The sequence below is a fragment of the Pseudoalteromonas holothuriae genome (assembly GCF_945859825.1).
GTDB lineage: Bacteria > Pseudomonadota > Gammaproteobacteria > Enterobacterales > Alteromonadaceae > Pseudoalteromonas > Pseudoalteromonas holothuriae.
Window position 1 is genome coordinate 269,441 of the sequence record NZ_CAMAPC010000004.1, and the last position, 57,671, is coordinate 327,111.

The following is a 57,671-nucleotide window of genomic DNA, read 5'->3' on the forward strand; positions in this document are numbered from 1 at the left end:
GATCGGGGGAGAGGGAAATCAGCCTCTCTTGGATTGCTTGCAGCACACCTCAGAGGGCAGAGTTTCATTATTTGCGCGCTACAATACCGTGCTGTTAAAAATAGCTTTAAACATTTAGCGCAACAACTTGGTTTAGAGTACAAAGGTCATGAAAAGCAGTTAGCAAATCTGCACTTTATGCCGCCGGACCAACTATTAAAATTACAAATAGAAAATCAAGTATTACTTATCGATGAAGCAGCAGCCATTCCAGTACCAGTATTAATTGCACTTGCTGAAAAAACCAAACGCTGCGTATTTTCAAGTACCATAATCGGATACGAGGGTAATGGACGAGGTTATACTCTTCGCTTTAAACAGTACTTATCTGATCATCACCCTGACTTTATCTGCGAGCACTTACAACAACCTATTCGCTATCAACAAAATGATCCGCTTGAAAAGCAGATAAATCATTTATTTGCTTTAGATTGCCAATACCCTATAGCACGTGGCAGTAGCAATATCACCTTTGAGCAACTTAAAAGCCAAGATCTAGTACAAAATGAGCAGTTGCTGCATCAAGCATTTTCTCTTTTAGTACTCGCTCACTATCAAACAACCGTGAATGACTTGCGTCAATTGTTAGATAGCCCGTCACAGGTCATTTTTATTGTGCGCAACACTGAGCAGGTTTTGGGCCTATGTTTGGTGAATATAGAAGGACAAATCAGCGAGGACTTACATAGTGAGATAGCCACAGGTACTCGCCGCCCTCAAGGACACTTACTACCACAACAGCTATTTTCGATTCAAGGTAACCAGCACTTTTTAACCGCAAAAATCGCCCGCATAGTGCGTATTGCCATAGCACCTCAGTTACATACTCAAGGATTAGGTACAGCACTGCTTAACTATACTCACCAACAACTCGGCCAATCGGTTGACTATTTTGGTAGTAGCTTTGGCGCAACATCTAGACTACTCAAGTTTTGGCAAAAAAATGGCTATCAAACAACAAAGTTAGGATTCAAGCAAGACAAAGCCAGCGGTGAATATGCAGCTATAGTATTAAAAAACGTAACCGAATCAAATTTTTATATTAATAAGTTATGTCAACATTTTAGAATGAACTTCTGCTACCAACTGAGTAATCATTATCAGTACTTACCCTGGCAATTGGCTAAACAAATTTTAACCGCTATGCCAAACCTTACATTACCTAAACAAGTAACTGAACAGCTAAACTTTATGGTGAACAAAGCAACGATGCTTGAGCAAGACAGTGCCACTATCTGGAAAGTACTAATCACGTGTCCAAAATTATTACTTGAGTTATCAGATGTTTCACAACAGCTAGGGATTAGACTATTATTACAAAATAATACTAAAGAGTGGCTCAAAAGCGACTTACCCCTAGACTCAAAAAAGCAGTTTTCTCATGCTTTTAATACCTTGGTATCAGAAATACATGGACAGCTTAACTCGCTACACTAAAACACTTTTCATCACCTTACTCTTTTTAGTGAGTGAACACAGTCTGTGTAACGAATCTGCGCCAATAAAACTGGGTATGTCAATTGCGTTAAGTGGTCCCGCTCAAGAAATTGGCAAGCAACTTCATGCTGGCGCAATGTTGCACTTTAATCGTGTTAACCAGCAAGGAGGGATAAAAGACAGGGTCATACAGCTTATTGTCCGAGATGATGGTTATGAGCCTAATCGTACAGTCCATAACACCCGGTTTTTTATCTATGAGCAAAATGTTGACGCCCTTTTTGGCTTTATGGGCACACCTACAACATCAGCGATACGACCCCTATTAGAACACAGTAAAACACCGTTACTTATGCCTTTTACGGGGGCTGATTTTTTACATCATGTCGGCAATTATCATATATTTAACCTACGAGCTAGCTATCAAGATGAAGCTAACGAACAGATCAAATACTTGGTTAAAGAACAAGGACATCAGAAAATCGCGCTTTTAATTCAAGCGGATGAATTTGGTATTACGCTAGAGAAAAGTTTAACTAAAGCACTAGCTCAACAAAGCTTGCAACCCACTGTTATATCTCGTTTTAGACGAAATACTAATGATGTTGAAAAAGCACATGCACAAATAAACACAACCAAAGCAACTGCGGTGATAATGATTGGTACTTATGAACCATTAGCAAAATTTGTGAAGTTAGCGACTAATAATCAGCAAAATTTAGAGTTCACTAGTGTTTCGTTTGTCTCAAGTAAAGCACTGTTTGCAAGAATAAAGCCTGAACAAACCATTATGGTCACAGAAGTAGTACCTAACCCCATTTTATGCCAAGCAAAGCTGTGTGAGCAATTTCGGCGCCTTGTTCAACGAGAAACAAACTTGAAAATCGATCACATCCTATTTGAAGGTTATCTTAATGCGTTGGTATTCAGTCGTGCCGCGCAACAATGCGCAGCACAATATTCACAGCAATGCCTACTTAGAAAGTTACCATGGGTACTTGAGCATGACAGTGATTTAAAAGCACTTTTTAAACTCTCTGATCATCAAAAGAAATTGCCTGTGTACCGATCATATTCATCATAATGTTCTATCCTTAAACAAAACCAAAAGTGCTTGTTGAGGAAAGTATGGATTTAATCAACTTCCGAGTCGGACAAAAAACTATTTCACTGAAGATTTTAGATATTTTACTCACTGAACGTTACGAAGGAAACTTAACGTCACTGCCTAATGGCAACCCGAGTTTCTTGGGCGTAAAGGACTACATGGGCACACCCACGCCAATATTCGATCTTGGCATCATTTTAAATAGCCAATCATCCTACGATATAAATAATGCATTGGTTGAATTATTAAGGGCTCGCGAAGATGAGCACCGTAGCTGGTTACAAGCATTAGAAAAAAGTGTGGTACATGGACATGATTTTGACAAAGCCAGAGACCCAAAACAATGTGAGTTTGGTCAATGGTTTTATAACTTTAAAACCGAAAACGACGATCTCAAAGCCATATTAAGCCGTTTTGAAGAGCCTCATAACCGTTTGCATGCCCTTGCTGATACATTACTCAGTTTATGTGCCGATGATAAAAAGCAGAAAGCTTTATCGATGTTAGATAAAGAAAAAGCCACAACGTTTTTAAAGCTTATGCGTCTATTTGAATCCGCTCGGGAACAAATAAGTCTAGACCACAAGCCCATTATTGTGTTTACCACACAAGACGGACATAAGCCGCATATTGGCTTATTAGTCGATCAAGTTGAGGATAATATGCACTGTGAAGAAAGCGAAATAAAATCACTCAGTGAAATCACCAACATCGGCTTTGAAATTGACCCTCAGACAAAAAAAATGATGCAAGGGTTAATTAAGCGGGGCGACACACATACGGTACTCATTGACCCCAGTGCTATTTTTAGGCCTGAACATTTACAAGGTTATGAACCAGAAGAAACCGAGAGTTATGGTTTATTTTAAAATAAAAAACGCCGCTTAGTCGCGGCGTTTTTATCAATATGTAATCAAAAAATCAAATTAGTCTTTCGATTGACGGCTTGCACGCTTACGTTCACTTTCCGTAAGTAACTTCTTACGAATACGAATATTCACAGGTGTTACCTCTACTAACTCGTCATCATCGATGAACTCTAGTGCTTGCTCAAGTGACATTCTGATAGGTGGTACAAGTGTTTGTGCTTCATCAGTACCTGATGCACGTACGTTCGTTAACTGCTTACCTTTAAGCGCGTTAACCGTCAAGTCATTATCACGGCTGTGAATACCGATAACCATACCTTCGTACACTTCAACACCGTGGCCAATAAATAGCTTACCACGCTCTTGTAAGTTAAAGAGTGCGTTAGTTAATGCTTTACCCGTTGCATTTGCAATCAATACACCATTCTTACGCTTGCCGATTGAACCACCTTTGTGGGGACCATAATGGTCAAAAGTGTGGTACATCAAACCAGAACCAGACGTTAGCGTCATGAAATCAGTTTGGAAGCCGATTAAGCCACGGCTTGGCATCATAAAGTCTAAACGTACACGGCCTTTACCATCTGGTGCCATGTCTGTCATTTCAGCTTTACGCAAGCCAAGTTGTTCCATGATAGAACCTTGGTGCTCTTCTTGTACGTCAACAGTCACTGTTTCAAATGGTTCTTCTAATTGACCATTCACCTCACGTAGAATTACTTCTGGACGTGATACAGCAAGCTCGTAACCTTCACGACGCATATTCTCAATCAAAATACCTAAATGCAATTCACCACGACCTGACACACGGAAGCTATCTGGATTGTCAGTTTCTTCTACACGAAGTGCTACGTTGTGAACTAATTCGTTTTCTAAACGCTCAAGAATGTTACGTGACGTTACGAATTTACCTTCTTGACCTGCAAATGGTGAAGTATTTACAGAGAACGTCATTGTTACTGTTGGTTCATCTACAGATAATGCAGGTAGTGCTTCTACTGTATTCACATCACAGATAGTATCAGAGATTTTTAACTCGCCTAATCCCGTGATTGCGATGATATCACCAGCCGATGCCTCTTGAGCTTCGTGACGGTCAAGGCCTAAATAAGTTAGCACCTGACCTACTTTACCGTTGCGTTTATTACCATCTGCACCAACGATTGTTACTTGTTGGTTTAATTTAACTGTACCACGCTTGATACGGCCAACACCGATAACACCAATATATGAGTTGTAATCAAGCTGTGATATCTGCATTTGCAGTCCACCATCTGCGTCTGCATCTGGTGCTGCTACTTGATCAACAATTGCTTCAAACATCGGTTGCATGTTGTCTGAAGGGCTGTCTAAATCTAGTGTAGCCCAGCCGTTGATTGCTGATGCATAAATAACTTGGAAATCCAACTGGTCATCAGATGCACCTAAGTTATCGAATAAATCAAATACTTGGTCCATAACCCAATCAGGACGCGCACCTGGCTTATCGATTTTGTTAATAACAACAATTGGCTTAAGACCTAGTGCAAATGCTTTTTGCGTTACGAAACGCGTTTGTGGCATAGGGCCTTCTTGTGCATCAACGAGTAATAATACAGAATCAACCATTGAAAGAACACGTTCTACTTCACCACCGAAATCAGCGTGTCCAGGAGTGTCTACGATATTGATATGGTAATCATTCCAGCCAATAGCCGTATTTTTAGCTAGGATTGTGATACCACGTTCTTTCTCGATATCATTTGAATCCATTACACGCTCTTCATTACCGCCGCGTGTTTCTAGTGTGCCTGATTGCTCTAGCAACTTATCAACTAGGGTTGTTTTACCGTGGTCAACGTGTGCGATAATCGCGATATTTCTTAACTTTTCGATGTTCATATTCTTACTCAAAGAAGTTGAATCTCAGTGATCCTAGTCGATCTACGCGGTTTCGCTTCATTTTAAAATGAAGGGTCCGGCGCGCCAGAGATGTCCCATTATAGGATTTAAAGGGCGCACATTATCCCTTATTCCGACGATAGAAGAAAGTTTATCCAGCATAAATTTTGTTACTTTGTGATGACAGCAATGATTTACAACCTTTTTTTGCAGAAAAATCGCACTATTAAGAGTATTGAGCTGCAGGCTTTTGATTAAAAATACATGCACCTGGCGCCAACATTAAACGCACCAAAGCAATGCACCCTAGCACCAAGTTGGTGCAAAATGTATATTCACACCATGGAAAAATATAAAAAACCGCCTATAATCATCAACTTGATAAAACTGGCACATATTAAGCTTAAAAAAGCGCAATCGCATTAAGTTAATGCAGCAAGCATAAAAAAACCAACGAGTTGGAGGACACATGTCACAATCGGTTTTAGATTTTATTAAAGAACATGACGTTAAATTTGTCGATTTACGCTTTACAGATACCAAAGGTAAAGAGCAACACGTATCTATTCCTCATCATCAAGCCGATGAAGACTTTTTTGAAGACGGTAAAATGTTTGATGGTTCTTCAATTGCAGGTTGGAAAGGCATTAACGAATCTGACATGGTGTTAATGCCTGATGCAGCATCAGCTAAATTAGACCCATTTGCTGAAGAGACAACGCTAATCGTACGTTGTGACGTTGTAGAGCCTTCTACATTACAAGGTTACGAACGTGACCCTCGCTCTGTGGCAAAACGCGCTGAAGAATATATGCGTTCAACAGGTATCGCAGATACAGTTTTATTTGGCCCAGAACCTGAGTTTTTCTTATTTGATGACGTGAAGTACAAAACTGACATGTCTGGCTCTATGTACAAAATCGACGCGCAAGAGGCATCTTGGAACTCAGACAAAGATTACGAAGGCGGTAACACCGGTCACCGTCCTGGCGTTAAAGGCGGTTACTTCCCAGTTGCACCAGTAGACTCATCACAAGATTGGCGCTCAGCAACCTGCTTAGTACTTGAAGAGATGGGGCAAGTAGTAGAAGCACACCACCATGAAGTTGCCACTGCAGGTCAAAACGAGATTGCGACTCGCTTTAATACCATGGTGTTAAAAGCTGACGAAATCCAAGAAATGAAATACGTTATCCACAATATGGCACACCTTTACGGCAAAACGGCGACTTTCATGCCTAAACCAGTAGTGGGTGACAACGGATCAGGTATGCACTGCCACCAATCACTTGGTAAAGATGGTAAAAACATCTTTGCCGGCGACAAGTACGGCGGTCTTTCTGAAGAGGCGCTTTACTATATTGGTGGTATCATCAAGCACGCTAAAGCTATTAATGCATTTGCTAACGCATCAACTAACTCGTACAAGCGTTTGGTACCTGGTTTTGAAGCACCTGTTATGCTTGCTTATTCTGCACGTAACCGTTCTGCATCAATCCGTATTCCAGTGGTTCCATCTGAAAAAGGGCGTCGCATTGAAGTTCGCTTCCCTGATCCAACTGCTAACCCTTACCTTGCATTCTCAGCAATGTTAATGGCGGGCCTTGACGGTATTAAGAACAAAATCCACCCTGGCGATGCAATGGATAAAGATCTATACGATCTTCCAGCTGAAGAAGCGGCTGAGATCCCAACTGTTGCAGCATCACTAGATGAAGCATTGGCATGTCTTGATGCTGACCGTGAATTTTTAATTCAAGGTGGCGTATTCACTGATGACTTAATCGATGCTTATATCTCACTTAAGTCACAAGAAGTGGAAAAACTGAACATGACAACTCATCCAATTGAGTTTGAAATGTACTACAGCGTTTAATTACGCAGTTAAATCATATGTGTTCTCAAGCCCGCTATGCGGGCTTTTTTGGTAAAGCGACTTTTACGTACTCAAACAAAGCAGTATAACACCAACAAAGGAAGCCATAGATTGTACGTATTCTGTTGGTATATTGCTTATTACAAACGCTTTTCGTTGCAGCTTGTCAGCCAAAGGCATATCGTGAAAATGGTCATCGGATATATTCAGATATATCACATCATAATTTTGAAAAATAAACCTCAATAACCCCTTAAAACAATCAAAGCGCAGCCCTGCACTCTTGCTTTTAAAAAGCTAAAAAGCCATAGAGTTTCCTCGTCCAGCAATTTACAAACAATATAAAAAAGATACAGGTAGCATTTCCTTTATTTGACAAGTAAAAGCCAGCTTCTCTGGAAGTTTGATAGTGCCGTTATCCTTAAATAGTAAGTTGGTCATTACAAAACACTACATTTGCTCTTAGAGACGTTGCCCAAGGTGAGCATCAGGTTAGTTATATTCCTATTCAATGAACACGGCGCAAAAATTGCTTCAAGCCCTAAAAGCACATTTTACCTATACCGAGCCAGCCGCATTAATCCATAGCTCATAGAAAAACGGCATGATATAGTGCACCATCTTGGTGCAAAGAAACGATAGGCGATCCATCATGGCACAAAGTACTCACCCTTTTTTAAATGCCTTATGGCATAACTTAGCAACTTGCATATTGCTATTAGACGATAAGTTTACCATTCAATATGCCAATAATAGTTGCAGTGAATTATTTGGCTTGGGTTTAAAGCGCTTAATAGGCCAACCCCTTAATGATATTTTTAGCCACCACCACATTGACTTTGAACGTCTAGCTCAATATGCCCTAGAGGATGGCGTAGATTGCCAGCAACACCGAGTAGACGTTGTATTTATCGATAGCCGAGCTGCTACTTTAAACTTACATGCCAGACGTATTCATCATCAAAGCAATGCTTTTATTTTATTAGAATGTCGCCGTATAGATGATGAAGTGCGCTTTGACCAAGCTTCAAATCAAATGCATCAATACCATGCTGCGCGAACTCTCATTAGAGGTTTGGCACACGAAATAAAAAATCCGTTAGGGGGAATAAGAGGAGCGGCGCAATTATTGCAGTATGAGAGTTGTCAGCAAGAACGAGATCAATGCGCACAGTTGATTATTGAACAAGCAGACCGACTGACTGAATTGGTGGATAGGTTACTTGGACCCAGTCAATTACCTAACAAAGCACCGTGCAATATTCATCAAACACTCGAGTCAGTGGTCAAACTCAGTATGTTAGATAACGCCAGTCAAGTATCGCTACGAAAGGACTATGACCCTAGCATACCCGATATTGTGATTGACCAAGCAAAAATACAACAAGTGGTATTGAACATAGTAAGAAATGCCCTGCAAGCTTTAGAAGGCAATGATGAAGGCAACATTACCCTAACAACGCGTATCAAGCATCGAATGCGACAGGGTAAAAGACTCATGAAAAAAGCATTGCTAATACAAATTATCGATAATGGTCCAGGCATTGCTGAAGAGTTAAAAGATACTTTGTTCTACCCAATGATCACTAATAAAGACGGTGGTTCTGGCCTGGGCCTTTCAATTGCTCAAACAATTGTTGAGCAACATGGTGGGTTGATCGATTGTGATAGTTGGCCAGGACACACCGAATTTAATATTTACTTGCCGTTTGACAACAACGGCATGGGAGCAACGAATGAAAACAGTTTGGCTAGTTGATGATGACGCCTCTATACGATTTGTTTTAGACAAGGCACTATCGCGTGCAGGTTTTACTACAGAGAGCTTTGCCAATGCCCAAGATGTGCTAACCGCTTTATCATATAGTCAACCCACGGTGTTGATCTCAGATGTCCGCATGCCCGGTATGGATGGCATGGCGCTGCTAGAAGAAATATCTGCAAAACACCCTAGCCTGCCGGTGATCATTATGACCGCACACTCTGATTTAGACTCTGCCGTGAATGCATTTCAAAAAGGGGCTTTTGAATATCTTGCCAAGCCATTTGATTTAAATGATGCTACCGCCCTCGTAGAACGAGCTTATCAAGCCAGTCAGCAAGCACGTAAAACAAAACGCCAAGTGAAAGAACAAAATCACCCAGATATCATCGGTGAAGCACCGGCTATGCAAGAAGTCTTTCGCGCGATAGGAAAACTATCTGCATCTAGCATGAGCGTGCTAATTAATGGTGAGTCAGGTACCGGTAAAGAGTTGGTAGCTGGTGCTTTACATAACCATAGCCCACGTAAAGCAAGCTCATTTATTGCGCTAAATATGGCTGCAATTCCCAAAGATCTCGTTGAGTCAGAATTATTTGGCCATGAAAAAGGGGCCTTTACAGGTGCCGACAGCATGCGCCGAGGCCGGTTTGAACAAGCCGATGGTGGCACACTATTTTTAGATGAAATTGGAGATATGCCACTTGATGTACAAACTCGGCTTTTAAGAGTGCTTGCAGATGGCGAGTTTTATCGCGTTGGCGGCCATCAAAGTGTCAAAGTGGATGTACGTATTATTGCTGCCACACACCAAGATTTAGAAACTTTAGTAAAAAAAGGTCAGTTTAGAGAAGATTTATTTCATCGTTTAAATGTAGTTAGGCTAAAACTCCCAGCTCTAAGGGAGCGTACTGAAGATATCGCCAAGCTGGCGCAGCACTTTTTAAGCTGTAGTGCAAAAGAGCTACAAGTAGAATGTAAAATACTCAGCGATGAAGCTATCAATACTATGCGCTTATATCATTGGCCTGGTAATGTGCGCCAACTTGAAAATACCTGCCGATGGCTAACAGTGATGGCACCGGGTGAATTAATTGGCCCGCATGATTTACCCGACGAACTTAGCCAAAGTACACCAGTTAATGAAGCCACAGGGGATTGGTTAGATGCTTTCCAACAATGGCTTAACCACGAGCTTAAACAAGGTAAAAACAATATCTGGCCAGCAGTTCAGGCACAACTTGAAGCGCGTCTCATTAAAACGGCACTCAGTGCCTGTCATGGTCATAAGCAAGACGCCGCATTAAAAATTGGTTGGGGTCGCAATACGTTAACCCGAAAACTAAAAGAGAGGAATATTCAAGATTAGTCCATAAATAGGTAGAACAGCTTAACTCTGCCTATTATTTGTGTTCCACGTCCCCAAAGTGAATAAAATTTGATTGAAAAACCACTTAAGCAACTAAATAACAATAAAGTATTAGCAGCTGAATTAACGCCACAAGCAGCAGGCGGTATGTACGCTTCGTCACCTTACAACAAAGGGTGTATGAGTTATCAAGGTTTGACCTGCCCCACTTCTCCATACGATGCTGCATGCTAATCTAAAAAATCTGGCCGCACGTAGTATTAGCGCTCAGCAAAAGATCATTGACCCCACAGTTAAAACTAGCCACTATCTAGTATAAAGCCTTCATCAATCTAAGCTTATGAAACTTCTTGAGAGTGTACCTTTATTTAAACAGCTTGAAATCATAAATCGACTTAACTTTTTTAAAGATTTTACAATATCAGAACGACAAGTTTTGCTCGAATCATTCAGCCACTTGTATTTGGTGCACAATGGACGCCACGCCTTTAAACGCTTTGAACTAGACAACCGTTTATTCATCGTCTTAAGTGGTGAGCTAATTATATTTAAAAGCAACGAGCTACTTGAGCTAGGCCGTATTCGTCCAGGCGAGTTTATTGGAGAAGGCGCTTTTATTTGTCATCGTGAGCATTCAACCAGCGCTAAAGCCATTAAAGACAGTATTTTGCTAGCGATTACGCCCGATGCCATGACCCGCCTACCCAATGTTATTCGAGAGAAAGTAAAAGATAAAATTATTGAGGGTATGAGTATGCGTATTAACAAGCTGAGTAACTTTATCGAGGATAATTTGTGAATAGCTGCATCCTGCCTTTTACTCCTTTGCGCTTAATTAAGGAGTGACGGGCTTGATTTATACTATTCAAAAATGCGGCTGACTAAGGTATAAGGCCCACAATAGGCACAACATAACTGTGGTGACCCACTCAATACCATTGCGGTAGTTATGGTTTACAATTACCGGCCACTTTGAACACATATATTGTATCAACATCAGTAATGGAATATTAAAACATAAAAACCCGTAAAAAATATAACTTAATACCGCTGTCCACCAAAAGTGTGCAGTGAATAAATCCGGTTCGCTCACCATACCAGCCATGGGAACCGCAAAGTGATAGGTATTAATAAATATAAGTGTTAAAAACCAACACATAATAGGTATCATTAATAATTTCTGCATGTGCTTAAAATCCATTTTATTGCATCGCCTAAGTTTCAGGTTGCTCTATTTTATTACGTAATAACGACTGCTAAATATTTAGCCCTCCTTGCTCTAAACAAGCGTTACTCACCAGATGAGTAATGTTTTAATAAAATTAATATTATAAGTCTACATAAACTAATTACTGCTGCGAGCTTGTTCAGGCTAACTTATCAAATATGACGATGTCAATTTACTTTAAAGGTATGTAAAAAGGTGATATTTCATACAAGTTGTACGCAGCATATTGGTCACGTATAACAAAAGTGGGAGTTAAGAAAAGGATTATCCAAATTAGACTCACCAGCGTAGTACTATATGCCGTAACTTCGCGATGCTTAGACCAAAATAACTATGGTTCATTGTAAAGGTGTACGTTATGCCAAAGCAAAGGCTTTAAAAATAAAACCTTTGCTTTAAAACAGTTGAGTAATTACGCGCTGAGCAGTTGCTCAAAAGCCATAAATAGGTTCTCTAATTCCTCAACAGTATTATAATGCATACAGCCGATTCGTACGACACCGCCTTTATCCATTACGCCAAGTTGCTCACATAACCCTTGCGCATAAAAGTTACCATCCCACACACAGATATGTTGCTTCCCCAAAAACTCAGACACTTGGCGAGGTTCAAAACCTTCAAAAGTAAGTGCAAAAGTCGGTGTTCGCTCGCTTAAACGTGACTTATCAGCAATACCAAATAACGAAATTTGTGGCAATTGCTCAAGGCGCGTCAAAAAGTACTCGCTCAACTTCATTTCATGCTGTTTGGTTTTTGCAAATGCAACGGCTAAACGCTCACGGCGCGGTGTATCTTGTGTCATACCACTGAGCGACGCAATATAATCAATCGCCGCGATAACACCCGCTAAACCTTCAAAGCTTTGCGTACCCGTCTCCCAACGGCCGGGGATCACATCTTTTGCCGGCTCCACTTTATAAGGTGTAAAGCCTTCTAAATGTTCACGCTTGCCATAGACTATGCCTACATGTGGACCAAAGAATTTATAAGCCGAACACGCTAAGAAATCACAGTCTAATGCCTGCACATCGATTAGCTCATGAGGCGCATAATGCACAGCGTCAACATACACTAACGCACCAACTTGGTGCGCAAGCTCAACAACCTGTTTAATGTCATTAATTGAGCCCGTTGTATTAGAAGCATACGTGAGCGCAACCAGCTTAGTATTCTCATTCAGTAAGCTTTTAAAATGCGCTAAATCCAGTGTGCAATCTTGCTCGTTAATACGCGCAGCAAGAACACTCGCGCCTTTATCTTCAGCTGCCAAACGCCATGACGATACGTTAGAGTAGTGATCAGCATTTGTTACGATTACTTCATCACCCGCTTGCCAATCGCGCGAAATAGCTCGGCTAAAACTAAAAGTTAAGCTCGTCATATTCGCACCGAACACTATCTGCTCTTTGCTTGGTGCATTTAAGAAATCAGCGACGGCTTGACGTGCATCATCCATCAGCGCAACGGTTTTGTCACTTGAGAAAAAAGCACCACCTAAGTTAGAGTTAAAATATCCTAAATAGGCAGACATCGCACTTAAAACCGACTGCGGCACTTGCGAGCCACCCGGTCCATCTAAGAAAAGTGGCGATTGACCATTAACCTGCTGCATTAGAGCAGGAAACTGACGTCGTAGTTGTGTAAGTTCCATTTGTTACCCTTACGCAGTAAATACAAAGCAGTCTAAATAGCCCACTTTGTTGGCATCTAGCTTGTTCATTGGCGTTGCGTTATGCCACACTTGACGGTCATTGATCAACGCAAATAAGCCATCTTTAATCTCCATTTTAAAGCACGGCTCTGATTCTTTATTTTCATACACTAACAGCTCACCGCCTGCAATATTTTCATGAGACACGCCACACACGCAGACATGGTCAAAACCGTCTTGATGAATACCTTCTGGTGCAGGTGGTGTATCAGACTCAATCGCTAACATGCGAAACTGATGTACTTCGATATCACGAGTATCGTCAATACCAGTCATCAACTTAAACTCTCTCAACAAATGTTTAAAACCTTCAGTGTTCAATAGAGCTGAATCTAAGTTTTCGTACACACGCTCAATATTACCTTGAAATGTATTTATTGAATCATCCTGAACAAACGCCTTCGTAGGCTGCACACTCACTTTGTCATCTGCAAACTGAAGTACCGAGTAACGGCGCTTGCGAAATGCACCATCTGCATATGGATTGTCAGGAAGTTGATTAAATGAGGGCTTAACTGCTTCGATATGCGCTTGCTGGATAAAACGCAATTGAAGCAGATTCTGGTTGTTTACTGCTGTCATTTCGCTGTCGCCTATTAATGTAAATTTTGCGACAATTCTAATCGAATTGAAAATAAAATCTGTTTAATTTACCTATCAATTAGCTACATTATTGAATTAACAAACCAACCAAAAACACAATTACAGCTATTTTATTCAATTTGTGAAGAGTAAAATTTAACCACTCAATCAGCACAAAAAAGCCGGTGTAAACACCGGCTTTTCTCAGTAAGAGCGGTACTAAACTGCTTGCTGGATGATCACACCATCAGCCTTTTTCGTGTACTGAGGCATTTTATGGAAGTTCAAGTAACGGTAGGTATCTGCTGCCGTTGCATTGATCTTCGCTGCATATTCATGATACTCAGCTGCTGTTGGTAGTTTACCTAAAATTGCCGCTACTGCAGCAAGCTCAGCAGATGCTAAGAATACATTTGCACCTGTACCTAAACGGTTAGGGAAGTTACGTGTTGAGGTAGACACAACGGTCGCTTTGTCAGCAACACGTGCTTGGTTACCCATACATAATGAACACCCTGGTGTTTCAATACGCGCACCAACGCGACCAAAGATACCGTAGTAACCTTCATCAGTAAGCTGGTCTTTGTCCATCTTCGTTGGTGGTGCAACCCATAGCTGAGTTGGAATACGACCAGAAAAACCATCCAGTAGTTTACCAGCAGCACGGAAGTGACCAATGTTTGTCATACAAGAACCGATAAATACTTCATCAATTTTCTCGCCCGTAACATCAGAAAGAAGACGCGCATCGTCTGGGTCATTTGGAGCACAAAGAATTGGCTCTTTAATTTCTGCTAAGTCGATTTCAATGATGTGCTTATACTCAGCATCCGCATCCGCTTCCATCAGCTCAGGGTTTGCTAGCCACTCTTGCATCGCAGTGATACGGCGTTCAATCGTACGCACATCACCGTAACCTTCAGAGATCATCCACTTAAGCATCACGATGTTTGATTCTAGATACTCAGAGATAGACTCTTTAGAAAGCTTCACAGTACAACCTGCAGCAGAGCGCTCTGCTGATGCATCAGATAACTCAAATGCTTGTTCAACAGTTAAGTGCTCAACCCCTTCAATTTCTAGTACACGGCCAGAGAATTCATTGATTTTGCCTTTTTTCTCAACCGTTAATAGGCCTTCTTTGATGCCATAATAAGGAATAGCATGTACTAGGTCACGTAATGTGATACCCGGCTGCATTTCACCTTTAAAGCGAACCAAAATTGATTCAGGCATATCTAGTGGCATTACACCGGTTGCCGCTGCAAATGCAACCGCACCCGAGCCTGCAGGGAATGAAATACCTAATGGGAAACGCGTATGAGAATCACCACCCGTACCAACAGTATCAGGTAATAACATACGGTTTAGCCACGAGTGAATTACACCATCACCTGGACGAAGTGACACACCGCCACGGTTCATGATGAAATCCGGCAGCGTGTGGTGCGTGTTTACATCAATTGGCTTAGGATAAGCTGACGTGTGACAGAATGATTGCATCGTTAAATCAGCAGAGAAGCCTAAACATGCAAGGTCTTTGAGTTCATCACGTGTCATAGGACCTGTCGTATCTTGAGAGCCAACAGTTGTCATCTTCGGTTCACAGTATTGACCTGGGCGAATACCAGCAACATTACAAGCTTTACCAACCATTTTCTGTGCAAGGGTAAAGCCCTTATCAGATGCTTCAGTCACCGCTGGAACTTTAAATACATCAGTAGCACCTAAACCCAACGATGTGCGTGCTTTGTCAGTTAAACCACGACCAATTATTAATGGAATACGGCCACCAGCACGCACTTCATCTAAAATAACATCTGATTTAAGTGCGAAAGTTGAGATAACCTCATCCGTTCCGTGACGCTTAACAACACCTTCATATGGATAAATGTCAATTTGGTCGCCCATGTTGAATTCATCAACATTAAGCTCTATTGGTAATGCCCCTGAATCTTCCATTGTGTTGAAAAAGATAGGTGCAATTTTGTTACCTAAACACACACCACCAACACGTTTATTTGGTACGAATGGAATATCATCACCCATAAACCAAAGTACAGAGTTAGTCGCTGATTTACGTGAAGAACCCGTACCAACAACATCACCTACATACGCAAGTGGCAAACCTTTGGTTTTTAGTTCTTCAAGTTGTGAAATTGGACCAACTTCACCGTCTTTTTCTGGGTTAATGCCATCACGCGAATTTTTCAACATTGCTAATGCGTGTAGTGGAATATCTGGACGAGACCATGCATCAGGTGCAGGTGACAAGTCATCGGTGTTAGTTTCGCCCGTTACTTTAAACACAGTAACAGAGATTTTTTCAGCTACTGCTGGCTTGTTCAAGAACCACTGAGCATTAGCCCATGATTCAATAATTTGCTTTGCAAACTCATTGCCTGCTTTGGCTTTTTCTTCAACGTCATAAAATGCATCAAACATTAATAATGTGTTTGATAAACCTTTTACTACGATAGGTGCCAATGCCGCATCATCCAGTAAGTCAACCATAGGTGCGATATTATAACCACCTAGCATAGTGCCTAGCAGCTCAGCTGCATACTCTTTGCTTACTAATGGAGACTCAGTCTCGCCTTTTGCTACAGCCGCTAAAAAACCCGCTTTAATATAAGCCGCATCATCCACGCCTGGTGGTACACGGTTAACTAAAAGGTCTAGAATAAACTCTTCTTCACCTGCTACAGGCGACTTTACTAATTCGATCAGATCTGCAGTTTGTTGTGCGTCTAACGGCTTAGGTACAATACCTTGCTCTGCGCGCTCTTCTACATGTTTACGATAATCTTGAAGCACAATTTTGCCCTCTTGGTGACGTGAATTGGCCTGCCTATGTAATTGCCTACACAACAGATACCAATAAATTCCGGTGACTAATTATAAAGCCTTTGAGTATAGATGAAAATCTTACAACTGAAACAGCTTTAAATAATGACTATAAATACTATGAATAGCACAATGCAAACAAGTATATTTTCATGAATATTTAGTAAGTAGGAATCATTCTCATGTTAAGAGTATATGGATCTCATGGAATTAAGACTTATACCAATGCATTAAATAAATGATCAAATATAGCTATAGATAAATGGGACCCTGTAACTAGGCAAAAATTTCAGCCTATGGTTATTTTTCTATTGCTTGAGCAATGAGTAAATCTGCCACTTGTTGTTTAACTGCACGCTTATCATTAGCGGGTACATCAAAACGCGCCGCGAGCAGTACAATTTCCTCATCGCTTAAATTGAACGACAGACGTTGCCGGGTTTTTTTTGATTTAACCTCCAAGCCCAGAATTTTTCGGATCATATCTGATGGCGTCAACTCTTGATCTATCGCCTGTTTCTTAATTGACTTTTGCACTTCACTACTGAGATCAAACGCCATTTGCGTCGCTCTGACTGCGTGCTCTTGGCGCTGCCATTTCGCTTTTGCATCGCTCACTTAGTCACTCCCAGGAAACAGTTCCACAATATCTGATAACGGTCTCGTCAGTGTCAATGAAACATCCGTTTCACCACCGTCCCATATTTCAATATTTAAACTATGATTCCCATCATTCGATGCAAGACAAATCATTTCACATGCCTCAGTGCCCGGCTGTTCATACTGCGGCAGTGATTGTCCTCGATAATCTTTTTCATGAAAATAACAAATAAAAGGGGCTTGTGTTTGTGTATAGCTGGTCGCGAGAAATTGACTAAAACGCTCAGGTATATTCGCAACAGTAATTTGCGTTAACGACTCTTCATCAAAAATGAGTGAAAATTCATCTAATGTAAAAATGTCATCCACATCTTCTCGTTGTATTTTTATCGAAAAATTAGCCCATTGCTCACCATCTTCTTGCCCTATTTGCAAAAACACGACTTGTCCCGAGTTGCTTTCGAGCACCATTTCATACTCAGCACTATGCTGATACTGATACGTGTTAACTGCCACAACTCTCAGCGTTTCGCCTTTCAACCACTGTGGATATGCAAATGAGTCTATCAGCGTGAGCATATCACCCACGACGAGATCGGTAGGTTCGCTTAGTTGGCGTGTTGGCGCTTTATTTTTTTTAAAGAAATTAAACATATTTCACCTAAAACAAAAAGGGTAAAAAATTACCCTTTGATAACTATCAACTAATTACCTTTTTTAGCTTTGATACGTGCCAAAATGTCAGCACTATTTGTATCAGTACCTCCAATGCCCGCTTCAGCCATTTTTGCTTTAAGGCCATCACCATTTGTTTCAGATTCTAATGCTTTGGCTGCACCTAATTGATCTTGACGGTCCTGCTGGCGTTGTTTAATACGCTCTAGTGACGCACGTGCTGAGGTCATTGCTGAACTATTCGTATTGAGCGTACTATTTACTGCCATCGTTGCCTGTTGCACACTCTCGGTCGTTTTAACCATACTTAGCTGACGCTGGTTTTCTTTAATCGACTTTTCAGCCTCTTTAATTTGTTGCTTTAGCGCAACAATGTGTTGACTAAAGCCACCCAACACTTCCTCGTGTTCCGCTTTTTCCCTCTCAAAATCACCAATTTTTTCTGCAATTTCCAATGCTAATGCTTCGTTACCTTTCTCCAATGCTTGACCCGCATACCCTTCATGTTCAGAAATAGAGTCGTTCAATGCACTGATCTTACGCGTGGTTTGCATCTCTTTAGCCATCACTTCAGTGAGATTACGCTTGGCTTTTTGCAAAGCATTCTTAGCGTCTGCTATTTCTTGCTCAAAAATACGAATACCATTGGCATCAACAATTGCCTCGCCAGCTTCACGCGCACCACCACGCACGGCTGTGAATAATTTTTTTAAAATACTCATAATCTTAACTCCTAAAATACTTATTTAATCATTTAAATAAGGTGTGATGGCTTCTAGTGCTTCAATTGCATTATCAGCAAGCGTCACTAATTCATGGGTAATATCATCAAACGAAGAGCTGACCGATAGTGCACCAAATATTGCATAGCGATTATCTACTTTTGCAAACGCGCTCAATGGGATTGGTACATTCAAACGTAATAAAGTGTCATTTAACTCATCTTTAAGATCAGCTTTAACTTCCTCTTCTGAAAACAAGTAACTAATACATAACAGTTGTTCTTGAGTTTGTGTAACAAAAATAGGTAATTCATCATTTCCATCAACTATTACTTGTAATACATCTTGCTCACCCGGGTTCGCTATCATGAAAGACTCGAAGCCTACCCCTTCTGTTTCAAAAGTTGCTAGTTTTATTGAAAGTTCATTTAATTCCATTTTATTGCCTTTTAAGTTTGACATATTATGTCTTAGTTAAGATTTGCATAGTTGACATAATATGTCAACCTTAAAACTAATTTTTATACAATTCATTTTCTGTTTGCCAAGCTTGGCGATAATAATCATATAAAGTGCCTGTACCTAACTGATTGACCTCGATAGTTTCATGAAATTCAAAAAATCGATTTGGAAATATAAAAGCGGCTAATAAATAGTCTCTACTAGCCCAGCGAGAGGGCACTGGCAATTGCGAAACTCTCGCTATTCTATTGCTAGCAGAGGCACCTTTTTTAGTTGCAATTGTCCATCCCCACTGTCCAAATGAAGGTACATTCTGTTGATATTGTTCAACAAAATCAAAGCCTGCCGCTTTGATGGTTTTAGCAATACTAACAAATGCTTTTTTAGCATGATAAGGCGATGTTGATTGCACTACCATTGCGCCATCGGCAGATAAAAGTTGACGCAAGTGATTATAGAAATAATCACTATACATTTTATTCAAATCAGGGTGATTGGGGTCTGGTAAGTCCACAATGATAGTATCAAAATAATCTTCATCAGCAAGTAGTTGCTCTACTTCTAAAAATGCATCTGCTACCTTAACGGTTACTCTCGCATCTACCAATGCTTGATTATTAAGGCTACTTAGCCGCTCAGTGATGGAATCTGGTGCGCTATAACGCTCGTTCTGATACCCAAATAAGCTCAATAGCTGACCGTCTAAGTCAACTAACGTTACATGCTCAACGGGCCATTTCAGTACATCTCGTAATGCTAAACCATCGCCACCACCTATGATCAACACCCTTTCATGGCGGTTAGATGCTAACATCGCGGGGTATACCAGCATGGTATGATATATTTGCTCATCAACACTGGAAAACTGTAATCGGCCGTTTAGATAAAGGTCAGTAATAGGCTCTGGTTGGTTACGTCTCAAACGTTCGGTTAGCACAATATGCTGATATTTAGTCGCTTGTGAGTAAATGACCTTATCTTTATACAATACATTGCTTAAGTCTTTCATCCAATGGCTACCGAAAAGTAGCAAAACAGCAAATAACACCAACAGTAATACATGACAAAAAACGAGCAAGCGAGCAAAGCGAACATGTTGGTGATAACGCCATAAAAATACCAGCCCAGCGACGATGTTAAAAAGTGCAGTCCATGCTGCGGCTTGCATAATTGGCATCGATAGCATCACACTCACCCAAATAGCAGCGCCAATGCCCGCACCAATATAGTCAGCCCCATAAATTGTACCTGCATTATTTTCTAAAAACCGTCCGTACACATGCTGGCGAATACGTGCAATTAATGGAATTTCCATTCCTATCAGCATGCCTAATAATAAACCAAATACATAGGGTAAAAAGCGCGCTGCGCTTTGTAGTTTCTCGAACACATAACCATTTAAGACAATATCAGGAGGAAGATTAAAAATAGCGGAAAACATATGAGGCAGTGAGTAACTAATTGCAATCATGCTAGCGATTGCGAGAATACAACCCATTCCCACTAGTGCAATAATGCTTTCCAACCATGCAAACGCAGTAAAAGCATCTTTAAACCAACGCGCCAAAAATGCACCAATACCCATAGCAACAATCATGGTGCCTATCATGGCGTAAATAGCACTTTCTACAGAGCCCAGCACGCGTCCTGCATAATGAGACAGTAAATATTCATAAATCAGGCCGCACCCTGCAAGCACTGCCATGACTGATATCAATAAAATATCATGCCCAAGTAAACTTCGTTGACTCGGGCGGATTATAGATTCAGACAAGATTATGCACCTAAAAGCGTCGCCATACTGATACCAATCGCAAATGAAGTAGCTGCAGATATTGTTGCAACGCCCACATTTTTCTGTCGATTAACTTCATCCGAAATATCGCAACCAGATAAAATGATCTTGATTGTAATTAAATGCAATAGAGTAAATGCCACTAAGCTCAGTAATGCGCTCAACGCCCAATACGCTAGGCTAGCGCCTAAATTGTCTGCTGCATAGGGTGCTAATCCAGACGCAGCAGTTATTGCTAATGCACTACCGACTAAAAATCCAGCATAGCGGATACCCACGGCTAAATTGTCGTCTAAAATAGCCTGTTGCAAACAATCGCCACTGCGGTTAGTGCGCTTAAATAATTGCACGCGATACTGACTGACCAGTAATAGCGCTAAATTAGCAATAATAAAAGAGGCTATTACAATTGGCAGGCCATGCCAGCCTTCAGTTGCAACCCAAAACAATGCAGAGCGAATCACAATAGCGACGCTTACCACATGACCAAAGTCTATCAATGACGCCGTTGTATTCCCTTTTACTATCTCGTTGTGTAAGCTCACTTTTCGAAGTGCAACTTTATCTTGGAAAAAATGGCCAAATTTGATTAGCGCAATTGCTAATAAGCCATATCCCCCCATTTGTAATGCTTCTTGCAGCAGTGTAGGCGCAAATGCACCACTACTAATTCCGGTTAATACAATAGCTAACGCCACTAGGCCGCCAGCAAAGCTAATACCAAAAGCAAAGTTATCTCGTTTTGTGATCTCATCATTAGCGTGCAGGTTCGACACCCAGCCCTTTATAAACTTCATACTGACAAACAAGGCTATAATAATCACAAAATCTATGGCCAAAGCTTGCAAAGTCCACATTGTTATTCCATTAAATTCATACATTTTTTAAACTCCAACAGTTATTCTTTACACAAGGTACTATTTGCCACGACTCACACCACGGGATGTGCGGCTGCTGCTATTTCGCACACTGCCTGCACTGCGCTTACTATACGAGCTACTTTTTGCATAACTGCTTCGGGTGCTAGTGGGGGTATAACTACTTCGACTTAAACCTGATGCACCACTGCGCTTTTTAGCATATGGACTAGTAAATTGTTTACCCTGACGTTGATAGGACTGCCGAGTACGCGTTTCCAACGCGGTTTGTGTTTTAATTTGTTTTGGGCTTGAATAGCGGTAGCGACCATAATCATTATAATAACTATATTTACGACGCTTACTCCAGCGACCATATTCAACCGCATCAAATACATCACCTAATATTCGGTACATGCCGTACCATTGCCAAAAGCTAATACCACTGCTATTAGTTTGCCATTGACCATAGTTAGGGTTTCCAACTAATTGATTACCCTCTCCCTCTCCTTCAGCATTTTTGCTAATTGCACCAACTCTTGCTAACGTGCCATTTGACATATCAGCAAGCATATTGATTGGATCTGTTAAAGCATCACCAAACAAACTTGGCTTCATCGCATCACGTAACACATCTAAAAGTTGCAAAGTTTGTACGTTAGGAGGTGTAGACGGTAAACTTTTTATTTCCTCAAGGCGTTGAGCTAATCCTTGAAAAAGCGGACCTTTACTGGTTGCATCTTGCCCGATGAGCGCACTTATTTGAGCTAAATCCGGGCGCTGACTTTGTAATACCCTACTGTACTCTTTTAATAAGTTGGCATTACGAATTTGCCCTAGAGCAAGTGCATTTTTTAGTTCGTTGAGTTCTTGTTCTGCATTTTGAGTTGCTTGTGTAATAGATTGCTGCAGCTGCTCTTCTTTTGATGAGCAACCACTTAAAAAGCAAAACACACTGAACAAACAGATAAGTTCCCATGCTTTTATTTTCGACATTCATGTCACCGTTTGATTAACTAACTTGGTTAATAGAATTCCAACTATCAGTGTCACATAGGTTACCGTCGATGCCAAGCGGGAAATTGCAACACAATGAGTACAAAAAGCACCATTGAATGCTATTGATTGTGCTCAAGTTCAGTTATATCTACTATTAACGCATGGATCGTTCTAGCGAGCTAAATAGCTTATTAACTGCATTAAAAGTTACCTATGCAGAATAACGGCATACCAAGTTTTGGTCTGGTTACTAACACATTTATCTGTCGTAATATCTGACCATTTGTTTAATGCAATTGGCATTAAACACCAAGTACGTGAATTGATTAATTAGGTGAGATATAAACAATAAAACGACCGGAATGTCGCTTTATTGTTTATTTTGCTATTACTTATTGAAAAACCACATTTGCACTGTCAGGTAATGGCTGAAATACTTTTACTAACTTTTCGCAATCGCTAAGTATATCTTCCTCTAAGCGTTGCTCTGCACGCCAGCGCTCACTGTCCATTTTAAACACTTCTTTTTTTGAATATTTTTTACGGGCATCGTGAGTTGGCATATCTTTGACTACTTCATACATTTGATGTACGCCGGGATATGCCGCTTGCAACTCAACCTCTTCAGCAAAGCTATATTGCGAGATTAATACCCACACACGTAAGCACCCTTCTGAGTATTCACATTGCTTTTCTTTCATCGCTCTTGCTAACAAGTTAATACTATCTGCAAGCTTTGCATTTCTTTTCTGACGGGCTTGTACGAGCTTTTCACTTCGTTCACTTTGGTGCTTTTCAAGTCTCGCCTTCTGTTCCTTTAATTGCCATAAAAGCTTACCTGCATAAAACGATAACCCAGCAATAATCAAAGCACCGACAACCATCGCAACCACCAACCAAACTGACATTATTTGACCTCGTCGTCTTCTTCAGATAACCATTCATTTGCCAAGTCATTACTCATAAAATTGGCAAGTGGATCATCTTCTATTATATCTTGCTCTTCAAATTCATCATCTAGACCTAATAACTCACACAACGCTTGATGACGAGCAACAGAACGATTGAAATATTTAGCATCTTTTCCAGTTAACAATTCGCCTCTTTCATGACGCTCAAGTAAAGCCATTAAGCGCTCATCATTTTCAAGCTGCTCGAGCTCTTGCTCAGGCGTAAGTTGCGGCTGCACCTTTTTAAGTTCAACTTGTGGTTTCAAATGACGCTGCATGACCGGCTCTTGGTGCTGCTTTTGCGCTTGCGATTGCACCTGTAATGGTACAGGCTTTTTGCTACCAACTCGCTGGTCTTTAGACTGCTCATTACCGTTCACCTCTTGAGCCACTTTTGCTTCTTGCGCATTACGCGAGCCAGGTTTTGCTCCTTTTGAATTCTTGCTGCGCTGCTCTTTTACTGCTCTTAATTCACGTAACTTATCTTTGCTTAATCTTGGAGTACCATTACTGGCAACTTTACGGGTTTTCTTCTTTCTAGTCATAATGCTTCTTCACTCGGTGCAGTTGGCACCTTAGGTTTTGTTAAGATAATGACATCGTTACCAATAAACTCAGCTTCGCTGCCATAAATTTGTGCCACGTAGGCAAATGTTTTGCGGCTAAAAAACGCAATGTGTGTTAAATCATTTTTATAATGCCAAGTACTAAATCGCGCTTTGTCGATAATAAGCTTGGTCATGAACACTAAAGGCGCATCAGGTTTTAACAAACTAAATAGTTGCGTTAACACCATGGCTGGCCGAGCAATATGTTCTATTACTTCTGTACAGGTAATAAAATCATACTGCCCTGCTAACACCTTTTGGTCATTAGCATAGTATAGGTCATATAGTGCCACCTGATGCCCAGCTTCTGTGAGCATCAGAGCCAATAAAGGACCCGGGCCACAACCAAAATCTAAACCAGCACTACGTTTTTCAAGACGAGCCAATAATGGTTCACTAACCCGAGATAAAAAACGACGATACCCCAAATCTGTTAGATCATTTTCATGACTGTCATATATTGCTTTTTCTTGTTGTGCAGTTAATCGGTCACAGATGTCTACGAACACAAGCTCACATCGCTTGCATTGCCAGTAACGTCTAAATTTATCTTGATGGTAGGGAGTGATGTCCTCACTCGCACACAAACCACACGATGAGTTCGATTGCACAATAAACTTAAAGAAAAATGAGTTAAGGGGGTATTGTAGCAGGTCTACTAGTAGGCATAAATAAAAAGACGGTAGAGATTGCTCCCTACCGTCTACTAATCTGAGCGTCTCAAACTGGACACTTCTCCCTTCGACTTTTAAGTCATTATTATTTTTATTATGCTGTCATCCATTTTGTTTTTATTATAACTTCCATGAGCCTTTCCATATTGTTTTTATTATAAAACTTCCATGAGGCTTTTATTATTTTCGGTCAATCCTGACACTTTATTGTTATTTCCATAATAGTAAGTACCAAAATTAGTACTAAGCTTATCACCTACGCTTCCATCGCGAAATGTCCATTTTGTTATGTTGTCTTGGCGACACCAGTTAATCTACGCCTTAATGAAATAGTTACAACTGGTTAATAGTAATTTTCACTTAAATTCTTTAATGAAAACAATGTAAATACACTTATTACAATTACTTACAATTCCAAAAAAAACAAAAATAAGAAAAGTCTTACAAATTACTATGGCAAATGTCTTACAAAAATAAAGGGGGATCTCGTAACAAACCGCTAGGATCAAAAAAGGCAGCTTGCGCTGCCTTTTTGCTCAATGTGATGAGTTTATAGTCTACTGAACAAACTGCCTATCCGACTTTAGTGTAAGCCACCGATATATTTTGACAGTACTTCAATATCTTTATCTGTGAGCTTTTTCGCAATATCCTGCATCATACCGTTTAAGTCATTTGCACGTGTACCATCGCGAAACTTTTCAAGCTGAGACTTGATATATTCAGGGTGCTGAAACGAAATCTTTGGAAATTGAGCTAATGATGTACCATTGCCACGAGGTCCGTGACATGCTGCACAAGATGGAATACCACGCTCAGCGTCTCCAGCTCTAAATAATTTCTGCCCCACTTCAACAACATCTTCAGGAGTTGTACCTGCACTCATGTTCAATGTAGAGAAGTAAGCCGCTACGTCTTTCATATCCTGATCAGATAATGGCATTGCCATCGCACTCATCACTGGATCCATACGACCTTCACTACCACCTGAAGTCATACCAAGTTTAAACTCTTTTAATTGCTTATAAATGTAATCAGCATGCTGACCTGCAATTTTAGGATATATCGTTACAGGTGCGTTGCCATCCGGGCCGTGACATGCTGCACAAGTTGCAGACTTTACTTTACCCGCTTCTGCGTCGCCATCAAATGCTGTTGCGTTGCTTGCTGACAACGTACCAAGCAACACTGTTAAAGTTAATGCTATTTTTTTCATGGTAAATTCTCTGTTTCGACCCTGTAATATTTATCTCAAGACACTGCATCATAAATTTTTAGCGTAACTTGAGTTGACGATCTGTATCTTTACGTTGCAATTTTTACATTCTACACGATATTAAATTTTCTGGCACGTTTTCTGCCCATATTAGGCTTATAAATTATGGGGTTTTGACATAGATTAAGTGCTAGTACCCATAAAAATCAATTTTTCAAGCGCTAAGATAAAGCAATGCTTGCTTTTGCAATGCCATGAAGTGTTATAAACTACGCTTGTTTTAACCATTTGTCTTATTGTTAGGAGAGCCAGTGCTCAAATCTCGTATTAAATACCATACTGCAAGCTTTATCACCAGTGCCCCAGATATTTCTAAATTACCTACTGATGAAGGTATAGAGGTTGCTTTTGCTGGTCGTTCTAATGCTGGTAAATCGAGTGCCTTAAACACCCTAACAGATCAAAAACTAGCTCGTACCAGTAAAACACCTGGCCGCACACAATTAATCAATACCTTTGAACTCGACGAAGAAAAAAGATTAATCGACCTTCCCGGCTATGGTTTTGCCAAAGTTCCTATCGAAATGAAAAAGAAATGGCAACGCTCACTGGGCGAATATCTACAAAAAAGAAAAAGCCTTAAAGGTCTAGTCGTATTAATGGATATCCGCCACCCTCTTAAAGACCTTGATATGGATTTAATTAATTGGGCTGTGGATAGTGAAATTCCAATATTGGCACTGTTGACTAAGGCAGATAAGCTAAAACAAGGTAAGCGCAAAGCAGAAGTACTTCAAGTACGCAAAGCACTGGCGGAGCTAAATGCAGATATTACAGTACATGCATTTTCATCATTGAAAGGCATTGGTTTAAATGAGTTGGCTTGGAAACTCGATGATTGGTATTTAGGTCCATTTATTAAACCAGACACACTTGAAAATGACAATGTTGACCAGTAACAAGACGCGTTATAGCTAAGTTAAATAAAACTTCATACCTGCTGAGCAAATATAGACCCCTTGTTCGTCTTGCTCAGCAAGCTCTTCTACCCATTGATAATAAACATTCCTTGATATACGTGCTTGTAAGCCATTTCCTAAACTCAGATAAGGTAACTCCACATCGTGAAAGCGCCTTAACTTCAATGGAAACTGTTTGTATATGGGCCAATTCCTGCCTAAATTATCGACCGCAACTAAAACCTTTTCACCTGCTACAAATTGGCTGTACCAACTGTCAATTAAGAATGCAACGTCTATCACACGCATTTCACAACGCTCAATCGGTGTAGTCAACCAATGCCGATTTTGCTCACAACTAAGCACACTAGCAAATAACTTCAATAACCCAAGCCGCTTTATTTGCCCGCCTTGGTGAAACCAACGCCCTTGCTCATCAATATACATATCAATCATACCGCAAGCTTGCCCCGTCCATTTTTCAGTCGGGGCATGTGGTGTGACAAGCTCAGTGGCTAACTGAGCTATCGAGTCAGTTAACTTGCTCATTAAATACCAAACTAAATGTCACAGGTACTGTCGTAGCTATACTATCTAACCCAGCAACTTTTCTCAGTGACTCAATCCCAGCAACAAGATTAAAATCACTCGCGCGAACCAATACAACACGTAACGGCGTTACTTGTAATTGCTGGCTTTTTTTATTAACAACCAAGTCAACTTTAAGTATTTGCTCATGGCCATGCAGCGACAATTTAACCGGTACAGATTTAATGACTTGAGTACCATTAGTTAGTTTATTTAAGTACGATGAAAGGTCTGCTTTAACTATTGCCTTCGGAAAATTTGCAACATTAAACAAGAGCGCTTGCATACGTTGATTTCGGATAGGGATCAACGTTTCGATACTTTTTAAATCAATCGAAAAACTAAGCTGACCATCATCAGAAAGTGTGCCATTTAATTGAGTAAAGTGATGATTTTCAGCAATGCTATTTTGTTTGATAGAGGTGATACTTAGGTCACTTTGGCTGTTATCCAATTGCCAATCAGCAAAAGCCGAAGAAGAGAGTAAACTAGCGCAAAGTAAAAAGGGTTTAAGCATGACAGAATCCTTTGAAATAGTGAGACTCACATATTAACACGCATTTTTTACACAAACATAGGAATGAGAGAAAAACACGGCCCACTAAAAATGCGGGCCGTTATAGCAATCTGGGGAGAAGCTATCAATACGTTGTATCCTCTTACGAGAGATACATCATCAACAGGATGTCCTACAGGATGAGGACGCGCGCACTTTAACAAAACCCTAGATAGAAATAAACACCACAAAGCAAAAATTAGGCCAATTTGATGTTTTTTAAACATCTCATTGCCCCTATTTACATTTCATTTCCTCATAGCCCATAAAAAAGGGCTCTGCACGCCCTTTAATAAATATATTAATTTCTTATTAGTGAGCTTGGTCCCAGTTTTCACCATGATCGGCTTCTACCAATAACGGTACATCAAGCGAAGCTGCTGCACTCATTAGGTCACAGATTTTTTCACTAAACTGCGCCACTTTATCTTTGGCAACTTCAAATACTAGTTCATCATGCACCTGCATCAATAATTTAATATCATCTTGTGATTGGGTATGCAGCCAATCATTAACCGTTAACATCGCTTTTTTAATAATATCAGCGGCCGTTCCTTGCATTGGCGCATTAATAGCGGCTCGCTCTGCGGCTTTACGACGTGCACCATTACGCGCATTGATATCTGGTAAGTGTAACCTGCGTCCAAATAGCGTCTCTACATACCCTTTATCAGCCGCATTTTCTCGGGTACGCTCCATATACTCAAGTACACCAGGAAAACGTTCAAAATATTTATCCATATAATGCTGCGCTTCATGACGTGGAATATCTAACTGACGAGATAAGCCAAATGCACTCATGCCATAAATCAAACCAAAGTTAACTGCTTTAGCTTTACGGCGCATGTCTGATGTGACCTGTTCAAGTGCCACAGAAAAAACTTCAGACGCAGTTGCACTATGTACATCCTTTCCTTGAGCAAAGGCACTTAGTAACCCTTCGTCTTGTGAGAGGTGTGCCATAATGCGCAGCTCAATCTGGCTATAGTCTGCTGCCAAAATTAACTTACCTTCATCAGCAACAAATGCTTGGCGAATGCGACGCCCAGCTTCATTTCTAATTGGAATATTTTGCAGGTTTGGATCACTTGAGCTAAGTCGCCCGGTTGCAGTCACAGCCTGGTGATAGGAAGTGTGTACACGGCCTGTGTTTGGGTTAACAAGCTTTGGCAACTTATCAGTATACGTTGACTTCAGCTTTGCCAAACCCCGATGTTCAATTATCAACTGAGGTAAAGGGTAATCATGTGCTAACTCTTGCAGAACTTCTTCTGCAGTTGATGGCGCACCTTTTGGCGTTTTTTTAATAACAGGTAAACCCTGCTTATCAAACAAAATTGCCTGAAGCTGCTTAGGTGAGCTTAAATTAAATTCTTCTCCAGCCAGTTCAAACGCTTCTTTCTCGATTTGCTCTAAACGTTCGCTTAGCTCAATACTTTGTTGCGCTAACATAGCAGAGTCAATTTTAACCCCTGTGCGCTCTATTTCCGATAATACAGATAACAAAGGTAATTCAATATCGTTAAATACGTTCAGCAACTCATTGTGCTGTTGTAGTAACGGCCAAAGGTGCTGATGTAAACGTAGCGTGATATCAGCATCTTCTGCGGCATAAGGCGCTGCCTTTTCAAGTTCTATTTGGTTGAACGTTAACTGTGATTTGCCTTTACCAGCTATTTCTTCAAAACTAATATTTTTATGACCTAAGAACTTAAGCGCTAAAGAGTCCATATCATGGCGTGTACCCACACTATTAAACACATAAGACTCAAGCATGGTATCAAAAGCAATGCCTTTGAGTTCTAACCCTGCACGTGCAAGAATACTCTTATCGTACTTTAAATTTTGCCCTACTTTTTTAACGTTATCATCTGCTAACAAAGGGCTTAATTTTTCAAATACAAACTCTTTCGGTAACTGCTCAGGAGCCCCAACATAATCATGGGCAATTGGTAAATATGCAGCTTCTCCAGAGGCGACAGCAAAACTCACTCCAACTAAATCAGCCTGCATATAATCCAAACTAGTGGTTTCAGTATCAAATGCAATCAACGGTGCAGATTGCAATTTATCTAACCATTGCTCTAACTGCTCAACCGTTAAAATAGTTTCATAATGAGTTTTAGGCTGTTCAACTATTGGCGCACTACCAGTACTTTCAACATCTGTAATGTCTGGCTTTTTACTAGATGCAGTGCCATCTAACAGCTCACTTAGCCAACGTTTAAATTCGCACTCAGCATATAATTCGATTAATTTATCTTTGTCTATAGTCGATATGGCAAACCGCTCTAGGTCTTGCTCAACTTCAACATCCAGCTTTATGGTGGCAAGCTCATAAGATAGCTCTAACTGCTCTTTGTGCTCTTGTAACTTTTTGGCCATAGTTTTAGAGCCGCGAAAGCCTAGAGGAGCAACCTTGTCAAGGTTCTCGTACAATGATTTAATAGACCCTAGACCTTGTAACATCGCTAATGCTGTTTTCTCACCAACACCAGGTACGCCGGGTATGTTATCAACTTTATCACCCATCAATGCCAGATAATCAATAATAAGTTCAGGGCCAACACCAAACTTATCTACCACACCTTGTGGGTTTAAAACGGTATTTGTCATCGTATTAATTAAAGTCACATGCTCATTCACCAGCTGCGCCATATCTTTATCGCCCGTACTGATCAGAACATGTCGTTTTTGCTCAGACGCAATTCGTGCAAAGGTACCAATAACATCGTCAGCCTCAACACCACTAATACTGACTAAAGGCAAACCCATTGCTTCAATAATATCGTGGATCGGTTTGATTTGAGTTCGTAAGTCATCAGGCATCGGCGGACGGTGAGCTTTGTACTCACTGTACATTTCATTTCTAAAAGTTGGCCCTTTTGCATCAAAGACAACGACCATATGACTTGGCTGATACTGCTTTAATAAACTCTTAAGCATGTTGATCACACCATAAATTGCACCTGTAGCTTCTCCTTTTGAATTAGTCAGGTGCGGTGGCGAATGATAGGCGCGAAACAAATAAGAAGAACCATCGACCAAAATCAAAGGGTTTTCGGGGATCAAAGACATAATAAAGGGGATCCTAAGTGAGCTTTAAAAAAACGACATAAGCATGCCATAAGGGCGCAGATAAAACGAGAGATAATAATAACGCAGCTAATACTTCTTACACCGAACAACTTGTGGATAACTTTGTAGATAAACACACTCTATCGCAGCGAACATTATTTAAAATGATCACCGTAAAAAATAAACTACTGATAGTAAAAAGAAAAAATCTATCTTATTTATTATTATTTAAAGTGCAAAATGTGGAAAAAATTTTTCTTGCACTCAAAGACTAGAACACTCTGTACAAAAATCAAGCGCTCTTTTTTGAGTGGACGGGTATACTAACATATTTGATCAAAGATCAAATAAGATCCTTTATAATATTTTTATCGCAGGCTAATGACAATAAAGTATAAGCCACCAAAAACTAATACTAGAGGGAGTTCACATGAAAAAAATCGCAATCATCTTAAGTGGCTGTGGCGTGTTTGATGGCGCAGAGATCCATGAGTCTGTGCTTACTATGTTGCACTTAGAACAACTAGGGGCAAGTTACCAATGCTTTGCCCCTAATATTCAACAGCACCATGTTATCAACCACTTAACTGGTGAAGAGCTGCAACAACAGAGAAATGTTTTAGAGGAGTCAGCTCGGATTGCACGTGGCAATATTAAAGAATTATCACAACTAAACAGTAATGATTTTGACGCGCTAGTATTGCCAGGAGGGTTTGGTGTTGCTAAAAACCTGAGTAACTTTGCTTTTGAAGGCGCAAAATCACAGATTCTTGATCAATTAAAACATGTTTGCCAAGCATTTGCACAGCAGCAAAAGCCTATTGCCTATCTGTGTATTGCACCTGCACTAATTGGACATATTCATCCACATGGCACACTTGCAAGTATTGGTAATGATGAGCAAACAGCAGCTGTAATCAACCAACTGGGTGCCCAACATGTTGAATGTGATGTTGAAAATATTGTTCTCGACAGCATACACAAAGTAATAAGTACACCTGCTTATATGCTTGCCGAGTCGATTAGTGAAGCATCTGTGGGTATTCACAAGGCGCTAAAAGCGCTTGTTGAAATGGCATAGGCTAAAAAACACAAGCCAAGAGTTTGCGTTAACGCAATAAATTGGCATTTTTATCTTTATATGGGCAAGATTAGTTTTATAAATTACTAGGTGGCGTTATAATCGCTAGAAATTCCGTCATCTTATCGTGATTGATCACGTCCAAATGAAGTGAGCTAGACAAATGAAAAAACTTTCGGCAGCACTTTTATTGCTATCAACGGCCGCAGCGGCGCAGCCTTATGACAATGCTTTAACTGAAGAAGCAATCCAAAAACGCATCGCACCCGTTGGCGACGTTTATTTAGCTGGCGCAGATAGCGTAGCCGAAGCGGTGCCTACTGGGCCTCGTTCAGGTGAACAAGTATATCAAGCGTCATGTTTTGCATGTCATGGTACTGGCGCACTCGGTGCACCAAAAAGTGCTGATGATTGGGCTATCAGAGTGGCCAAAGGCAGTGATGTACTACTTGATCATGCCATCAATGGTTTCAATGCGATGCCACCTCGTGGTACCTGTATGGATTGTTCAGATGACGAAATTTCTGCGGCAATCGATTTTATGACATCTAAGTAATCATTATAAATTGGAGGAGGTATTTTATTCTCCTTCAATTTAATTCATAACTTTAAAAAACCTCAGCTAAAGCCTTTGATATTGCACTTGACCCCTGACAAGAAAAGTGAAAATATACGAATAATAATTAAGCAAATAATAATAACGACGGGTTTAATCATTGGAAGATCCCTCTTCTTTGCTTCGAAAACTAGAACGCAACAACAAGCGCCTTAAGTTTTTACTAAAAAAGCACAAACAGAACAATCACTTACAACATGCTCTAATTTTACTATCAGAGCGTGCAAGTACGGTTGCTGAACTGACTTTGCTTTATCCTGCAATTCATGACATTTTGGTACAATACCTGCCTAGCCGTAGTTTTTATGTGGTTTTACAAAATCAATTTACTCAAGCATTAGAACTCTCTTATTTTGTTGATGAGAAAGACGGCATCGCTGTCCCTCTTAATGAAAAAAGCCATTTTTCTGAAGGAGTCACAGGTCATGTATTTCGCACTGGAAATACAATTTATCTCACCAAAGAGAGTATGCTGAAACAAACCCAAAAAGGGAGTTTCAAAGCATTGGGGAGCCAGGCTGAACATTGGGTAGGCGTGCCTATATATCGAGATAACATCATTATCGGCGTAATGGTGTCTCAAAGTTATCAGGTAGAACAAGGATATAGCGAGCAGCAAATCGAATTGCTAGAGGTGATGTCTCTATACCTTGCCACGGCAATAGAGCGCGTAAAAAAGCGTGAACTTCTCGAATCTGAAGTAAAAATTCGTACTCGTGCATTAATGCAAAGTAACGAAGCATTAAACAAAGAAATTGAACAACGTAAAAAGGCGCTAGAGCGGCAACAAATTTTATTTAAAATTTCTGAATTAGCAACGCAATTTAACGACATTGACGATGTTTACCAACAAGTCCACCACATCATTCGCTCAATTACCTTTGCCGATAACCTATATATTGCATTATATGACAAACATGCAGGCTGGTTGAGTTTTCCTTATAGTGTTGATGAAGTCACACAATATAAGCCTCGGCCATTTGCAAAAGGCTACAGTGAATTAGTGATTAGTACAGAGCAAAGCCAGCTCATTGATATCTGTCGTGCTAACACATTGATTTCAGAAGGTACAGTTGAGCGCTCCAAAGACTACAATAAAATACAACTGGCAACGAGTTGGATGGGGGCACCACTTAAAACGGCGAATGGAGTTATTGGACTAATCGCCTGTCAGGCATATGATCATAAATATGAGTTTGATTATGACGATGTTGAATTGATTTCATTTGTATCTAATCAAATCGCATCGGTATTACAAACACATCTAGCTAATCAAGCTTTAAAAAGCAGTCACCAACAGCTTGAGCATCGTGTTGCAGAAAAAACCAAGGCGCTCCAACAGACCAATTTACATCTACAAATGCAAATTGAAGAGCGAAAAAAAATAGAGCAACAACTTTATCATGATGCACATCACGACCCACTCACAAGCTTGCCAAATCGTAGTTTATTCTTAACCCAACTTGAAAAAACGCTGCATAAATATCAACGTCACCCTGAGCATCACTTTGCAGTGTTGTTTATTGATTTAGATAAGTTTAAAGCCATTAATGACCAACTTGGTCATCAAGCTGGTGATCAGTTCTTAATTTGGGTGAGTAAAGCATTTTCGGACTGTATTAGGGAGCATGATCTTTTAGCACGGCTAGCCGGTGACGAGTTTGTTGTCCTGCTCGATCATTTGAGTGATAAACAACAAGCTGAAGATGTAGCCAAACGTATTATCAAAGTGATGCAACAGCCATTTTGCATGAAAGGCACTTGTGTACAAAGCGGCGCAAGTATTGGTATTACCTATAGTAATAAACGGTACCATAATATTGATGAAATCATCCGTGATGCTGATGCAGCTATGTATTATGCAAAAAATGCAGGGCGTGGTCGTTATGAGTTTTACCACCCTTTACTTACTGCCGGTACTACACATAACAAGCAAATAGAACATCATCATTTAAGTGCGCTACCCACACACTTTAGACGCACAGAAGTCATATCTATGACTGACGAGCCTAATACAATCAGCCTGTTAGATGCATTTGGGGAACATCCCGTACTTGGAAGTACCAACTTCGATACTTTGAAGAAGTTTACAGCTGAAAAAGCTGAACAATTAGAAATTGAATTACAATTAATTCAGCAAGTAATTAACATTGGTAATGCTCAATCACAAAACCTATTATTTTCATGCTCTTTAACAATATTAGACAACCATGCATTTAGCCCGTTATGTCGATTACTTAAAAGTGCAAAACAACCGCTATGTTTATTATTTGGCGAAGTAGAATTGCGCCATGCATCAAGTCAGCAACTAGAAAATTTGCAAACGCTTGCTGATAAGGGCGTATTTATCGGGCTAAATGATTTTGCTAAAGATCGCTGTGATTTAGCCATGTTAACCCAATTTGATTTTAAGTATTTACTACTTAGCTCTACCTTTAGCAAACGCGTGTTACAACAACAAAGCTACGACCTGCAACTGCAAGGAATACTCGCAGTCACTAAGTTGAAAAACACACAAGTCATTGCTAAAGGCCCTGCTATATTGAACTTTAGAGGCTTGCTAGAAAATCATGGTATTGAGCTATTTTTTGGCAAACAACATACCATAGGTCATGAACCTGCACTTTCATCACGTCAACTTAGCAGTGCAAGCCAAGAAACATTATCTTTTTAGCATGGCTCTTAAGTTTGCCACTCTTGCTTGTCCTTTTTCCATACGCTCAGATTGCGAGGCTACAGTTTTTTTCTGTCCTTCGTAACTTAAGTCATCTTGGGGTAACTCTTGTACAAAGCGACTTATTTCAGGCGTGGCAACCTCTCCAAATTGACGTCGATTTTTGGCATGTGTCAAAATCAAGGTCTGCTGTGCGCGTGTCACCCCTACATAAGCTAGTCGACGTTCTTCTTCTACATTATCTTCATCAATACTAGTTTGGTGTGGTAAAAAACCTTCTTCCATCCCAACCATAAATACATGCGGATATTCTAGACCTTTAGAGGCATGTAACGTTAATAACTGCACTGCGTCCGAGTCGTCTTCTTCTTCATTGCGCTCTAACATATCTCTTAAAGCTAATTTGCTCACCACCTCAGGTAATGTCATTGCTGGGTTATCTACATCTCCCGTTAGCATGTCGGTGATCCAACGATACAGCTCTGAGACATTTTTCATCCGCATTTCAGCCGCTTTCGCACTGGGAGAAGATTCATATAAATACGCTTCATAGTTTGTCTCACGTACCATATCTTTAACCGCTTCAAGGGTGTCTCCACGCAACGCTCTGTCAGAAAGTTCAACAACCCAACGCGCAAACCCCATTAATGCATTAAACCCTCTACCAGTAAGGCGTTGAGCTAGTTGCGAGTCAAAACATGCTTCAAATAAGCTAATATGCTTCTCATTGGCTAAGCTGCCCAATTTTTCTAAAGTAACCGGCCCAATCTCTCGTCTGGGGGTGTTGACGATGCGCAAGAATGCATTGTCATCATCTTGATTTACCAAGATACGCAAATAAGCCATCATATCTTTAATTTCACTACGGGAAAAAAACGACATACCTCCACTTATTTTATAAGGAATTCGGTTACTCATAAGTGACTTTTCAAACACTCGAGCTTGATGGTTTCCACGATACAAAATGGCATAATCTCGATAGCTAGTACGCTTCATAAACTTATGCGAAATTATTTCTGCAACGACTCGCTCCGCTTCATGCTCTTCATCTCGTGTTGCAATCACACGGATTGGGTCACCATTTTCCAACTCGCTAAAAAGTTGCTTTTCAAATTCATGTGGATTATTGGCAATCAAAATATTGGCTGCTTTTAAAATACGCTTAGCACTTCGATAGTTTTGTTCAAGCTTAATCAAGCGTAAGCCGGGAAAGTCCTTAGAAAGTAGTACTAGGTTTTGTGGCTTAGCGCCACGCCATGAGTAAATTGATTGATCATCATCACCTACAACTGTAAAGCGCGCACGTTCGCCAACCAATAATTTAACTAACTGATACTGACTTGTATTGGTATCTTGATACTCATCCACCAGCAAATAACGAAACCGCGCCTGCCAACGTTCTCTCACCGCTGCATGTTGTGATAATAGAAGAGTTGGCACCATGATTAGGTCATCAAAATCAAAGGCATTATAGGCACGCAACTGAGTTTGATAGCGCGCATAAAGTTGAGCAAACAACGCTTTTTGTGGCTCTCGGGCTTGAGCGACAGCCTGCTGTGGCAATATAAGTTCATTTTTCCAATTACCAATTTGCATTTTCAACAAATTCAGTAAATCTTTGTCTTTTTCAAGTTCTGCTTCTGTTAACTCACTGAGTAATTGATTGGTATCTTGGTCATCTAATAATGAAAAATTGGTTTTATAGCCTAAGGTTTTTAGCTCTTTTTTAATTATCTCCAAACCTAGAGTATGAAATGTCGATACCCATAACCCTTTTGACTCTTGTTTACCCAATGTTTGTGCCACACGCTCACGCATTTCTTTGGCTGCTTTATTGGTAAATGTAACAGCCGCAATATTTTTAGCTTGGTATTCACATTGCTGCACTAGGTAGGCTATTTTATTGGTAATTACACGTGTTTTGCCTGAACCTGCACCGGCTAACACTAAGCAAGGGCCACTAATATACTTTACTGCTTCATCTTGTTTGGGATTAAGTTTCATTATTGGGATCTGCTGTACTACCAAAATGATATTTTAACGCAAAGCGTACTGCACGCCTAGGCGCTAGACAAAGCATTTGCTAATATGAATGCAAGCACATTTGATAAAGGGATCTGAAATGATTAATCCAGCAAAGATAGAAGAAATCGCTAAACAGATATCAAGTAACATGCCGCAAGGTGTCAAAAACTTAGCAGACACGTTTGAGGCAAAAACCAAGCAGGTGATCCAAAACAAATTAACTGAAATGGATTTTGTCAGCCGTGAAGAGTTTGATATTCAGAGTAAAGTACTTATTCGTACTCGCGAAAAACTTGCCGAGTTAGAAGCCAAAGTAGCAGCTCTTGAGGCAAAATTAGAACAAGCCGAAGACACAGAGTAATATACGCTACAAATAGCGTTTTGCGACCTGCTCAACTGCCTGAGTGTATCCCGCATTGATATGCTCTGGTAGTGAGGTTTGTGCTTGTACTTCGTGCAATAAGCCATCTTCTAAACCATATACCCAACCATGAATCGTCAATACTTGATTACGTGCCCATGCATCCTGCACCACATTGGTTAAGCATACATTACGAACTTGATCGATAACATTCAGCTCACACAGCGCAGCACACCGTGTTTGTTTCTCAATTGATGACAACATTGCTTGATGTTTTTCTTTAACATCAGCAACATGACGTAACCAATTGTCGATTAGGCCCAACCTAGCTTCATCTAATACCGCTTGCACACCACCACACCCGTAATGCCCAACAACCATAATGTGTTCAACTTTAAGTACTTCCACAGCATATTGCATAACAGATAAACAGTTATGATCAGTATGTACAACTACATTGGCCACATTTCGGTGAACAAATAGCTCTCCCGGCATCAAATCAACGATTTCATTGGCTGGCACGCGAGAGTCTGAACACCCGATCCACAAGTAGTCTGGGTTTTGCTGACCCGATAGTTTTTTAAAAAACTCGGGGTCGCGTTGTTGGGTACGTTTAGCCCATTGCTGATTATTATCTAACAGGTGATCTAGCGAGCACATGTGTCTTCCTTTGGTTGGCCGTCGCTTGGATCAAAATATTCCTCGGCGTTAGCTGTTTATCACAAAATTCACGAAGAACAACATCATACCCATATGCCTGTAAATATAAAGCCCTATCAAGAACCAGCCAAATTTCAATAGCACGCCGAAAGGCATGCCGAACTAGCTCTATTCTATCTGTGATTCTTTTTCGCTGCTGCCCTTGATGTAAATAGCGGTCATAATCACAATTAACGGGGAGTGTGATCCCTTTTTGCGCAGCTGCCCAGCCACAAAATTGTTCAAACGATTGTGAAAAAATAGCTTTATTAACCGAAGGCACACTGATGTATTCATCAATCCCCGTGACATCTCTGTGTAATGCATCAAACCCTAAACGCCAAGTCACCTCTTTGCGTCTAACTTTGGCAATTCGCTCAGGGGCTGTAACAGTTTCTTGCAAGGCAAGTTTCATATCGCTGTGCTGTAATGCTAATGTACTGTTTTTACCGACATCACTCATTGCTTGGTATTGAACATCAGTAAACAAATGATAACAGCAAGGTGATAAGCTGATTTTTTCACAGCCTGCTTTGACCGCCTCAGTCATAAACACTTGATGTAAACGACCACATGCATGCAAAGCCACAGCATGTTGTTGCTGTTCAAAGTAAGCTTGCGTGTCATCTTTTAGTACATCAGCACAACTAAACGACATCGACAAATTTTGCTGTTTAGCACTGTATTGGCCTTGTTCACACAAGGCTGGTTGTAATTCAATGCTGTGCACATGCGGTGCGCCATTAAAAGCGAGAATACGGCCTAAATGTCCTTTGCCAGCACACCACTCTAAGATGGGAAAATGCAGTTCATCAATGTGACCAACAAAGTCTTGTAGCTGTAATAATTTTCTGCCTTTAATGCCATTGCTCAACCAAAATGGCAGTGTCTCAGAATTTGGCTTGTCAAAAGGGAGCTTTAATAGCAACTCAAGTTCTTGTAATTGTGGAATATAGTGCTGTAGTGCTTGGAGCAATTTTTCTGGAGTATTATCAAGCTCCGTAACTTGCTCATCACTGAGTGACATTAACCACTCATTCAACGTATCACTCCATGGCAAACATCGGGTTTCAAAAGCAACTAACTGCCAATAAGCTTTGGTTTGCGTCAATAAGGCATCAAGGTGATTAAATCGGTTCAATAACGGCATGTTCAACAGAGTAAGGCACACTAGGTAAAAATGCTATTCTACCTTTTTTTCATGCTGTTGTGTTGATTGCATAATACGGTACTTTAAATGACGAGAGAAAATTAAATGTAAGTAAAGGGGTACACATAGCAAAGTCAAAATAGATGCAGTAATTAACATCCACGACCATTGATAAGAATCTTCAATATTTTTAGGGTGATAAACAAAATCACCTAATGGAATTTGCTGTTTATCGAATGTATAACCATAAAGCTGTGCAATCCAATGCCAGCGATTCTCAGACATACTGCCAATGGGGATCCCAGCCTGAGTAATAAATGGGCGTAGCGTATCAGCTTCATAAGCAAGCTGTGCTTTACTTTTATCTGGGTTATATTTACTACGAATAACGTCAATGCTCTCATTCATATTTAGCATTGCATATCGCCATCCCATTAAACTCGCTGAGCGAAAATGTTCAACCATATTTGGTTTTTGCGAAAGCGTATTTTCACTGGTAAACAAAATATCACCATACACGTTAACGCCATACTGCTTTGGGCAAATCTGTCGAGTCGCAACACCCGCTTGTCGCATTTCAAAGGGCTCATTTGTTACATACACCTGTAGTGCATCATATAAACCTTTACGAAAGTCTCGCAATGGCGATAAGCCTGAATACAGTGGTAGTTTCGTTATATCAACTCCCGCTTGTTGTAGCATCACCATTAGCTCCGCATTCTCAGCTTTACCTAAATAGCTAATACGCTTTCCTTTGAAATCCTTAGGCGTATAAATGTCAGAATCTTCTTTGACCATCCAACAATAAGGGGATGACTGTAAAATAGCTGCGAGTGCTACGACAGGCTTACCCTGCATTCTAGATTGTAAAATAGCGGAGTGCGTCACACCAAAATGAGCTTGGCCAGCAAGCACTTTAAATTGCGTGTCAGGATTACTAGAGTCTGCGGGTAAAATAGTTACGTCTAACCCTGCTTGCTCATAAAACCCTTTTTCTTTTGCCATGTAATAGCCCGCAAATTGAAACTGATGGGTCCACTTAAGCTGCAACACGACGCTTTCTGTTGCACAAGCTAAACTATTTGTAATCAGTATCATTAGAGTCGCAATAATGCGCATGCTCTTCCTTGCATAGTTATGAGTGATTAATCATAACTATAGAAAAGCAAACAGCAATTGCAAATTAACTCGCGTGGCGCTGCTCGGTTATAGGTGCTTGCAAATATTGCGCAAAACATGGGTTATGTGTTTCTTCACAATAGTGATAACCCAATTGCGCTAAGTGACTATCAAAGCGCACAGCATCATGACTAGGTATATCAAATGCAGCAAGCACATTACCCTCAGCGGCACCATGGTTACGATAATGAAATAGAGTAATATTCCATTCACTACCCAAAGTGTCTAAAAATCTCGCAAGCGCCCCAGGATACTCTGGAAAATCAAAGCGAAGCAAACGCTCTTGCACTGCTACAGGTGGTTTGCCGCCAACCATATAGCGCAGATGCAACTTGGCCAATTCGTTATCTGAAAAATCTTCAAACGTATAACTATTTTTGTATAGCTGCTCTTTCAACTCATCTAACTCAATTTGCCCACCACGTAAGCCTACGCCAACAAAAATTTGCGCATCACCTTGACCTGCATAACGATAATTAAATTCAGTTATGGCACGCCCGCCCAAAGACTGACAAAAACGTTTAAAGCTGCCTTTTTCTTCTGGGATGGTCACACCAAAAAGCGCTTCATTTTTGGCACCCAGCGCTGTGCGCTCAGCAATATAGCGTAGCCTATCGAAATTCAGGTTAGCGCCCGATAAAATAGCAGCAACATTAAGACCTGTTCGCTTTGCTTGTTGGCTCCATTTCTTTAAGCCCGCCAATGATAAAGCCCCAGAGGGCTCAGCAATAGCACGAGTCTCTACAAAGATATCCTGTACTGCAGCGCATATTTCATCGCTGCTAACCGTAACGACCTGATCACAAAACTTTTGTGCTAAGCGAAAAGTTTCTGAGCCAATGATTTTTACGGCAACGCCATCAGCAAACCCACCAACCTGCTCTAATTCTACTGGTTCGCCTGCATCTAGTGCTGCTTGCAAGCAGGCACTTTCCTGTGCTTCAACACCAATAACTTGAATATCGGGTCGAAGTGATTTGATATACACAGCCATACCCGCTAGCAAACCTCCTCCTCCTACCGGAATAAACACCGCATCAAGTTCGTTAAGTTGTTGCATTAGTTCTCTGGCAACCGTCCCTTGACCAACAATGACGTCTTTATCATCAAATGGAGGAATAAATACTGCGTTATGCTGCTGTGTTAATTCAAATGCATGTGCTTTAGCTGCATCAAAATTGTGACCATGTAACACCACTTCTCCACCAAAATTTCGTACTGAGCTCACTTTTATCTCTGGTGTTGTGACAGGCATTACAATAATAGCCCGGTGCCCAAGGTGTGCGGCACTTAATGCCACCCCCTGCGCATGATTACCTGCCGATGCAGTGATCACCAGACTGCCTTTAGGTAATTGGCGTAACTTATTATAAGCACCACGTAACTTAAACGAATATACAGGCTGTTGATCCTCGCGCTTAAGCCATATATTTTGCCCTAAGCGTTCCGATAGCCCTTTCATTTCGCTCACTTCAGTTATTTTGGCAAGTGGTGATATATCAGCCTGTATTATGGCGCGAAAATAATCTAACTCTTGCGACACCATAACTAACTAAGCTCCTCTAGCTTAGCAAGATCACGTACAGCGCCTTTATCTGCACTGGTTGCCAACAAGGCATAAGCTTTAAGCGCAGGTGTAACAACTCGCTGCCTATCTAGTGGCTTATATGCATCTTTTCCTCTAGCTTCTTGCTTAGCATGACGGTCTCTCATTTGTGCATCATCAATGAGTAAATGGATACCACGATTTGGAATATCAATGTGTATTAAGTCTCCATCTTCTACTAATGCTAATGCACCACCACTGCCAGCTTCCGGTGAAGCATGGCCAATAGATAACCCCGACGTACCACCAGAAAAACGACCATCAGTAAGCAGGGCACAATCTTTATCTAACCCCATCGACTTTAAATAACTTGTTGGATATAGCATCTCTTGCATACCAGGACCACCTTTAGGCCCTTCATAGCGTATAACAACCACGTCACCCTTTTTAACACGGCCATTCAAAATACCTTCAACCGCGTCATCTTGTGACTCAAATACAACTGCTGGACCAGTAAAATCAAGCATTTCATCAACAACACCAGCACTTTTTACAATACATCCATCAGGTGTTAGATTTCCCGACAAGACAGCTAAACCACCATCTTGGCGAAAAGCATGTTCAATGCTTCGAATGCACCCATTTTCACGGTCTAAATCTAATTCATCCCATCGGCATTCTTGACTCATTGCCTTAGTTGTGCGGATTCCAGCAGGTCCAGCACGATAAAATTTCTGCGCTTTTTCATTGCTGCGGTCTGCTGCATCCCAACGCGTTAATACCTCACCTAATGTGCCCCCCGCAACATGGCCTGCATTTAAATCGAGTCGGCCACCCTTAGCAAGTTCATTGAGCAGCGCCATGATACCACCCGCACGGTGAACATCTTCGATATGATATTGTTGCGTTGCAGGTGCCACTTTACATAAAAATGGCGTATTACGAGACAGGCGATCAATATCGTCCATATCAAAGTCAACACCACCTTCTTGAGCTGCTGCTAACAAATGAAGTACTGTATTTGATGAACCACCCATAGCAATATCTAATGTCATAGCATTAGTAAATGCAGCCTGGTTGGCTATATTTCTAGGTAAAGCAGCCTCATTATCTTTACGATAATACTCATCACACAATGCTAAAATACGTTTGCCCGCTGCAACATACAGCTGGTGTCTGTCTTTATGCGTTGCAAGCGTAGTACCATTACCTGGCAATGCCAGTCCCAACGCTTCTAACAAACAGTTCATTGAATTTGCGGTAAACATGCCTGAACAAGACCCGCAAGTAGGACACGCAGAACGCTCAACTTGCTCAGACTCTTCATCGCTTACTGAAGGGTCAGCGCCTTTAACCATTGCATCAACTAGGTCTAATTTTATATCAATATCAGCTAAACGGGTTTTACCCGCTTCCATTGGGCCACCAGATACAAATACCACAGGAATATTTAAACGCAGCGCGGCGAGTAGCATCCCAGGGGTAATTTTATCGCAGTTAGAGATACACACCATCGCATCGGCACAATGTGCATTAACCATATATTCAACCGAATCAGCAATGAGATCCCTTGACGGTAATGAATACAACATGCCTCCATGCCCCATCGCAATACCATCATCAATAGCAATGGTATTAAACTCTCGAGGCACGCCGCCGGCATCGCGAATCGTTTCAGCCATAAGTTCGCTAAGCTGATTTAAGTGCACATGACCTGGTACAAATTGAGTGTAAGAGTTAACAACTGCGATAATCGGTTTTTCGAAGTCACTATCAGTCATACCTGTTGCACGCCACAGGGCTCTTGCACCTGCTTGTTGTCTACCTTCTGTGGTTGTCTTACTTCTTAACTTAGCCATAATGTTCACCTTATAATTTGCGATGCAGCTTTTGGTTGCAGCGGCTTTCCTCATTCCCGAAATAGACCACCTTCAGGTAGCCTGCAGTTGTTTATTAATCGTTTATGTAATCTAACCAGCCATTGCTGTCTTCGCTTTGGCCCTTAACCAAATCAAAATAGGCTTGCTGTAACTCTTGCGTGATAGGTCCACGCTTACCATCGCCAATTTGAATTTGATCAACACTTCGAACAGGTGTCACTTCAGCAGCCGTCCCTGTCATAAAGAACTCATCAGCTAAGTATAATGCTTCACGTGCAATAGACTCTTCGCGCACCTCATAGCCGCGTTCACGGGCTAGCTTCATAATAGTGTCACGCGTTAAGCCTGGTAAAATGCAAGCTGTTGTTGGTGGCGTAAACAGCACGCCATTTTTAATTACAAATAGATTTTCACCCGCTCCTTCGCTTAAGTAGCCGTTTACATCCAAAGCAATGCCTTCAACATAACCGTGGCGTTTTGCTTCAGCTGTTATGAGCTGTGATGATAAATAGTTACCACCTGCTTTTGCCCCTGTAGGCATCGTGTTTGGCGCTAAACGTGTCCACGATGAAATACACGCATCAACACCTTGCTCCAAACTTCCATCTCCTAGATAAGTGCCCCATTCCATCGCCGCAACGCTAACATCAGCTTTATGTGACTTTGGATGAACACCCAACCCAACATTGCCTAAAAAAGCAAAAGGACGTAAATACGCATTAGTAAAACCATTAGCTTTTACTGCGTCTTTGCAAGCCTGCATAAGCTGGGCTTCAGTAAACGGGATTTCCATACGATAGATTTTTGCCGAGTCAAATAAACGCTTTATATGATCTTTTAAACGGAAGATAGCTGGACCCTTTGCTGTTTCATAAGCACGCACGCCTTCAAATACAGAGCTACCATAGTGTAATGCATGGCTTAGAATATGCGTTGTCGCTTGCTCATACGGGATCATGTCGCCATTGTGCCAAATCAGTTCCGATGTTTTTGTCATTATGTAATACCTTGATTATTCTTTATTAAATTAATTTCTTAAATCGCCTGTTGCTGTAGCGTGTGCAAATTCACATGTTGCACTTCCACAAGCTTACTCAGTTGTGACGTTAATAGATAGATAGGCTTGTCACTGTCGACTGTCATTTTGACATGAAACAACTCATCTTTACCTTCAAGTTCCATATGCGTTAAACGAAAACCTCGATGACGGGCAACTCTTAAAAAACGTTCTACCGCGATGGCTTGGTTTTTAACAGCAACTGTTAATTGATGTTTCATTGTGCTTTCTCCGTCATCATTTCATCATTTGCAGCACCTGGTGGAACCAGAGGCCATACGTTTTCTTTATCATCAATACAGGCATGTAATATATAAGGCCCTTGTGAACTCACTAAAGCATCAATTGCCTCATCAACTTCATCGGCACGGGTAATGGTTTGTCCTGCAATACCAAATACCGCAGCTAATGCCACAAAATCAGGGTTATCAGATAGGTTTGTTTCACTATAACGCCCTTCAAAAAACAATTGCTGCCACTGACGAACCATACCCAAACGCTGATTATCTATAATCACGATTTTGACTGGTAAATTGTTACGGCGAATGGTTGCCAACTCTTGAATATTCATCATGATCGACCCATCTCCAGATACAGTCACAACCATATCATTGGGCCTTGCGATTTGCGCACCGATAGCTGCAGGCAAACCAAACCCCATGGTACCTGCGCCACCACTACTTAAGTGGTTTGTTGGATGGCTAAATTTCATATGTTGTGCAACCCACATCTGATGCTGGCCAACATCACAACATACCACGCTAGTATTAGGCATTTTTAAACTAAGTTGATTCAATAAGTAAGGGGCAAATACATGCTCACCTGGGTAGTCATAACGCCACGCGTGCTTTACTTTCAACTCTTTAATTGTATTAAGCCATTCACTATCGGTGACAAAGCAGCTCAGCTGTGGAATAGATTGCTTTAAGTCTGCTATCAAAGACGCTTGTGCAGGTTTGCGTTTACCTACTTCAGCTGGGTCTATGTCTAAATGAATTACATCCGCTTTAGAGGCAAATTTAGCTAAGTTACCAGTAACACGGTCATCAAATCGAGCACCGATACACACCAGTAAATCACATTCTTGTACTGCGATGTTTGCGGCCTGACCACCATGCATGCCCAGCATCCCCAGTTCATATTCATAATCTGGTAACACGCTGCCTAATGCTTTTAAAGTAGAAACAGCTGGCATTTGGGTTTTATTTAAAAATTGCATCAATTCATTTTGAGCATCCGCATTTTGCACGCCGCCACCAACGTACGCCACTGGGCGCTTAGCTTGCGATAACAGTACTTCAGCCTTTTGCACTTCACTCGACAAGACTGTAAGCGCAGCCTCATCTTGCGCTAACCAAGGATGAAATGGCACCTGAGCCAACTGAATATCTTTAGGAATATCAACTAATACAGGCCCCGGCCGCCCTGATTGTGCAAGGTGCATAGCTTCTTGCAATACCTCTGCTAAATCTTCAGCTCGTTCAACCATATAACTATGTTTGGTGCATGATAACGACATACCAAGTACATCGATTTCTTGAAAAGCATCTGAGCCGATAGCCGCTGTAGGCACCTGACCGGTAATAGCTAGTAATGGTACTGAATCCATCATCGCATCAGCCAGTGCAGTAACAAGGTTTGTCGCTCCTGGCCCTGAAGTCGCAAAACAAACCCCTAGATTGCCTGTACTACGAGCATACCCTACAGCCGCAAAGCCAGCTCCCTGTTCATGCCGTGTTAGATAATGCTTAACTGGCGCACCGTACAACGCATCATAAATTGGCATTATTGCGCCACCTGGGTAGCCAAATACCTCTTTGATGCCCTGCTTGGCTAATAAATCGATTAATAGTTGTGCGCCTGTCATTGTCATCCCCATTGCCAATTGCTTGCTGGTTGTTAGTTAAATTTTGACCTTAAAACGAAAAAGCCCCCCGAACTTTTCAGTGCGGGGGGCTTTCACTAATACTTTTCTTACAGCACTAGCGAGCCCCCGCGGTAATAATAATCACCACGTTGATAATCACGACTAGAGTAAGTGCTGTTTTTAGCATTGCTTATATCACCAAATAAATTTTTTACTAAGGGAGTGTCATTGTGCACTCGCCCTATTCCTTTTTCTATTAGTAACCCGCGAGTAACTTTAAGTCAACCTTAAAATCTATGCTTAATTTAAATGTAATAAACCAAAAATAAGATTAAAAATCTAGTAAAGACTACTTTATTGAAAATAAAATTCATACTTATCACAAATCATTTAATAATTAATTGTATACGCTCATTTTTCAACAGAGCTAATTTCACAAAAAGTGACATGAGTTTTTATGAAATACTCACTTATGTGCTTAAAATAGGGCTCTTCACCTATTAAGGATTGTTATGTACTTGCTTTTATTACGCGTAAGTGTTGCTAGCATATTTTTTATTGCTTGTTTGTTTAGCCAATTTTCTAATGCCAACCCAGCGTTATTTAAACTCGAAAAAAATGGTATCACTTCTTATTTATTTGGCACTGTTCATGTCGGTACACCAGATATGAAGGCACTACCAAAAAACGTCATGCAAGCGATTGAAGCCAGCGAAAAAGTGGTTGTTGAAGTCGATTTAGAGACGCTTTCCCCTATGCAGGTCCAAAAAGTATCAAAGTCCTATATGCAGCTACCAAAGGGTAAAACACTCGCTGATATGATAAGTCTTGAGAACTACCAAAAACTAAAAAACTATTTTGCCCAAGTGGGAATTAATATTACTCACTTTAGCTCTCACCGACCATGGGCTGTCATGATCACTTTACTACAACTTGAATATCAAAAATTAGGGTTCAGTGAGCAATACGGCATAGATAAACAAGTACTCGCTTACGCCTCAAAAAAGCATAAAAAAGTACTTGGGCTTGAAACGCTCGAGCAACAACTCACCATGCTCAGCTCTTTAGAAGCGTTAAATAACGAGATGTTTAATGAAACCTTTAAGCACTTAAATGACATTGAGTTCTATTTTGTTGACTTAGTAACAGCTTGGAAAACAGGAGATATGGACAAGCTATCTCATTACTATCAATTAAGTTTTGATGACTCTAAATATGGTCAATTTTCAGAGCAAGTAATGTTAACTAGCCGCAACAATCAATGGGTACAAACACTCACTCCGCTGCTAACACAACAATCCCTATTCATTGCCGTTGGTGCACTACACTTACCAGAGCAATATGGTTTAATAAACCAGTTTAAAAAAGTAGGTTTTAAGGTAACTAACCTCAGCTCTGGATAAGCGAATTTGCCCAAAAAAGCTTTTTTTCTCACTCTCGGCGTTGCTTTCATTTGTAATAGCCCGCTATTACTACATAAAAGCGCCTTGATATTGAAAAAAATATCTTCATTGGATTGTACGTAATGTTTGTTTGCAAAATATTCTCTATTCCAAAATCCTTATCCAAACCTGAGGTTAACTAAATTATAATAAATGGGGCGCTTTGCCCCATTATAACAATTATGTACATTCACTCGCGCTTATCACCCCTAAACGCAGCAACATGTCAGTGAGTTTATCCTGTTGCAGCGGCTTAACAATATATTCATTTGCACCCAATCGGATTGCTTTGGCTATATCTTGTGGCTCATCATTTGCTGTTACAACAATGATAGTGATATCAAGGGTTAGCATTGTACGTATATGATCTATCGCTTCATAGCCATCCATATAGGGCATATTCAAGTCCATAAAAATAACATCGAACGATCGCGACGCTAATATCTCTACTGCTGCTTTACCATGACTAACGTGCTGTACGTCAAAGCCTAAATTACTCAGTTGCTTTTGAAGTATCACCGCATTAATAGCATTATCTTCCACTAATAGTGCCTTTGCCCCATGCGCATTTATTTGCCGCTCACTAGTGCCATTATCAGCTAAAATTACAGGAATACTAAAGCTAACACACGCCCCACCATTTGGACGGTTAAAAAACTTAAACTCCCCTGACATAGCGTTTACCAACCACTGACATCGTACCAAGCCCAATTGCATCCCTTGAAAATGGTTGTCGATTTTTTCATGATCATTCAAAGTACTTAGTAGTTCCTCATCAAACCCAAAACCTTGATCAATCACTTGTATCTTTAAATATGCCTGCATCTGCAAAGTATGAACTTTAACGACTAACAGGATCTCTCCTGAATCATTAAATTTAATCGCATTGTCAATTAACTGTGAGCAGACCCACGCAAGGTGTTGGTGATCGCACTGAAGCTGCGTATTACCTATACCATCCATTTGCACAGTTAACGTTAAGCCTTTTTTTTGTGCCGAGAGTTTGTAGGGAGCCGCGACCATTTCAATCGTTGTCTTTAACTTCGCATAACTATTTTGAATTTTAATTTTTTCATTAGACCAACGGCTAAAGTCATGCATCTCATTAATTAATACATTTAATTGGTTAGCAGATGTAACAGCTTGTTCCAATTGATGAACTTGCCTTTCTTGTCGATACAAGTCCAGATAACCTAAAATGGATTGCAAAGGGGTACGCAATTCATGACTCGCCCTCGCCAAAAAACGCGACTTGATACTTAATGCCTGTTCAGTTTCATTTTTTTGAAACTTAAGTTCATTAATACCAGCCAAAATTTGTGCTTCCATTGGACGAAATATCAACTTAGCTTCTAGTATCAATAACAGCATTGCCAGTAACCAAATGCCACTTTCAACATACCTTAAACGCTGTACCCCTTGATTAGATTGTTGTTCAAATAACTGTACGGCTCTATCAAGATCCACCAGTAAAGCTTGAGATATCATGTAAAGCTCATTTAATTCTCTTTGTTCGGTGGGCTGAAAGTTACGAATACGCTGAACAAACTCTCGACTTCGTTGGTCCAGCATAACTGGTTTTGAAAAGTACCATCTATTTAACTGTTCGGAGAAAAAGTTACCTTCGGCATTTAAATCAACCAGAAATTCATGATTTTGTGCGAACAAATTAATACTGGTTTGTAACTCACCATTCACGCTTTGCATAGCAACAGTGGACTCACTAATACTTGCTAAGCGATGTGCTTTTAGCAGCACTTTTTGCGACAACATCCGCTGCATGCCTGCAATGTTGATAATCTTTGCATCTTGCTGTTTTTCAAACAATAAAAACTGCATCAAGCCAGCAGCCATAGAGACCAAAAGTGCCATAGCTAATAACGCAAAAATGTAACGTACGCGCACCGCTTTAATTATTTTTAACATAAGATTATTTGATACAACCCCACTTTGCTTTGCCGCAGTTTAGTGCCTTAAAAAAGTGTAGCCTAATTTATAGAGAATAGGGTTTCATCACTTGACACCTAGAAGGCTAAAGTGTTTCAATGCGCGCTCACCCTATTTTGTGGTCAAGGTTTTACCTTGGCCAAGGGCTGGAAGAGGTGCGTTATTCAGGTAACTTTGTTGAGGAGAGCAAACTCCGATGAAACTGAGTGAGGGGAATTAACGCCGAGAAGTCAACAGTGCTTTGCTAAGCTGTTACTTCGGGCGACTGGGTTGAATCCCAGCGACTGTCACCAAGTGCTGTTCACATTAACAAGCACATAATTTTGGTGGAGAGCTTCTGGTCTTAAAATAATAAGGCCATTTGCCTTGTCATTTTTAAGTCCATTGCTCTTCGAATTTTAACTGTTCGAGGTGTGGACTCACTCCTTACTACGAACACGCTATAAGTTCGCTAGAGATGAAATCACAATTAGATTTATCTGACTATCCGTTATGGACCGCTTTGGTTACGCCCTTTGATGCGCTTAACCAAGTTGACTATGACACATTAAAAACGCTCGTTAATGAGCAACAACAAGCAAATAATGGCATTTTGCTTTTAGGCAGTACGGGCGAAGGCTTGGCACTTGAAATAAGTGAACAACGCGCTATTGTCGAATATGTTTGCTCGCTGTCCCTTTGCGTACCTATCATGGTTGCGGTTGGTGGCTTTAATCTAACGCAGCAATTAGCTTGGCTAGAATTTTGCAATACGCAACCCATTGATGCCTACTTACTGGGTTCCCCTTTGTATGCCAAGCCCGGCGAGGTAGGTCAAACCCAGTGGTTTGAAGCACTACTCAGCGCAACTCAACGCCCTTGTATGCTTTATAATGTCCCTGGTAGAAGTGCCGTCTCCATCACCGCAAAAGTTATAAAAAACTTAACACATTACAATAACTTCTGGGCTATTAAAGAAGCCAGTGGCGACATTGCAACTTTTGAATCTTTCCGTGATGCCGCACCCAATATTGCTATTTACAGTGGCGATGATGGCTTAATGCCTTATTTTGCTCAAGCGGGTGCCGCTGGCTTAGTGTCTGTCGCTGCTAATGCATGGCCAGAGCAAACAGCCGAATTCGTTAGGCGCTCTCTTGCTGGTACCTTTCCAAACTTATTTACCACTTGGACTGGTGCGGTGAATAGTTTATTTACTGTTGCAAACCCAATTCCCGTTAAAGTGCTAATGCATACCCAAGGCAGGCTTTCAACCCCTAATCTACGCCCCCCCTTAACGCACCAAGAGCTGTCATGTAACCAAGCTCTTAACATCGCAAACAAATCAATTTTATCTTGGAATTAAGGCAATTATCATGAGCTGGTTAGAATTATTAAATAATTTAGAAAATGGCACTGTGCGTGCAGCAACACAAGACGAACAAGGCCATTGGCATGCCAATGTAGAAGTTAAGCAAGGCATATTAGAGGCATTTAAAAACGGGACCAATACTGAGTTCCCCGGTGGCTTTGTCGATAAAGATAATCTGGCGCCTCAAGGTTTTTCTGCTAATGCAGGTGTGCGTATGGTGCCAGGAGGTACGAGTGTGCGTCGAGGTTCTTATGTCGCATCAGGCACTATTATTATGCCACCAGCCTACGTTAATATCGGCGCTTATATTGATGAAGGAACTATGGTTGATAGTCATGCGTTAGTAGGCTCTTGTGCTCAGGTAGGCAAAAATGTTCACCTTAGTGCAGCCGTACAATTAGGCGGTGTACTTGAGCCAATTGGCGCAAGTCCAGTGGTGATTGAAGATGACGCATTTATTGGCGCAGGGTGCGTGATTGTTGAAGGCGTTGTAGTTAAAAAAGGCGCAGTACTTGCCCCTGGCGTGCGCTTATCAGCCACGATCCCCGTTTATGATTGCATCAACGAACGAGTACTAGATAAAGGTGAAGCGATCCCTGAAAACGCCATCGTGATCCCGGGCTCTCGTCCATCTTCAAGCACTTGGGGCCGCGAGCAAGGTTTAAGCATGTCTTGCGCACTTATCGTAAAATACCGTGATAAGCAAAGCGATGCCTCATTAGAATTGGAAGAGGTATTACGATAATGTCGTTTTTGAGCACCGCACACCGCCAAGTGATTGAACAAATCACACAGACTGAGCAAGCGCCGTTTTTTGTCTACGACTTAGACGGCTTGCTATCACATTTAAAACCATTGACTGAACAGTCTGTAGTTAAATTGTGGTATGCCGTTAAAGCTAACCCCTTATCAAAAGTGATCCAAACTTTAGACAAGGCAGGGTTTGACTTTGATGTTGCAAGCGCTGGCGAACTTGAACAAGTCTTAGCACAAGGCGTTAGTTCATCTCGGGTGCTCAACACCGGACCTGCTAAATCAAAAAGGCAGATCCAATACTTTTTGTCACAAGGGGTGCGAACCTTTGTGGCAGAAAGTCTCAACCAAGTTAATTTACTCAACCTAACTGCCTGCGAACAAGAACTTGAATTACAAGTTTTATTGCGCGTACAGTTACGTTGGCCTGAGGGTGAAAAAAACCCACTAGGTGGTGATAGTCTGACCCCATTTGGTTTAGGCATTGAACAATGGCAAGCACTCGATATTACTGCTTTTCCAGCTTTGCATTTTACCGGCCTTCATATCTTTCAGTGGGGTAATATGCTGAGTACCCCAAAGCTGGCAGCACTTTGGTCGCAAATGGTAGAACCACTTGTTACACTAGCAAACACCCTTGGTTTTAAATTAAAGGTACTCGACTTAGGCGGTGGGCTAGGTATTCCATATCATGAATACGATGCTTGTTTAAACTGGCCACATTTGCTGGACGCACTCGCCTCTATTAAAGCGGCTGCTGGGGTTGATGAACTTTGGATGGAACTTGGTCGCTATGCCGTGGGTGAATATGGTCACTATGTTGACCCTATAATAGAGCAAAAACAAAACTATGGAGAACACCAACTAATTATAGCGGGCGGCATTAATCATATATTACGCCCAGCAGTAACCAGTCAAGATTTTCCATGTGAGTTACTTAGGCAGTCAGCCGCCCCAACAAGCAGTTACTTGCTGCATGGGCCTTTATGCACCGCACTTGACCATTTAGGTCGCCATAATTTACCCAATGATATGCATGATAACGATTGGATAGTATTTAGCCAGTGTGGTGCGTACGGCTTTACTGAGAGTATGCCGTTTTTCTTATGTCACGAGTTACCTGCCGAATATGTGATTGAAAACAATACTGTCAACTGCATTCGAACGTCGCAGTCCGCAAGTACTTATTTAAGGTAGCGTACTATGAACCAAGTGTATCAAGAGAATATTCAAGTTGGAGAAGTCGCCAACGGCCTGCCTCTGACCATTCCCGTCTATCGAATAAAAGGCAATGGTACTGGTCCTAAAGTGTATATTCAAGCCAATATGCACGGTGCGGAAGTACAAGGCAATGCCGTAATTTATCAATTGCTGGAGCAATTAAAACAGCAACCACTTACTGCTGATATCACCCTAGTACCTTATGCCAACCCTATTGGATGCAACCAAAAATCAGGAGAATTTACCTTAGGACGCTTTGACCCAATTACAGGTGTTAATTGGAATCGCATGTACCACAACCATGACGCACTCATTGAGCACTTTGTAGAGCAGCACCTTGAAAGCCCTATTAGCGATATTAAGCAACAGTTTCATGCACTACTGGTTGAGAAAACTCAAAACTTGCTTAATGGACCTGCACATAGTATTAATACTGGAAAGCGTATTGCGTTGAACTTACAACGCTTAGCCCATAATGCAGACATTGTATTAGATTTACATACTGGCCCCATTTCTGCTCAACATTTATATTGCCCTGAGTATGCACAAAGCAGTGCAAGTTACTTCGATATACCTCACACCCTTCTCATTCCCAATGAATTTGATGGGGCATTGGATGAAGCCAGTTTTTGCCCTTGGTGGGGTTTGAGTGACGCATTCAAAGCACGAGGCAGAGAAATACCGATATTAGTAGAAGCTTTTACTGTAGAACTTGGCTCACAAGAGAAAATTGATTTAGCTCAAGCAGCTGAAGATGCACAAGGAATATTGAGCTACCTGACTCACAAAGAAGTACTATTAAACTCTCCTTATAAACCAAAACCGATGAAACGCTTTGCCTGTATGCTTAAAGATTATAAAGCATACTATGCCCCTATGGGCGGCATGGTTGAATATAGTGCTGAACTGGGTGCTCACCTAAAAGCAGGTGAACCCATTGCATATATTCTGAGAATGGAGCGCTACCTGGCCGAGGAGCCACTACATACATTAACTATTGAGCAAGATGCGATTGCTATTTTGCACTTTGCATCCGCCTCGGTCAATCAAGGCACTGAGCTGTATAAATTCTTTACTCATTACTTTGAATTGTAATAGTTACAAAAAATTGCGTGAGAGTAAGCAGGCTTTGGCAAGCTTACTAAGGTGTGGCGGCATGTGCCGCCAGCCTTTTTTATCTTTATGTAACAAAGTGCCCACACTTACTGCTTCGTAAAGTATTTAACTGTATTGTAAAATTCGGCACCATTTAACGTATCAATAGCTGTAAACACCGCTCGATACTCACCAGCAGGAAACCAAGGTTTAACATCTAATGCCCAGTTTTGCATCGTAAGACTTTGCCCTGCTAATAATTTATGTGTTTTAGGAATATCAATATTGCGCACCTCACCATTTGGAAAGGTAACGTAAACAAAAGATTCAACCAATGCAGGCTCTGTAGCGAGGTTTTTAATAAATTTAGTAAAAAAGAGCTGCCCTCCCTGTGCTGAAACAGAAGGATTTAAAATGCTATCTTCTGGTGTGAACCTGATTGTTAGCGCACCTTGTGGTTGAACAACCTCAGCAGTAAAGCCAATAACTACTTTGAAATTAGCTGCAAAGCTCCCGCCCAGATCAACATAAATTGAGTCTGCATCAAACATCACTTGGCTTCGTGCAAGATCACTACTAATTAAATTTGCATCAGATAATTTGCCATTAAATCCTCTAAATACATAGCCATCAAATGTGCTGCCACTGACCCCTTCAAAAGCACTGCCAGCAAAGAATTCAATGGTTATTTTATTCTGCTCAATATCTATATTTGCATATTGAGATACCACCTTATCCGATACCCCTTGTGCTACAACGGTTGTCACTGGTGCCACATCATAATCAACATCGACACTGGGATAAGCACGATGAATATCAATCGCAGAACCTACAATATTTGCGTAACTTGGGAACGTTATTAGCATCAAAAATATGATTGCGCTGAACTTTTTTATCATTTTTCTTTTCCTGTTATAAATATATTTTTAAATACAAAGCATATGAAACCAAACATTACCATGGTCTATAATGCATTGCCTGTTAAACCTTACCGCAACGTATAATTATTCCGCAACACCTGTAAAGCTATGTATAATTAGCGTTAAAATATTTGATGGAACAATAATTGATGAAGCTACACCTTTATATTCTTAGTACCTTACTCTTGATTTCTTCTTCGCATACAATGGCAAACAAGTCACAAGACGATGATGAAATTGACTTAGTCAAACAGTGTATTTTAAATGGGGTGCTCTCTGGCGATCAGAATAAAACGATTGCCCAACTTAAAACACAGTGCGCCGAGTTAGAGGCTGCACAGAAGCTGAGTGCACTTGATAAAAGAGTGGCTAGAGAACAAATTACGCAAAAAAACCGCAATGTGATTACGCCACACCATCGTAATTATATTTTACCTGTATCTTATATCAGCAACCCGAACAATCGACCCTTTAGTGGCTTGCGTGCAATTGATAATGAACAAGGTGAGCCTTTAGACAATGTTGAAGTAAAATATCAAATCTCACTAAAGGTTCCTGTTTACACCGGATTTTCTGACCCAGATCAAGCCGTATATATGGGTTTTACCTTGCAATCATTTTGGCAGTTTTATAACAAAGATATCTCGTCACCATTTCGTGAAACGAACTACGAACCAGAATTATTTTGGATAAACTTCTTAGATGATGAAAATGTGCTCTGGGGTGATGAAATGGCCGTTGTATTAGGTATATCACATCAATCTAACGGCCGCAGCCAACCAAACTCTCGCTCTTGGAATCGTTTATATGCTAATTTCATATGGGAAAACAATGGCTTTGTGTTTAGTTTCAAGCCCTGGTATAGGCTCCCAGAAGATGAGAAAGAAGATAAGCTAATCGCAAAAGGCGATGACAACCCTGATATTTATAAATACATGGGCTATTTTGAGTTTAGTGGTGTGTATCGCCATGAACAACATGAATTTGGCTTCATGACGCGTAACAACCTGAACAGTGATAATAAAGGCGCAATTCAACTTGATTGGTCATTCCCTATTTGGGGAAGGTTACGCGGCTATGCGCAATATTTTAATGGCTATGGTGAGAGCATGATTGATTATAACGCGCATGTTCAGCGCTTTGGCGTGGGGATTTTACTTACTGATATTTTATAGCAAAGTGTGTATTTATAATAAAAAGGCAGCCAAATAGGGCTGCCTTTTTTGTAACATACTTGAATCAAAATTACTGTGCTTTATGATGGGCCATATAGTTATCAGGTAAGTCAACTTGTGCCACACCCGACTCAATTGCTGCGTTTGCCACTGCCTTAGCAATCCGAGGCAATAAACGCGGGTCCAT

Annotated in this window: 49 protein-coding genes and 1 riboswitch (2 of these 50 running past the window's edge); of the genes, 19 read left to right on the top strand and 30 right to left on the bottom strand. The window is 40.9% G+C overall.

Annotated features, from left to right (window positions below):
* The 3 genes in view from OCI93_RS07660 to OCI93_RS07670 are tightly spaced (at most 44 nt apart) and all read left to right on the top strand, a layout consistent with a single transcriptional unit that may run on beyond the window.
* Window positions 1–1,476, top strand: the 3' portion of a protein-coding gene (locus OCI93_RS07660; RefSeq protein WP_261626148.1) for a tRNA(Met) cytidine acetyltransferase TmcA domain-containing protein. It extends 600 nt beyond the left edge of the window; the window shows 1,476 of its 2,076 coding nt (coding positions 601–2,076); its start codon lies beyond the left edge, outside the window; its stop codon occupies window positions 1,474–1,476.
* A complete protein-coding gene (locus tag OCI93_RS07665; RefSeq protein ID WP_261626149.1) occupies window positions 1,421–2,560 on the top strand; it encodes an ABC transporter substrate-binding protein in 1,140 nt (379 codons plus the stop codon). Before OCI93_RS07660 ends, OCI93_RS07665 begins: the two co-directional genes overlap by 56 nt.
* Before the next feature lie 44 nt (window positions 2,561–2,604).
* Complete coding sequence (locus OCI93_RS07670) at window positions 2,605–3,453, top strand: CZB domain-containing protein (RefSeq protein WP_261594070.1); 849 nt, start codon at window positions 2,605–2,607, stop codon at window positions 3,451–3,453.
* Window positions 3,454–3,510: 57 nt separating this feature from the next.
* Here the strand turns inward: OCI93_RS07670 and typA are convergent, their stop codons facing one another.
* The gene (gene typA, locus OCI93_RS07675) at window positions 3,511–5,334 is read right to left on the bottom strand and encodes a translational GTPase TypA (protein WP_261594071.1); all 1,824 of its coding nucleotides are present in this window, start codon (window positions 5,332–5,334) and stop codon (window positions 3,511–3,513) included.
* A gap of 469 nt (window positions 5,335–5,803) precedes the next feature.
* Here typA and glnA point away from each other — a divergent pair, with 469 nt between their 5' ends.
* From glnA to OCI93_RS07700, 5 genes are all read left to right on the top strand, one after another.
* On the top strand, window positions 5,804–7,210 hold the full coding sequence (gene glnA / locus OCI93_RS07680) for a glutamate--ammonia ligase (protein WP_261594072.1): 1,407 nt from the start codon (window positions 5,804–5,806) through the stop codon (window positions 7,208–7,210).
* A 652-nt stretch (window positions 7,211–7,862) separates the two neighbouring features.
* Window positions 7,863–8,969 (top strand): nitrogen regulation protein NR(II), encoded by a 1,107-nt coding sequence (glnL, locus tag OCI93_RS07685; RefSeq protein ID WP_261626150.1) that lies wholly within the window; start codon window positions 7,863–7,865, stop codon window positions 8,967–8,969.
* Window positions 8,947–10,341, top strand: a complete 1,395-nt coding sequence (gene ntrC, locus OCI93_RS07690) for a nitrogen regulation protein NR(I) (RefSeq protein ID WP_261594074.1) — start codon at window positions 8,947–8,949, stop codon at window positions 10,339–10,341. Before glnL ends, ntrC begins: the two co-directional genes overlap by 23 nt.
* A 69-nt stretch (window positions 10,342–10,410) precedes the next feature.
* Window positions 10,411–10,575: a hypothetical protein gene (locus OCI93_RS07695; RefSeq protein WP_261594075.1), complete on the top strand. Its 165-nt coding sequence runs from the start codon at window positions 10,411–10,413 to the stop codon at window positions 10,573–10,575.
* A 106-nt stretch (window positions 10,576–10,681) separates the two neighbouring features.
* A complete protein-coding gene (locus OCI93_RS07700) occupies window positions 10,682–11,140 on the top strand; it encodes a cyclic nucleotide-binding domain-containing protein (protein WP_261594076.1) in 459 nt (152 codons plus the stop codon).
* 841 nt (window positions 11,141–11,981) lie between these two features.
* Here the strand turns inward: OCI93_RS07700 and OCI93_RS07705 are convergent.
* The 14 genes from OCI93_RS07705 to OCI93_RS07770 form a co-directional block, all read right to left on the bottom strand.
* Window positions 11,982–13,220 (bottom strand): cysteine desulfurase-like protein, encoded by a 1,239-nt coding sequence (locus tag OCI93_RS07705; RefSeq protein WP_261594077.1) that lies wholly within the window; start codon window positions 13,218–13,220, stop codon window positions 11,982–11,984.
* 9 nt (window positions 13,221–13,229) lie between these two features.
* Complete coding sequence (locus OCI93_RS07710; RefSeq protein WP_261626151.1) at window positions 13,230–13,862, bottom strand: 2OG-Fe dioxygenase family protein; 633 nt, start codon at window positions 13,860–13,862, stop codon at window positions 13,230–13,232.
* 219 nt (window positions 13,863–14,081) lie between these two features.
* On the bottom strand, window positions 14,082–16,679 hold the full coding sequence (gene acnB, locus OCI93_RS07715) for a bifunctional aconitate hydratase 2/2-methylisocitrate dehydratase (protein WP_261594079.1): 2,598 nt from the start codon (window positions 16,677–16,679) through the stop codon (window positions 14,082–14,084).
* A gap of 330 nt (window positions 16,680–17,009) precedes the next feature.
* A complete protein-coding gene (locus OCI93_RS07720; protein ID WP_261594080.1) occupies window positions 17,010–17,327 on the bottom strand; it encodes a hypothetical protein in 318 nt (105 codons plus the stop codon).
* Entirely contained in the window at window positions 17,328–17,963 is a 636-nt protein-coding gene (locus tag OCI93_RS07725; protein ID WP_261626152.1) for a hypothetical protein, read from the bottom strand.
* 50 nt (window positions 17,964–18,013) lie between these two features.
* Window positions 18,014–18,706, bottom strand: coding sequence for a PspA/IM30 family protein (locus OCI93_RS07730; protein WP_261594082.1), 693 nt, complete (start codon window positions 18,704–18,706; stop codon window positions 18,014–18,016).
* Between the two features lie 24 nt (window positions 18,707–18,730).
* Window positions 18,731–19,144, bottom strand: a complete 414-nt coding sequence (locus OCI93_RS07735) for a YjfI family protein (RefSeq protein WP_261594083.1) — start codon at window positions 19,142–19,144, stop codon at window positions 18,731–18,733.
* A 76-nt stretch (window positions 19,145–19,220) separates the two neighbouring features.
* The gene (locus OCI93_RS07740; RefSeq protein ID WP_261626153.1) at window positions 19,221–20,942 is read right to left on the bottom strand and encodes a polyamine aminopropyltransferase; all 1,722 of its coding nucleotides are present in this window, start codon (window positions 20,940–20,942) and stop codon (window positions 19,221–19,223) included.
* 2 nt (window positions 20,943–20,944) lie between these two features.
* Window positions 20,945–21,844, bottom strand: coding sequence for a DUF350 domain-containing protein (locus OCI93_RS07745; RefSeq protein WP_261594085.1), 900 nt, complete (start codon window positions 21,842–21,844; stop codon window positions 20,945–20,947).
* Between the two features lie 36 nt (window positions 21,845–21,880).
* Window positions 21,881–22,816 (bottom strand): CHAD domain-containing protein, encoded by a 936-nt coding sequence (locus OCI93_RS07750; RefSeq protein ID WP_261594086.1) that lies wholly within the window; start codon window positions 22,814–22,816, stop codon window positions 21,881–21,883.
* A 395-nt stretch (window positions 22,817–23,211) separates the two neighbouring features.
* The gene (locus OCI93_RS07755) at window positions 23,212–23,727 is read right to left on the bottom strand and encodes a DUF2489 domain-containing protein (protein ID WP_261594087.1); all 516 of its coding nucleotides are present in this window, start codon (window positions 23,725–23,727) and stop codon (window positions 23,212–23,214) included.
* Entirely contained in the window at window positions 23,727–24,314 is a 588-nt protein-coding gene (gene yihI / locus OCI93_RS07760; protein ID WP_261594088.1) for a Der GTPase-activating protein YihI, read from the bottom strand. Before yihI ends, OCI93_RS07755 begins: the two co-directional genes overlap by 1 nt.
* Window positions 24,311–24,988: a class I SAM-dependent methyltransferase gene (locus tag OCI93_RS07765; RefSeq protein ID WP_261594089.1), complete on the bottom strand. Its 678-nt coding sequence runs from the start codon at window positions 24,986–24,988 to the stop codon at window positions 24,311–24,313. Before OCI93_RS07765 ends, yihI begins: the two co-directional genes overlap by 4 nt.
* Before the next feature lie 646 nt (window positions 24,989–25,634).
* On the bottom strand, window positions 25,635–26,267 hold the full coding sequence (locus OCI93_RS07770; RefSeq protein ID WP_261594090.1) for a c-type cytochrome: 633 nt from the start codon (window positions 26,265–26,267) through the stop codon (window positions 25,635–25,637).
* Between the two features lie 311 nt (window positions 26,268–26,578).
* Here OCI93_RS07770 and yihA point away from each other — a divergent pair, with 311 nt between their 5' ends.
* Window positions 26,579–27,226 carry a ribosome biogenesis GTP-binding protein YihA/YsxC gene (yihA, locus tag OCI93_RS07775; RefSeq protein ID WP_261594091.1) on the top strand — a complete coding sequence of 216 codons (648 nt, stop codon included), beginning with the start codon at window positions 26,579–26,581 and terminating at the stop codon, window positions 27,224–27,226.
* Between the two features lie 15 nt (window positions 27,227–27,241).
* Here yihA and OCI93_RS07780 read toward each other — a convergent pair whose 3' ends face one another.
* The 3 genes from OCI93_RS07780 to polA all read right to left on the bottom strand — a co-directional run bounded on the left by OCI93_RS07780 (window position 27,242) and on the right by polA (window position 31,448).
* Complete coding sequence (locus OCI93_RS07780; protein WP_261594092.1) at window positions 27,242–27,775, bottom strand: DUF1285 domain-containing protein; 534 nt, start codon at window positions 27,773–27,775, stop codon at window positions 27,242–27,244.
* A complete protein-coding gene (locus OCI93_RS07785; RefSeq protein ID WP_261594093.1) occupies window positions 27,759–28,331 on the bottom strand; it encodes a YceI family protein in 573 nt (190 codons plus the stop codon). The genes OCI93_RS07780 and OCI93_RS07785 overlap by 17 nt, the downstream gene beginning before the upstream one ends.
* A 351-nt stretch (window positions 28,332–28,682) precedes the next feature.
* A complete protein-coding gene (gene polA, locus OCI93_RS07790) occupies window positions 28,683–31,448 on the bottom strand; it encodes a DNA polymerase I (protein ID WP_261626154.1) in 2,766 nt (921 codons plus the stop codon).
* Window positions 31,449–31,878: 430 nt separating this feature from the next.
* On the opposite strand from polA, the gene elbB reads away from it, so the two are divergent.
* The 3 genes from elbB (at window position 31,879) to OCI93_RS07805 (ending at window position 35,819) form a co-directional block, all read left to right on the top strand.
* Window positions 31,879–32,529, top strand: a complete 651-nt coding sequence (elbB, locus tag OCI93_RS07795; RefSeq protein WP_261594095.1) for an isoprenoid biosynthesis glyoxalase ElbB — start codon at window positions 31,879–31,881, stop codon at window positions 32,527–32,529.
* A gap of 163 nt (window positions 32,530–32,692) precedes the next feature.
* Window positions 32,693–33,085 (top strand): c-type cytochrome, encoded by a 393-nt coding sequence (locus OCI93_RS07800; RefSeq protein ID WP_261594096.1) that lies wholly within the window; start codon window positions 32,693–32,695, stop codon window positions 33,083–33,085.
* A gap of 160 nt (window positions 33,086–33,245) precedes the next feature.
* Window positions 33,246–35,819, top strand: a complete 2,574-nt coding sequence (locus tag OCI93_RS07805; RefSeq protein WP_261594097.1) for a diguanylate cyclase domain-containing protein — start codon at window positions 33,246–33,248, stop codon at window positions 35,817–35,819.
* On the opposite strand, the gene rep is transcribed toward OCI93_RS07805, so the two are convergent.
* Window positions 35,808–37,823 (bottom strand): DNA helicase Rep, encoded by a 2,016-nt coding sequence (rep, locus tag OCI93_RS07810; protein WP_261594098.1) that lies wholly within the window; start codon window positions 37,821–37,823, stop codon window positions 35,808–35,810. The two genes, OCI93_RS07805 and rep, sit on opposite strands and share 12 nt — an antisense overlap.
* A gap of 118 nt (window positions 37,824–37,941) precedes the next feature.
* Here rep and ubiK point away from each other — a divergent pair, with 118 nt between their 5' ends.
* Entirely contained in the window at window positions 37,942–38,205 is a 264-nt protein-coding gene (ubiK, locus tag OCI93_RS07815) for a ubiquinone biosynthesis accessory factor UbiK (protein WP_261594099.1), read from the top strand.
* Between the two features lie 6 nt (window positions 38,206–38,211).
* On the opposite strand, the gene can is transcribed toward ubiK, so the two are convergent.
* From can to ilvG, 8 genes are all read right to left on the bottom strand, one after another.
* Window positions 38,212–38,865: a carbonate dehydratase gene (gene can, locus OCI93_RS07820; protein ID WP_261594100.1), complete on the bottom strand. Its 654-nt coding sequence runs from the start codon at window positions 38,863–38,865 to the stop codon at window positions 38,212–38,214.
* On the bottom strand, window positions 38,837–40,054 hold the full coding sequence (locus OCI93_RS07825; protein ID WP_261594101.1) for an SAM-dependent methyltransferase: 1,218 nt from the start codon (window positions 40,052–40,054) through the stop codon (window positions 38,837–38,839). Before OCI93_RS07825 ends, can begins: the two co-directional genes overlap by 29 nt.
* Window positions 40,055–40,087: 33 nt before the next feature.
* The gene (locus tag OCI93_RS07830) at window positions 40,088–41,173 is read right to left on the bottom strand and encodes an ABC transporter substrate-binding protein (protein ID WP_261626155.1); all 1,086 of its coding nucleotides are present in this window, start codon (window positions 41,171–41,173) and stop codon (window positions 40,088–40,090) included.
* A 64-nt stretch (window positions 41,174–41,237) separates the two neighbouring features.
* Window positions 41,238–42,779 (bottom strand): threonine ammonia-lyase, biosynthetic, encoded by a 1,542-nt coding sequence (gene ilvA / locus OCI93_RS07835; protein WP_261594103.1) that lies wholly within the window; start codon window positions 42,777–42,779, stop codon window positions 41,238–41,240.
* Window positions 42,780–42,781: 2 nt separating this feature from the next.
* Entirely contained in the window at window positions 42,782–44,638 is a 1,857-nt protein-coding gene (gene ilvD, locus OCI93_RS07840; RefSeq protein ID WP_261626156.1) for a dihydroxy-acid dehydratase, read from the bottom strand.
* Window positions 44,639–44,732: 94 nt separating this feature from the next.
* Window positions 44,733–45,656 (bottom strand): branched-chain amino acid transaminase, encoded by a 924-nt coding sequence (locus OCI93_RS07845; RefSeq protein ID WP_261594105.1) that lies wholly within the window; start codon window positions 45,654–45,656, stop codon window positions 44,733–44,735.
* A 38-nt stretch (window positions 45,657–45,694) separates the two neighbouring features.
* Window positions 45,695–45,937: an acetolactate synthase 2 small subunit gene (ilvM, locus tag OCI93_RS07850; RefSeq protein WP_261594106.1), complete on the bottom strand. Its 243-nt coding sequence runs from the start codon at window positions 45,935–45,937 to the stop codon at window positions 45,695–45,697.
* The gene (ilvG, locus tag OCI93_RS07855) at window positions 45,934–47,583 is read right to left on the bottom strand and encodes an acetolactate synthase 2 catalytic subunit (protein WP_261594107.1); all 1,650 of its coding nucleotides are present in this window, start codon (window positions 47,581–47,583) and stop codon (window positions 45,934–45,936) included. The genes ilvM and ilvG overlap by 4 nt, the downstream gene beginning before the upstream one ends.
* A 512-nt stretch (window positions 47,584–48,095) precedes the next feature.
* On the opposite strand from ilvG, the gene OCI93_RS07860 reads away from it, so the two are divergent.
* Complete coding sequence (locus OCI93_RS07860) at window positions 48,096–48,986, top strand: TraB/GumN family protein (RefSeq protein ID WP_261626157.1); 891 nt, start codon at window positions 48,096–48,098, stop codon at window positions 48,984–48,986.
* 219 nt (window positions 48,987–49,205) lie between these two features.
* Here the strand turns inward: OCI93_RS07860 and OCI93_RS07865 are convergent, their stop codons facing one another.
* The gene (locus OCI93_RS07865; RefSeq protein WP_261626158.1) at window positions 49,206–50,951 is read right to left on the bottom strand and encodes a response regulator; all 1,746 of its coding nucleotides are present in this window, start codon (window positions 50,949–50,951) and stop codon (window positions 49,206–49,208) included.
* A 163-nt stretch (window positions 50,952–51,114) separates the two neighbouring features.
* Window positions 51,115–51,317, top strand: a riboswitch (Lysine riboswitch).
* A 112-nt stretch (window positions 51,318–51,429) separates the two neighbouring features.
* On the opposite strand from OCI93_RS07865, the gene dapA reads away from it, so the two are divergent.
* From dapA to OCI93_RS07885, 4 genes are read left to right on the top strand one after another with little or no spacing between them, the layout of a single operon-like run.
* On the top strand, window positions 51,430–52,314 hold the full coding sequence (gene dapA, locus OCI93_RS07870; RefSeq protein WP_261594110.1) for a 4-hydroxy-tetrahydrodipicolinate synthase: 885 nt from the start codon (window positions 51,430–51,432) through the stop codon (window positions 52,312–52,314).
* Window positions 52,315–52,324: 10 nt separating this feature from the next.
* Window positions 52,325–53,065: a 2,3,4,5-tetrahydropyridine-2,6-dicarboxylate N-succinyltransferase gene (locus OCI93_RS07875; protein WP_261594111.1), complete on the top strand. Its 741-nt coding sequence runs from the start codon at window positions 52,325–52,327 to the stop codon at window positions 53,063–53,065.
* Window positions 53,065–54,270 carry a PLP-dependent decarboxylase gene (locus tag OCI93_RS07880; protein ID WP_261626159.1) on the top strand — a complete coding sequence of 402 codons (1,206 nt, stop codon included), beginning with the start codon at window positions 53,065–53,067 and terminating at the stop codon, window positions 54,268–54,270. The genes OCI93_RS07875 and OCI93_RS07880 overlap by 1 nt, the downstream gene beginning before the upstream one ends.
* A gap of 6 nt (window positions 54,271–54,276) precedes the next feature.
* A complete protein-coding gene (locus OCI93_RS07885; RefSeq protein ID WP_261626160.1) occupies window positions 54,277–55,389 on the top strand; it encodes a succinylglutamate desuccinylase/aspartoacylase family protein in 1,113 nt (370 codons plus the stop codon).
* 107 nt (window positions 55,390–55,496) lie between these two features.
* Here the strand turns inward: OCI93_RS07885 and OCI93_RS07890 are convergent, their stop codons facing one another.
* A complete protein-coding gene (locus OCI93_RS07890) occupies window positions 55,497–56,288 on the bottom strand; it encodes a hypothetical protein (RefSeq protein WP_261594114.1) in 792 nt (263 codons plus the stop codon).
* A gap of 170 nt (window positions 56,289–56,458) precedes the next feature.
* Between OCI93_RS07890 and OCI93_RS07895 the strand changes: the two genes are divergently transcribed.
* On the top strand, window positions 56,459–57,484 hold the full coding sequence (locus tag OCI93_RS07895; RefSeq protein WP_410007620.1) for a phospholipase A: 1,026 nt from the start codon (window positions 56,459–56,461) through the stop codon (window positions 57,482–57,484).
* A 70-nt stretch (window positions 57,485–57,554) separates the two neighbouring features.
* On the opposite strand, the gene OCI93_RS07900 is transcribed toward OCI93_RS07895, so the two are convergent.
* Window positions 57,555–57,671: the 3' end of a malic enzyme-like NAD(P)-binding protein gene (locus OCI93_RS07900; protein ID WP_261594115.1), read on the bottom strand. Its footprint extends 1,140 nt past the window's final position; only the last 117 of its 1,257 coding nucleotides appear in the window; its start codon lies beyond the right edge, outside the window; its stop codon occupies window positions 57,555–57,557.

What these genes read in the sequence shown, in the direction of transcription:
- OCI93_RS07665 (WP_261626149.1), top strand. Translation starts at nt 1,421, where the DNA reads ATGCTTTTAATACCTTGGTATCAGAAATACATGGACAGCTTAACTCGC.
- OCI93_RS07670 (WP_261594070.1), top strand. Translation starts at nt 2,605, where the DNA reads ATGGATTTAATCAACTTCCGAGTCGGACAAAAAACTATTTCACTGAAG.
- typA (WP_261594071.1), bottom strand. Translation starts at nt 5,334, where the DNA reads ATGAACATCGAAAAGTTAAGAAATATCGCGATTATCGCACACGTTGAC.
- glnA (WP_261594072.1), top strand. Translation starts at nt 5,804, where the DNA reads ATGTCACAATCGGTTTTAGATTTTATTAAAGAACATGACGTTAAATTT.
- glnL (WP_261626150.1), top strand. Translation starts at nt 7,863, where the DNA reads ATGGCACAAAGTACTCACCCTTTTTTAAATGCCTTATGGCATAACTTA.
- ntrC (WP_261594074.1), top strand. Translation starts at nt 8,947, where the DNA reads ATGAAAACAGTTTGGCTAGTTGATGATGACGCCTCTATACGATTTGTT.
- OCI93_RS07700 (WP_261594076.1), top strand. Translation starts at nt 10,682, where the DNA reads ATGAAACTTCTTGAGAGTGTACCTTTATTTAAACAGCTTGAAATCATA.
- OCI93_RS07705 (WP_261594077.1), bottom strand. Translation starts at nt 13,220, where the DNA reads ATGGAACTTACACAACTACGACGTCAGTTTCCTGCTCTAATGCAGCAG.
- OCI93_RS07710 (WP_261626151.1), bottom strand. Translation starts at nt 13,862, where the DNA reads ATGACAGCAGTAAACAACCAGAATCTGCTTCAATTGCGTTTTATCCAG.
- OCI93_RS07725 (WP_261626152.1), bottom strand. Translation starts at nt 17,963, where the DNA reads ATGTTTAATTTCTTTAAAAAAAATAAAGCGCCAACACGCCAACTAAGC.
- OCI93_RS07730 (WP_261594082.1), bottom strand. Translation starts at nt 18,706, where the DNA reads ATGAGTATTTTAAAAAAATTATTCACAGCCGTGCGTGGTGGTGCGCGT.
- OCI93_RS07735 (WP_261594083.1), bottom strand. Translation starts at nt 19,144, where the DNA reads ATGGAATTAAATGAACTTTCAATAAAACTAGCAACTTTTGAAACAGAA.
- OCI93_RS07745 (WP_261594085.1), bottom strand. Translation starts at nt 21,844, where the DNA reads ATGTATGAATTTAATGGAATAACAATGTGGACTTTGCAAGCTTTGGCC.
- OCI93_RS07750 (WP_261594086.1), bottom strand. Translation starts at nt 22,816, where the DNA reads ATGTCGAAAATAAAAGCATGGGAACTTATCTGTTTGTTCAGTGTGTTT.
- OCI93_RS07755 (WP_261594087.1), bottom strand. Translation starts at nt 23,727, where the DNA reads ATGTCAGTTTGGTTGGTGGTTGCGATGGTTGTCGGTGCTTTGATTATT.
- yihI (WP_261594088.1), bottom strand. Translation starts at nt 24,314, where the DNA reads ATGACTAGAAAGAAGAAAACCCGTAAAGTTGCCAGTAATGGTACTCCA.
- OCI93_RS07770 (WP_261594090.1), bottom strand. Translation starts at nt 26,267, where the DNA reads ATGAAAAAAATAGCATTAACTTTAACAGTGTTGCTTGGTACGTTGTCA.
- OCI93_RS07780 (WP_261594092.1), bottom strand. Translation starts at nt 27,775, where the DNA reads ATGAGCAAGTTAACTGACTCGATAGCTCAGTTAGCCACTGAGCTTGTC.
- OCI93_RS07785 (WP_261594093.1), bottom strand. Translation starts at nt 28,331, where the DNA reads ATGCTTAAACCCTTTTTACTTTGCGCTAGTTTACTCTCTTCTTCGGCT.
- polA (WP_261626154.1), bottom strand. Translation starts at nt 31,448, where the DNA reads ATGTCTTTGATCCCCGAAAACCCTTTGATTTTGGTCGATGGTTCTTCT.
- elbB (WP_261594095.1), top strand. Translation starts at nt 31,879, where the DNA reads ATGAAAAAAATCGCAATCATCTTAAGTGGCTGTGGCGTGTTTGATGGC.
- OCI93_RS07800 (WP_261594096.1), top strand. Translation starts at nt 32,693, where the DNA reads ATGAAAAAACTTTCGGCAGCACTTTTATTGCTATCAACGGCCGCAGCG.
- rep (WP_261594098.1), bottom strand. Translation starts at nt 37,823, where the DNA reads ATGAAACTTAATCCCAAACAAGATGAAGCAGTAAAGTATATTAGTGGC.
- ubiK (WP_261594099.1), top strand. Translation starts at nt 37,942, where the DNA reads ATGATTAATCCAGCAAAGATAGAAGAAATCGCTAAACAGATATCAAGT.
- can (WP_261594100.1), bottom strand. Translation starts at nt 38,865, where the DNA reads ATGTGCTCGCTAGATCACCTGTTAGATAATAATCAGCAATGGGCTAAA.
- OCI93_RS07825 (WP_261594101.1), bottom strand. Translation starts at nt 40,054, where the DNA reads ATGCCGTTATTGAACCGATTTAATCACCTTGATGCCTTATTGACGCAA.
- OCI93_RS07830 (WP_261626155.1), bottom strand. Translation starts at nt 41,173, where the DNA reads ATGCGCATTATTGCGACTCTAATGATACTGATTACAAATAGTTTAGCT.
- ilvA (WP_261594103.1), bottom strand. Translation starts at nt 42,779, where the DNA reads ATGGTGTCGCAAGAGTTAGATTATTTTCGCGCCATAATACAGGCTGAT.
- ilvD (WP_261626156.1), bottom strand. Translation starts at nt 44,638, where the DNA reads ATGGCTAAGTTAAGAAGTAAGACAACCACAGAAGGTAGACAACAAGCA.
- OCI93_RS07845 (WP_261594105.1), bottom strand. Translation starts at nt 45,656, where the DNA reads ATGACAAAAACATCGGAACTGATTTGGCACAATGGCGACATGATCCCG.
- ilvM (WP_261594106.1), bottom strand. Translation starts at nt 45,937, where the DNA reads ATGAAACATCAATTAACAGTTGCTGTTAAAAACCAAGCCATCGCGGTA.
- ilvG (WP_261594107.1), bottom strand. Translation starts at nt 47,583, where the DNA reads ATGACAGGCGCACAACTATTAATCGATTTATTAGCCAAGCAGGGCATC.
- OCI93_RS07860 (WP_261626157.1), top strand. Translation starts at nt 48,096, where the DNA reads ATGTACTTGCTTTTATTACGCGTAAGTGTTGCTAGCATATTTTTTATT.
- OCI93_RS07865 (WP_261626158.1), bottom strand. Translation starts at nt 50,951, where the DNA reads ATGTTAAAAATAATTAAAGCGGTGCGCGTACGTTACATTTTTGCGTTA.
- dapA (WP_261594110.1), top strand. Translation starts at nt 51,430, where the DNA reads ATGAAATCACAATTAGATTTATCTGACTATCCGTTATGGACCGCTTTG.
- OCI93_RS07875 (WP_261594111.1), top strand. Translation starts at nt 52,325, where the DNA reads ATGAGCTGGTTAGAATTATTAAATAATTTAGAAAATGGCACTGTGCGT.
- OCI93_RS07880 (WP_261626159.1), top strand. Translation starts at nt 53,065, where the DNA reads ATGTCGTTTTTGAGCACCGCACACCGCCAAGTGATTGAACAAATCACA.
- OCI93_RS07885 (WP_261626160.1), top strand. Translation starts at nt 54,277, where the DNA reads ATGAACCAAGTGTATCAAGAGAATATTCAAGTTGGAGAAGTCGCCAAC.
- OCI93_RS07890 (WP_261594114.1), bottom strand. Translation starts at nt 56,288, where the DNA reads ATGATAAAAAAGTTCAGCGCAATCATATTTTTGATGCTAATAACGTTC.
- OCI93_RS07895 (WP_410007620.1), top strand. Translation starts at nt 56,459, where the DNA reads ATGAAGCTACACCTTTATATTCTTAGTACCTTACTCTTGATTTCTTCT.